The organism is Exiguobacterium sp. s80 (genome assembly GCF_018618725.1).
Classification (GTDB): domain Bacteria; phylum Bacillota; class Bacilli; order Exiguobacteriales; family Exiguobacteriaceae; genus Exiguobacterium_A; species Exiguobacterium_A oxidotolerans.
The window spans coordinates 1-57671 of record NZ_JACSMP010000002.1 but is presented as its reverse complement, the minus strand read 5'-3'; the positions used below and the strand labels follow the sequence as shown (position 1 = coordinate 57671).

The 57671-nt window shown below is 46.8% G+C and carries 55 protein-coding genes and 1 riboswitch (1 of these 56 running past the window's edge); of the genes, 14 read left to right on the top strand and 41 right to left on the bottom strand.

What is annotated here, in order from left to right:
* Nucleotides 1-259 carry the beginning of an amino acid permease gene (locus KNP94_RS06850; RefSeq protein WP_088838270.1) on the bottom strand. The gene continues 1112 nt to the left of window position 1, outside the view, so 259 of the gene's 1371 nt are visible here — the first part of the coding sequence; its start codon is at nt 257-259; the stop codon falls past the left edge of the window.
* A gap of 160 nt (nt 260-419) precedes the next feature.
* Nucleotides 420-496, bottom strand: a riboswitch (glycine riboswitch).
* A 214-nt stretch (nt 497-710) separates the two neighbouring features.
* On the opposite strand from KNP94_RS06850, the gene KNP94_RS06845 reads away from it, so the two are divergent.
* Nucleotides 711-1253 carry a histidine phosphatase family protein gene (locus KNP94_RS06845; protein WP_215115476.1) on the top strand — a complete coding sequence of 181 codons (543 nt, stop codon included), beginning with the start codon at nt 711-713 and terminating at the stop codon, nt 1251-1253.
* 212 nt (nt 1254-1465) lie between these two features.
* Nucleotides 1466-1828 (top strand): hypothetical protein, encoded by a 363-nt coding sequence (locus tag KNP94_RS06840; protein WP_214846179.1) that lies wholly within the window; start codon nt 1466-1468, stop codon nt 1826-1828.
* A gap of 50 nt (nt 1829-1878) precedes the next feature.
* On the opposite strand, the gene KNP94_RS06835 is transcribed toward KNP94_RS06840, so the two are convergent.
* From KNP94_RS06835 to KNP94_RS06825, 3 genes are read right to left on the bottom strand one after another with little or no spacing between them, the layout of a single operon-like run.
* The gene (locus KNP94_RS06835; RefSeq protein ID WP_214808499.1) at nt 1879-2409 is read right to left on the bottom strand and encodes an NUDIX hydrolase; all 531 of its coding nucleotides are present in this window, start codon (nt 2407-2409) and stop codon (nt 1879-1881) included.
* On the bottom strand, nt 2410-2919 hold the full coding sequence (locus tag KNP94_RS06830) for an LURP-one-related/scramblase family protein (RefSeq protein ID WP_215115475.1): 510 nt from the start codon (nt 2917-2919) through the stop codon (nt 2410-2412).
* Between the two features lie 21 nt (nt 2920-2940).
* Complete coding sequence (locus KNP94_RS06825) at nt 2941-3420, bottom strand: LURP-one-related/scramblase family protein (protein WP_215115474.1); 480 nt, start codon at nt 3418-3420, stop codon at nt 2941-2943.
* Nucleotides 3421-3580: 160 nt separating this feature from the next.
* On the opposite strand from KNP94_RS06825, the gene KNP94_RS06820 reads away from it, so the two are divergent.
* Nucleotides 3581-5167 (top strand): FMN-binding glutamate synthase family protein, encoded by a 1587-nt coding sequence (locus KNP94_RS06820; RefSeq protein ID WP_215115473.1) that lies wholly within the window; start codon nt 3581-3583, stop codon nt 5165-5167.
* Nucleotides 5168-5306: 139 nt separating this feature from the next.
* Complete coding sequence (locus KNP94_RS06815; protein ID WP_214766257.1) at nt 5307-6302, top strand: tRNA dihydrouridine synthase; 996 nt, start codon at nt 5307-5309, stop codon at nt 6300-6302.
* Between the two features lie 47 nt (nt 6303-6349).
* Here KNP94_RS06815 and KNP94_RS06810 read toward each other — a convergent pair whose 3' ends face one another.
* The 6 genes from KNP94_RS06810 to KNP94_RS06785 form a co-directional block, all read right to left on the bottom strand.
* Entirely contained in the window at nt 6350-6874 is a 525-nt protein-coding gene (locus KNP94_RS06810; protein ID WP_088838281.1) for an SF0329 family protein, read from the bottom strand.
* A gap of 59 nt (nt 6875-6933) precedes the next feature.
* Entirely contained in the window at nt 6934-9714 is a 2781-nt protein-coding gene (locus KNP94_RS06805; protein ID WP_215115472.1) for a glycoside hydrolase family 3 protein, read from the bottom strand.
* 4 nt (nt 9715-9718) lie between these two features.
* Complete coding sequence (locus KNP94_RS06800; protein WP_215115471.1) at nt 9719-10819, bottom strand: alpha/beta hydrolase; 1101 nt, start codon at nt 10817-10819, stop codon at nt 9719-9721.
* Nucleotides 10820-11076: 257 nt separating this feature from the next.
* Nucleotides 11077-12273, bottom strand: a complete 1197-nt coding sequence (locus KNP94_RS06795) for a DUF4317 domain-containing protein (protein WP_215115470.1) — start codon at nt 12271-12273, stop codon at nt 11077-11079.
* Nucleotides 12274-12398: 125 nt separating this feature from the next.
* Entirely contained in the window at nt 12399-12578 is a 180-nt protein-coding gene (locus KNP94_RS06790) for a hypothetical protein (RefSeq protein ID WP_088838285.1), read from the bottom strand.
* A gap of 27 nt (nt 12579-12605) precedes the next feature.
* Complete coding sequence (locus KNP94_RS06785; protein ID WP_088838286.1) at nt 12606-12824, bottom strand: hypothetical protein; 219 nt, start codon at nt 12822-12824, stop codon at nt 12606-12608.
* 230 nt (nt 12825-13054) lie between these two features.
* On the opposite strand from KNP94_RS06785, the gene KNP94_RS06780 reads away from it, so the two are divergent.
* Entirely contained in the window at nt 13055-13687 is a 633-nt protein-coding gene (locus KNP94_RS06780; protein WP_215115469.1) for an HNH endonuclease family protein, read from the top strand.
* A 49-nt stretch (nt 13688-13736) separates the two neighbouring features.
* Nucleotides 13737-13979, top strand: coding sequence for a hypothetical protein (locus KNP94_RS06775; RefSeq protein ID WP_088838288.1), 243 nt, complete (start codon nt 13737-13739; stop codon nt 13977-13979).
* Between the two features lie 54 nt (nt 13980-14033).
* On the opposite strand, the gene KNP94_RS06770 is transcribed toward KNP94_RS06775, so the two are convergent.
* The 23 genes from KNP94_RS06770 to KNP94_RS06660 form a co-directional block, all read right to left on the bottom strand.
* Nucleotides 14034-15983, bottom strand: a complete 1950-nt coding sequence (locus KNP94_RS06770) for a CotH kinase family protein (protein WP_215115468.1) — start codon at nt 15981-15983, stop codon at nt 14034-14036.
* Nucleotides 15984-16082: 99 nt separating this feature from the next.
* On the bottom strand, nt 16083-16766 hold the full coding sequence (locus KNP94_RS06765; protein ID WP_088838290.1) for a DUF4956 domain-containing protein: 684 nt from the start codon (nt 16764-16766) through the stop codon (nt 16083-16085).
* Between the two features lie 46 nt (nt 16767-16812).
* Nucleotides 16813-17511, bottom strand: a complete 699-nt coding sequence (locus KNP94_RS06760; protein ID WP_215115467.1) for a polyphosphate polymerase domain-containing protein — start codon at nt 17509-17511, stop codon at nt 16813-16815.
* A 104-nt stretch (nt 17512-17615) separates the two neighbouring features.
* Nucleotides 17616-18914 (bottom strand): sensor histidine kinase, encoded by a 1299-nt coding sequence (locus tag KNP94_RS06755; protein ID WP_088838292.1) that lies wholly within the window; start codon nt 18912-18914, stop codon nt 17616-17618.
* Nucleotides 18911-19594: a response regulator transcription factor gene (locus KNP94_RS06750; RefSeq protein WP_088838293.1), complete on the bottom strand. Its 684-nt coding sequence runs from the start codon at nt 19592-19594 to the stop codon at nt 18911-18913. Before KNP94_RS06750 ends, KNP94_RS06755 begins: the two co-directional genes overlap by 4 nt.
* Before the next feature lie 378 nt (nt 19595-19972).
* Nucleotides 19973-20452 carry a 23S rRNA (pseudouridine(1915)-N(3))-methyltransferase RlmH gene (gene rlmH, locus KNP94_RS06745; RefSeq protein ID WP_012371884.1) on the bottom strand — a complete coding sequence of 160 codons (480 nt, stop codon included), beginning with the start codon at nt 20450-20452 and terminating at the stop codon, nt 19973-19975.
* A 72-nt stretch (nt 20453-20524) separates the two neighbouring features.
* On the bottom strand, nt 20525-20686 hold the full coding sequence (locus KNP94_RS06740; protein WP_084157652.1) for a CxxH/CxxC protein: 162 nt from the start codon (nt 20684-20686) through the stop codon (nt 20525-20527).
* Nucleotides 20687-21055: 369 nt separating this feature from the next.
* Nucleotides 21056-22351, bottom strand: coding sequence for a S1C family serine protease (locus KNP94_RS06735; protein WP_215115466.1), 1296 nt, complete (start codon nt 22349-22351; stop codon nt 21056-21058).
* A gap of 107 nt (nt 22352-22458) precedes the next feature.
* The gene (locus KNP94_RS06730) at nt 22459-23250 is read right to left on the bottom strand and encodes an MBL fold metallo-hydrolase (protein ID WP_029332152.1); all 792 of its coding nucleotides are present in this window, start codon (nt 23248-23250) and stop codon (nt 22459-22461) included.
* A 10-nt stretch (nt 23251-23260) separates the two neighbouring features.
* A complete protein-coding gene (locus KNP94_RS06725) occupies nt 23261-24097 on the bottom strand; it encodes a two-component system regulatory protein YycI (RefSeq protein ID WP_088838295.1) in 837 nt (278 codons plus the stop codon).
* 6 nt (nt 24098-24103) lie between these two features.
* Nucleotides 24104-25420 carry a YycH family regulatory protein gene (locus tag KNP94_RS06720; RefSeq protein ID WP_088838296.1) on the bottom strand — a complete coding sequence of 439 codons (1317 nt, stop codon included), beginning with the start codon at nt 25418-25420 and terminating at the stop codon, nt 24104-24106.
* Nucleotides 25417-27264, bottom strand: coding sequence for a cell wall metabolism sensor histidine kinase WalK (gene walK / locus KNP94_RS06715; protein ID WP_029332155.1), 1848 nt, complete (start codon nt 27262-27264; stop codon nt 25417-25419). Before walK ends, KNP94_RS06720 begins: the two co-directional genes overlap by 4 nt.
* Before the next feature lie 2 nt (nt 27265-27266).
* Nucleotides 27267-27974 (bottom strand): response regulator YycF, encoded by a 708-nt coding sequence (gene yycF / locus KNP94_RS06710; RefSeq protein WP_088838297.1) that lies wholly within the window; start codon nt 27972-27974, stop codon nt 27267-27269.
* A gap of 248 nt (nt 27975-28222) precedes the next feature.
* Nucleotides 28223-29515: an adenylosuccinate synthase gene (locus KNP94_RS06705; RefSeq protein WP_215115465.1), complete on the bottom strand. Its 1293-nt coding sequence runs from the start codon at nt 29513-29515 to the stop codon at nt 28223-28225.
* 933 nt (nt 29516-30448) lie between these two features.
* Complete coding sequence (gene dnaB, locus KNP94_RS06700; protein ID WP_029332158.1) at nt 30449-31801, bottom strand: replicative DNA helicase; 1353 nt, start codon at nt 31799-31801, stop codon at nt 30449-30451.
* Nucleotides 31802-31820: 19 nt separating this feature from the next.
* On the bottom strand, nt 31821-32264 hold the full coding sequence (gene rplI, locus KNP94_RS06695; protein ID WP_029332159.1) for a 50S ribosomal protein L9: 444 nt from the start codon (nt 32262-32264) through the stop codon (nt 31821-31823).
* On the bottom strand, nt 32261-34246 hold the full coding sequence (locus KNP94_RS06690; protein ID WP_088838298.1) for a DHH family phosphoesterase: 1986 nt from the start codon (nt 34244-34246) through the stop codon (nt 32261-32263). Before KNP94_RS06690 ends, rplI begins: the two co-directional genes overlap by 4 nt.
* Nucleotides 34247-34375: 129 nt before the next feature.
* Nucleotides 34376-34606, bottom strand: a complete 231-nt coding sequence (gene rpsR / locus KNP94_RS06685) for a 30S ribosomal protein S18 (protein ID WP_012371896.1) — start codon at nt 34604-34606, stop codon at nt 34376-34378.
* Nucleotides 34607-34653: 47 nt separating this feature from the next.
* The gene (locus KNP94_RS06680; protein ID WP_029332161.1) at nt 34654-35181 is read right to left on the bottom strand and encodes a single-stranded DNA-binding protein; all 528 of its coding nucleotides are present in this window, start codon (nt 35179-35181) and stop codon (nt 34654-34656) included.
* A 23-nt stretch (nt 35182-35204) separates the two neighbouring features.
* Nucleotides 35205-35492 carry a 30S ribosomal protein S6 gene (rpsF, locus tag KNP94_RS06675; RefSeq protein ID WP_012371898.1) on the bottom strand — a complete coding sequence of 96 codons (288 nt, stop codon included), beginning with the start codon at nt 35490-35492 and terminating at the stop codon, nt 35205-35207.
* A 123-nt stretch (nt 35493-35615) separates the two neighbouring features.
* Nucleotides 35616-36716 carry a redox-regulated ATPase YchF gene (gene ychF / locus KNP94_RS06670; RefSeq protein WP_029332162.1) on the bottom strand — a complete coding sequence of 367 codons (1101 nt, stop codon included), beginning with the start codon at nt 36714-36716 and terminating at the stop codon, nt 35616-35618.
* A gap of 279 nt (nt 36717-36995) precedes the next feature.
* Nucleotides 36996-37184: a DUF951 domain-containing protein gene (locus KNP94_RS06665; protein ID WP_012371900.1), complete on the bottom strand. Its 189-nt coding sequence runs from the start codon at nt 37182-37184 to the stop codon at nt 36996-36998.
* Nucleotides 37156-38088, bottom strand: a complete 933-nt coding sequence (locus KNP94_RS06660; protein ID WP_088838299.1) for a mechanosensitive ion channel family protein — start codon at nt 38086-38088, stop codon at nt 37156-37158. The genes KNP94_RS06665 and KNP94_RS06660 overlap by 29 nt, the downstream gene beginning before the upstream one ends.
* Nucleotides 38089-38274: 186 nt before the next feature.
* Between KNP94_RS06660 and yyaC the strand changes: the two genes are divergently transcribed.
* On the top strand, nt 38275-38892 hold the full coding sequence (gene yyaC / locus KNP94_RS06655; RefSeq protein WP_029332164.1) for a spore protease YyaC: 618 nt from the start codon (nt 38275-38277) through the stop codon (nt 38890-38892).
* A 66-nt stretch (nt 38893-38958) separates the two neighbouring features.
* On the opposite strand, the gene KNP94_RS06650 is transcribed toward yyaC, so the two are convergent.
* The 8 genes from KNP94_RS06650 to rpmH form a co-directional block, all read right to left on the bottom strand.
* Nucleotides 38959-39723 (bottom strand): ParB/RepB/Spo0J family partition protein, encoded by a 765-nt coding sequence (locus KNP94_RS06650; RefSeq protein WP_215115464.1) that lies wholly within the window; start codon nt 39721-39723, stop codon nt 38959-38961.
* A 40-nt stretch (nt 39724-39763) separates the two neighbouring features.
* Nucleotides 39764-40600 carry a nucleoid occlusion protein gene (gene noc / locus KNP94_RS06645; RefSeq protein ID WP_088838302.1) on the bottom strand — a complete coding sequence of 279 codons (837 nt, stop codon included), beginning with the start codon at nt 40598-40600 and terminating at the stop codon, nt 39764-39766.
* Nucleotides 40601-40648: 48 nt separating this feature from the next.
* Nucleotides 40649-41365 carry a 16S rRNA (guanine(527)-N(7))-methyltransferase RsmG gene (gene rsmG, locus KNP94_RS06640; RefSeq protein WP_088838303.1) on the bottom strand — a complete coding sequence of 239 codons (717 nt, stop codon included), beginning with the start codon at nt 41363-41365 and terminating at the stop codon, nt 40649-40651.
* 4 nt (nt 41366-41369) lie between these two features.
* Nucleotides 41370-43256, bottom strand: a complete 1887-nt coding sequence (mnmG, locus tag KNP94_RS06635) for a tRNA uridine-5-carboxymethylaminomethyl(34) synthesis enzyme MnmG (RefSeq protein ID WP_088838304.1) — start codon at nt 43254-43256, stop codon at nt 41370-41372.
* A gap of 44 nt (nt 43257-43300) precedes the next feature.
* Nucleotides 43301-44683 carry a tRNA uridine-5-carboxymethylaminomethyl(34) synthesis GTPase MnmE gene (gene mnmE / locus KNP94_RS06630; protein WP_305794652.1) on the bottom strand — a complete coding sequence of 461 codons (1383 nt, stop codon included), beginning with the start codon at nt 44681-44683 and terminating at the stop codon, nt 43301-43303.
* A gap of 149 nt (nt 44684-44832) precedes the next feature.
* The gene (yidC, locus tag KNP94_RS06625; RefSeq protein WP_029332170.1) at nt 44833-45687 is read right to left on the bottom strand and encodes a membrane protein insertase YidC; all 855 of its coding nucleotides are present in this window, start codon (nt 45685-45687) and stop codon (nt 44833-44835) included.
* Between the two features lie 97 nt (nt 45688-45784).
* Entirely contained in the window at nt 45785-46135 is a 351-nt protein-coding gene (rnpA, locus tag KNP94_RS06620) for a ribonuclease P protein component (protein WP_029332171.1), read from the bottom strand.
* 168 nt (nt 46136-46303) lie between these two features.
* A complete protein-coding gene (gene rpmH, locus KNP94_RS06615; protein ID WP_012371910.1) occupies nt 46304-46438 on the bottom strand; it encodes a 50S ribosomal protein L34 in 135 nt (44 codons plus the stop codon).
* Nucleotides 46439-47168: 730 nt separating this feature from the next.
* Between rpmH and dnaA the strand changes: the two genes are divergently transcribed.
* From dnaA to KNP94_RS06580, 7 genes are all read left to right on the top strand, one after another.
* The gene (dnaA, locus tag KNP94_RS06610; protein ID WP_029332172.1) at nt 47169-48566 is read left to right on the top strand and encodes a chromosomal replication initiator protein DnaA; all 1398 of its coding nucleotides are present in this window, start codon (nt 47169-47171) and stop codon (nt 48564-48566) included.
* A 186-nt stretch (nt 48567-48752) separates the two neighbouring features.
* Complete coding sequence (gene dnaN, locus KNP94_RS06605) at nt 48753-49886, top strand: DNA polymerase III subunit beta (protein WP_029332173.1); 1134 nt, start codon at nt 48753-48755, stop codon at nt 49884-49886.
* A gap of 141 nt (nt 49887-50027) precedes the next feature.
* On the top strand, nt 50028-50249 hold the full coding sequence (yaaA, locus tag KNP94_RS06600) for a S4 domain-containing protein YaaA (protein ID WP_029332174.1): 222 nt from the start codon (nt 50028-50030) through the stop codon (nt 50247-50249).
* Between the two features lies 1 nt (nt 50250).
* A complete protein-coding gene (recF, locus tag KNP94_RS06595; RefSeq protein WP_029332175.1) occupies nt 50251-51405 on the top strand; it encodes a DNA replication/repair protein RecF in 1155 nt (384 codons plus the stop codon).
* Between the two features lie 10 nt (nt 51406-51415).
* Nucleotides 51416-53329 (top strand): DNA topoisomerase (ATP-hydrolyzing) subunit B, encoded by a 1914-nt coding sequence (gene gyrB, locus KNP94_RS06590; protein ID WP_215115525.1) that lies wholly within the window; start codon nt 51416-51418, stop codon nt 53327-53329.
* A 27-nt stretch (nt 53330-53356) separates the two neighbouring features.
* On the top strand, nt 53357-56005 hold the full coding sequence (gyrA, locus tag KNP94_RS06585) for a DNA gyrase subunit A (RefSeq protein ID WP_215115463.1): 2649 nt from the start codon (nt 53357-53359) through the stop codon (nt 56003-56005).
* Nucleotides 56006-56107: 102 nt separating this feature from the next.
* Nucleotides 56108-57154, top strand: coding sequence for an HD-GYP domain-containing protein (locus KNP94_RS06580; protein WP_215115462.1), 1047 nt, complete (start codon nt 56108-56110; stop codon nt 57152-57154).
* The last annotated feature ends 517 nt before the right edge of the window (nt 57155-57671 follow it).

The window sequence follows — 57671 nt, the reverse complement described above, 5'->3', positions numbered from 1 at the left end:
CACGTGGACCGAGATAATCTTCTGCGATATCCGTTAATGATCCGTATCCGGCTTTTGACAATAACAATTCTCCCAGTGCCCGCATGACGAAGAAAATCGCAATCCCGACGAGTAAATACGCAAAGACGATCGATGGTCCCGCGAGTTGAATCGCTTTCCCAGATCCTAAAAACAATCCTGTCCCAATCGTTCCCCCAATCGCAATCAACTGGACGTGCCGATTCGATAAATCCCGTTTCAATCCTTCTTGTTGTTCCAAACCTGAACTCCTCCTTGAATGCTTTCTCTAGTTCCCCGGTCGGACTGTTCTGTCAGTCCAACAAAAAAAGAGACTGGACGGGTGTCCAATCTCAAAAAAATCATCAGAATAGCAAATAATCATCCCTTGACTGGCGACGCCAATTCAAAGAATCAAGATTTAGTACTCTTCTGTCCTTTTGCCTGAGATTGTGAACCCTTCGGCGCCGCATCATGCGGTCTCTCCAGAAGCTGCTCCTGCCATAGTGTGACCCATGACAATCATAGCTTTCTCTTTTATTCGGTTGCTGAGGTGACATAATCACCTGAATTGTTTTTAATACTAGTAATCTTATGATTGTTTGTCAACCGTTTTAGTTTATTCTTTCATTTCTTCTTTCATAGACTGAAACAGGAATCGATGTTGATTTTCTAGAAAAAGTAAATCACTACAGTCAATTAGGAGGATTATCATGAAAAAAATTTACTTGATTCGCCACTGCGAAGCATCCGGACAAGAACCGGACGCTCCGTTGACGAAGAACGGCTATAGACAAGCTAAAGGATTGGCTTCCTTTTTTGAATCGCTCCCTATTAATCGCATCCTATCGAGTCCTTTTCGCCGAGCAATTGAATCAATCGAAGCTGTTGCTTTTCAGAAAAATTGTCCCATTGAAATCCAAGATGATTTGCGCGAACGTGTCCTAAGTCGTCAACCACTGACCGATTGGCAGGAGCATCTCCAAAGAACGTTTACTGATTTTGATTATGCGTGTCCGGGCGGAGAAACGAGTGCAGAAGCGACGCGGCGAATCCAAGACGTCCTGAATGACGTTTGGTCACATTCTGCTGAGACAACTCTTCTTGTCACGCATGGCAATCTACTTGCGCTATACCTCCACTCACTCGATGCCTCTTTTGGTTTTGAACAAGGACAACAACTTCGCAATCCCGATGTATTTCTCGTGACAGAAGTTGACGATGCTCTCGTTTTCGACCAGTTAGATCTCTTCTGATTCCACTGATTGGTTGCACCGACCGTAACGTTCGAGTTCAAAAACGGTTTTCTCGAAATCGAGTAAGCCGTTTTCGATACGTATACCGAACTGAACGGCTCACTCGTCAATCTGCTTGTCTCCGGTGCCGGAATCATCGGAACTTTGTTGGTCTGAAAATCGGCAGTCGCAGAACACCGCGAAAACCGATTCTCCTGACCAGCGGACTCATCATGATTGGCAGTTTCATCGTTACGGTTGCGTTCGGCAACATCTCGCCACTCGTTTCGTACATCTTTGCCTTCATTTCCGGTTTTGCGATGTACATCCAGTATCCGATTTTCATGAACTTGGCACATGAGATGAAAGGGATGACACCGCAAAAAATCACCGTCCTCTTCGGTCTGTTTTGGGCAATCGCTTATGCGACACAGACGATTTTCACCATCATTTGGAGCTATGCCCTCGGTCATATGGGCTATACCGTCTCGATGGTCGTCTTTTTCGTCAGCTGTTCGACTTATCTGCTGTTCAGCTTTTTCTTACCTGAAACAAAACCGAAGCAGACGCAACCCGCTTCGAAAAAAACGGCGTAACATTGCAAAAACCCATCGTGTTTCCTGACGAAAATACGATGGGTTTTTAGTTACAATAACGCGTATGATGTGATGTTGCCGCGTTGTTTACGTAACGCAAACAGCATCGGAATTAAACCTTCATGATACGGAATGAACGTCCCTGCTTGAATCCGGGCGATGATTTCCTCCTCCGTCGCCCAGGCGACAGCTTGCACTTCTTCCTGTTGTAAGACGAGTGTCGACAAATCGATATCTGCCTCAATTAAGTAAACATCATCGAACCCTTCATCAAAATGCGACGTCAAATGCGGGCGCATGCCCTCAAAATCATAGCGCAGGCCAATCTCTTCAAACAGCTCCCGTGCTGCCGCCTGCTGGCTCGTGTCTCCCGCGACCGCACTTCCCCCGACGGTCAAGTCCCACAAGTTGGACCAGCCTTCTTTGAAAGGTTGCCGTTGCTGAATCAACATTTCGCCGCTTGAGTTAAACAGACAGACGTGCACGACTAGATGATAATCGCCGCCTTGTAACTTCTTTCCCCGTGTCCATGTCCGTCCTGTTTTCTCGCGGTCCGCGGTATAGATATCCCATTGTTCCATTTACTTCTTCCCCCCTGCCCAATTGTCCGCAAACAGCGTCGAGACCGTTTTGTCTGCTTTCGCCCGGTCGAGTCCGAGCACGACACTTAAAAACAGTGTCTCCGCCGTCTCGTCGAACAGTGTCAGTTCGTACTGTTTGCTGAGACGAACCCACCGTCTTTTGCCTTGACCGATTTTGTTTCCTTGATACGTGACACTAAACGTCATCGTCGCCCAGTTGATGTCGATCTGCAGGTCCCGGCTGTCAATCCGGTAATCCGCAAACATCAAAAACCCGGTTTTTTGAATGGTCGCAACGACACGCCCGTCCACTTCCACAAGGATATGCGGCAGCATGCTGAACGTCTGTTTCGTCACGCGGCCGACCTCGGCTGTTTCTTGTACGACTTGCCAATTTTTCTGCATTTGCAACAACTGCCCCGTCACTTCATGCGTGACGTGTCCGGCTTCATCTTCAATCGTAAAACGACGGTTCAAATCCATCGTCTGGTTCATCAAAAGTGCTTTCATCGGTTCCTCCCTGAGTTCGGTTTATGAACTAGCCTCTTCGTCCTCTTTGACACAGTCAATTGCGACGACCAGCGCAATCAACACCTTCTCGACATCCGGGTCAAAGACTTGAATCTCGTAACTGTCACCAAACGTGAACCATTTTTTCTCGACGCTCCCGACGACTTCCCCATGACGTTTGATTTGAAAATCCATGTCCCACCAATCGCCGTCGATTTCTAAATCTGCCGCGTCAATCGTGTAACGGTCTTTAAAGAATGTAAATGATTTTTCGATCGTCAGTGTTTCGCCATCGACCTCAACAAAAAACTTCGGCAACAGGCTGAATACTTTCTTCGTGATGGTGGCGACTTCTTCCCCGTCGACGCTCGAAATCGAAAAGGTCTTCGGAATTTGCATGAAGCTCCCTTCGACAAGATAGACATCCTGTTCCTGCTGATCTTGAATCGAAAAACGCCCCCGTAAACTGAATATTTTCTGTTTCATGTAAAGTGTGTGCATGGCTCTTCATCCTTTCGAAATTCAGAAGTTTTATTATCCTACGCACCACACTAGTATTTAGTTTCAACACAATACGAATATTTCACATAGTTAGTTAGGTTTGTTAGCGTCTCGTGAGTGGTATCGGATTAAGACTACAGTTCGCTTAGGAGGTCCACTCATGCCCATCCATACCGTCATCTTGATTACCTTACTTCTGCTCGTTGCGCTCGTCTTCATCGTCCCGCTTATTGTCGTTCTCTACTTATGGGCGACCGATTCACGTCAAAAAGAACATGCCGTCCTCCGAAATTTTCCCGTCCTCGGTAAAATGCGTTATATCTTAGAAAAGATGGGTCCGGAACTTCGGCAATACCTGTTCTTGAACAACAATGAAGGAAAACCATTTTCCCGAAACGATTACAAATCAGCCGTCATCGCCGGTAAATACAATTCACGGATTCTCGGTTTTGGATCAGAACGTGACTTCGATGAAGCCGGTTTTTATATCCAGAATGCCCTCTTTCCGACGAACCGCGATGAACTCCGGGTCGCGAACGATAACAAAGTTCCAACCTACTTATATGAACTCGATCAAGATAATTTATTCACCCGGAAAGAACATCTCGTCGAAAAACAAGTCGCGCCCTTTTTATTACAGGACGACGACGCCCCCATCATCGGTGAAGCGACGTGCCGCCAGCCGTTTCAAGTCCGCGGACTGATTGGACAATCGGCGATGAGCTTCGGTGCACTTGGAGACCGAGCGATCACTGCGCTGTCGATTGGCCTCGGACGCGCTCAAGGTGCCTGGATGAACACAGGCGAAGGCGGTCTGTCCGACCATCATTTAAAAGGCGACGTCGATATCATTTGCCAAATCGGTCCCGGACTGTTTGGCGTCCGGACGGAAGACGGTGACTTTTCATTCGAAGAATTTGAACAGAAAAGTCAAATTCCCCAAGTCAAAGCATTCGAATTAAAACTTGCCCAAGGTGCAAAAACGCGTGGTGGTCACCTCGAAGGTGAAAAGGTCACACCGGAGATCGCCAAAGTCCGGAAAGTCAAAGCCGGTGTCGGCATCGATAGTCCGAACCGCTTTAATGAGTTCAAGACGAACGCCGAGATGCTGGCATTCGTCGAGAAGTTACGCGACATCGGTGGGAAGCCGGTCGGCCTCAAAATCGTCGTCGGGAAAGTCGATGATATCAAGGATCTTGTCGCCTATATGGCGGAGTCCGGCAAACATCCCGATTTCATTACGATTGACGGCGGCGAAGGCGGGACCGGGGCGTCGTTCCAGGAGCTCGCCGACGCGGCGGGTCTTCCGATCAAATCGGCGCTCCCCTATGTCCATCAGCTCCTCGTCGCATACGGGATTCGCGACCGGATTAAACTGTTTGCGTCCGGTAAGTTGATCAGTGCCGATAAGATTGCCGTCGCCTTAGGGCTCGGTGCTGATTTCGTCAACATCGCCCGCGGCCTGATGTTCAACGTCGGTTGCATTCAGGCGCAAGTCTGTCACACAAACCATTGTCCGGTCGGTGTCGCGACGACGGATCCGAAACTGCAAAAGGCCCTCATCGTCGACGAGAAGAGCTTCCGGGTGACGAACTACATCATCTCGCTTCGGGAAGGGCTCTATAATTTGACGGCAGCGGCCGGACTTGAAAGCCCGACGCAGCTAACGGCTGAACACATCATCTACAAGGATCAAAATGGTCATGTCACGAAAGCAACGGCGCTGAACTACAATCCATTGAAATGATTGACGTGTGCAAGCAGCTGACTCCTACGATCTGTGGAGTCAGCTGCTTGCACTTTTTCTGCAATACGCTTAAAGTATATAGTTGATGAAATTTTAATTGAACAAAACGAATTACCTTAAGGAAAGGGTTTTATATACGATGAAAAACAACTTTTGGCAGGACCTGCCACGACCATTTTTTGTACTTGCACCAATGGAAGATGTCACCGACGTCGTCTTCCGTCACGTCGTCGCGAAAGCAGCGCGGCCGGATGTCTTCTTCACTGAATTTACGAACACCGAGAGTTACTGTCATCCGAAAGGCAAACAGAGTGTCCGCGGACGCCTCGAGTTCACGGAAGATGAACAGCCGATGGTTGCCCACATTTGGGGCGACAAGCCGGAATATTTCCGTGAGATGAGTATCGGGATGGCGGAAATGGGCTTTAAAGGCATCGATATCAACATGGGTTGCCCGGTCCAGAACGTCGCCGTCAACGGAAAAGGATCAGGCTTGATCAACCGTCCCGACGTTGCGGCCGAACTGATTCAAGCAGCGAAAGCCGGCGGTCTGCCGGTCAGCGTCAAGACGCGTCTCGGCTATTCGAAAATCGAGGAGTGGCACGACTGGTTACGCCACATTCTCGAGCAGGACATCGCCAATCTGTCGATTCACCTGCGGACGCGTAAAGAAATGAGTGCCGTCCCGGCGCACTTCGAACTGATTCCGGAAATCAAGAAACTCCGCGATGAAATCGCGCCGCAAACGCTCCTGACAATCAACGGAGACATCAACGACCGGCAGCACGGTCTGGAACTCGTCGAGCAGTACGGTGTCGACGGTGTCATGATCGGTCGCGGGATTTTCCATAACCCGTTTGCGTTCGAAGTCGAAAAGAAAGAGCACTCGAGCGAAGAGTTACTAGGCTTGTTACGTCTGCAACTCGACCTGCATGATCAGTATTCAGCGGAATTCGAACCCCGTCTGTTCAAACCGCTCCGTCGGTTCTTTAAGATTTATGTCCGCGGTTTCCGCGGGGCGAGCGAATTGCGCGCCCGTTTGATGGAAACGAATTCAACGGACGACGTCCGGGCGCTGCTCGACGAATTCGTCGAACAGGAAGGCATTCACGCCGTCAATTCGTTTTCGATTTAATGTAATCATGTGAAAGAGCAAGGCCACGCGCCTTGCTCTTTTTGTCGTCAGTTCGCTACCGCTTCCAGTCGAATCTTTAAACAGGTGAATTCAAATGGTGTGTCGCAGGTCACCCGTTCAAGCCGCCGCTTTCCGACACGCCGGTCGAGCAAGGCAAAGCCGCGGATAAAGGCATGGGGATGCGTCAACGCTTCTTCAATTGATAGTGTCGGGTACAACAGAAAATCCTGTTGGACGGCATAATTGGCATGCCATCCCTCTTGTTCCAACTCCCGTTCGATTTGCTGGTCTAATTCACTTGATGCCTTATACCAGTCTGATTGAAAGATTTCCAACGTAATCTGTTCCGGCTTTTCCGGCAAGCGGTTCTTCACCAACGCATAACGACGATCTGACTCTAATGTAAAACGTAAATCTTCGGCCTTAAAAAAGGGTTTTCCATCCAGTGTCATCCAGACTCGAGCTTCGCCGTCATGAAAATGACGATCGACTGTTGCATAGAGATTTATACGTGTCTGAAGCGATGGTGCGACAAACGACAACATCTGTTTTTTTATTTTTGAGAATTGCATCGGGTCCTCCTTTTACACACATCAAACACCAGGCAGCAACTGACTGCCTGGTGTTTAGTTTACCCGTTCTTCATATCGAACGACTCCGTCAACGTGAAAGTAATTTGCTTCACATCAAGACCCCCGAGCGTAAAGTAGAGCTTGAAGTAATTATGCGGATTAAAGACGAAAACGTCTTTCGTTTGCGTCACCCATTCGCCGTTCGTCCCGTTGAATGTAAAGGTCGCGACCGGCATATTGTTCGCAAACAGCGTCACCGGCATCTGCGCCAGCTCACCGGCAAACGAACGTACTTCTAGCGAAACATGATACATACCTGTCTCTTCTGCAGTCACAGCAAAAACATGACTGTTCCCAGTTGACGTAACAAGTTCATCGAAGACCAGTGGCACACCACTGATGAGTGGTTGATGCGTCATGGCTTGTTCGTTTGTATCCATTGTTTCTTCTGGTAATCCTATCACTTCAACTGTCGCTTCTTGACCAAGCGCCCGTTCCATGACCGGTGAGCGGAGAATGAAGCGGCAAATGTTTGATGCACTCCGGAGTAGCTCCGCCCGTGTCAATGTGCCGTCAGTGATTGATGTTAATGTATCATCCTCAAACGGATTGGCACCCGATTCACCGACGACCATGTATAAATCGTTTTGCGAACGGACCATCGCTGCCGTTTGTTGACGGTTCGCGTCCGTTCCTTCAGCATTGATCTTCGCCCACCAGTCGGTCATGACAACACCGTCAAAGCCCCACTCGTCACGCAGAATCCGTGTATTCTGATCGTAGAGTCCTGCGGTCCAAAGGCCATTGACGGCACCATACGTCGTCATGATCGCATAGGCCTGTCCGCGTTTGACAGCATGCTCAAATCCTTTGAGATAAATCTCCCGTAAGGCCCGTTCCGAGACAATCGAATCGAGATCATGGCGATGGAATTCCTGGTTGTTGGCGCTTAAATGTTTAAGTGTTCCCGTCACGCCGACCCGGTGCATCCCGTCCAGTTCAGCGACCGCCATCATCCCCGTCAGGTGCGGATCTTCCGAGAAGTACTCGAAATTTCGCCCGTTGAGCGGATGACGGTGAATGTTCATGCCCGGTCCGAGCAAGGTATCGACGCCGTTTTTCCGAAGTTCAAGACCTGTCATCTCAAACAAGTCCGCCACGAGCTCGACGTTAAAGGTCGAGGCGACAAGCGTCCCGTTCGGAAGTGAAAAGGCTTTTGTTCCGATATCCATCCGGATGCCGGACGGACCGTCGGCACAGCAGGCTGCCGGGATCCCGAACGCCGTCAGCCGGTCGGTCACGCCGCCAAACGCCGCCGCTGTTCCCGGTGTGACACGCGGTGAATTCATCCCTTCACCGCGCACGATTGCGGCGAGATCCTCATCCGTCAACTGATCGAGGAACACGTCGAGTGATGTGTTGCCTTCGTAAACGTCCTGCAATGTCAGTCCTTGATCGTCCGAGTAGATCCGCTCTACGGGACGTTCCGCTAAGCGACGGGCTTCCGGATCAATCGTCCGCAGCGGTGTTGCTTCGTACGACACGTCGTAACCGGTCTCCGTCTGTTGCGGCTTCAAGCGGTCGAATGCCGTGACCGGTGCCATGTTTTCGCTTAACGTCTCGATCACCTGTAACTGCCCGATCGTTTGCGTGGCCACGTGCGCCGCCGTCCGGACATCTGTTCCGACGTACAGATGATATGCTCCCGCTTCGATGACGTAAGACGATTTATGACCGGTCAGACCGGAGTCATCGTAGCTCGCGTATTCCGTCAGTGGAACCGTTAACGTCAGCGTTTCACTTTGACCCGCTTCAAGGAGTTGGGTCTTCGCGAACGTCACAAGTCCGCGCGCCGGATTGCCGAGCTTCCCTTGTGGTTTCTCAAGATAGACCTGGACGACTTCTTTTCCGCTGTGCTCTCCTGTATTCGTGACGGTGACGGTGACGGTTAACGTCACCTGTTGATCCGTCATATCGACCGTCTCCGTCGCGACGTCAAACGTCGTATACGATAAGCCGAATCCGAACGGATAGAGAACGTCGTCTTTCGCAAACGTCTCGAAGTAACGGTACCCGACATAGATGTCTTCTTTGTAAATCGCCCGGTCTTCGTGACCGAAGTACGGTGTCGACGGATACGCATCAAGTGAACGGGCAATCGTATCCGGCAGTTTCCCGGATGGTGTGACAGCGCCCGTCAAGAGATCGACCAAAGCATTGCCGCCTTCCATCCCGCCTTGCCATCCGTACAGAATCGCACTCGGATTGAAATCGACTGCCCACTGCATATCGATGACGTTCCCGACGTTCAGTAAAACAACCGTCTTCGGGAAGGTCTGCGAGACTTTTTCGATCAACGTCAACTCGACGTCCGTCAGCAGATAACTGCCCGGGTCCGCCGTGTTATCCCGGTCTTCACCGGCTGTCCGGCCGATCATGACGATGGCGACATCTGACTGTTCCGCTGCGGCTGCGACCAACTCATCGCTAACCGGCATTTCTTCCTGTGACCATGTTTCTGCCGCCCAACCTTCCCCTTTATCAAACGGGTGATCTTCGAGCCATGCTTCATAGACGTCGAGTAACGACTGGTTCAGTGTCAAATCCGGATGACGTTGCAGGGCTTCGAGCGGACTGACTACGTATGAGACGTTGACCATTCCACCTGATCCTGTTCCACTTTTATAATAATTGAACTGATTGCGTCCAAAAACAGAAATCGTTGTCCCGGTAGCAAGTGGTAACGTCTGATTATCATTTTTTAACAGGACCGCGCCTTCTGCGGCCGTCTTTCGTGCAAGTGCTGTATAAGCGTCCCAATCTAGCGTGTATGTCGTCATCTGCTCATCCCCCTATGGTGTTTGTATCAGATTTTATCTCAGCAAACCGTTTCTGAAGACCGTTCGCGATTTCCGTGATGCAGTCTTCCGCTTGCGGGTATTGCCCGAGTTTTTCAATGAAGGCATGATCCATGCCGTTGTACTGAATCCGTTTTGTTTTGACGCCGGCCCGCGCGAGTTTCCGTCCGTACGCTTCGCCTTCAAGACGGAGGTAATCGTACTCTGCCGTGATGATTAACGTTTCCGGTAATTCTGCCAGCTTGTCACTGAAGAGTGGTGAGACGTGCGGATCCTGTACGTCCGTCGTCCCTTGCAGGTACAAGCGGTTTAACAAGCCATCCGTGTCTTCAAGTGCTGTGACAATCCCTTCAAGTAACTCACGATTTTCGTTCATCTCGTACGCGTCAAGACGCCACTCGAAGTCGTCCGTCGGCAAGGCGGCAAGATTAACGACCGGATAGAGCAGGACTTGGTACTGGATCATCTCTGTCTGTTGTTCGCGGTCAAGCAGGGCACAGACGGTCGCCAGGTTGCCGCCGGCACTGTCGCCGGCGACAGCCAGCTGCTCGCGGTTGATGCCGAGCTCATGCGCCTGTTCATAGACCCATCTGACGGCCGTAAAACAATCGTTCAGACCGCTCGGGAAAGGATGTTCCGGTGCGAGCCGGTAATCAATCGAAATGACGACGACGTGCGCCCGTTCTGCCAACAACTTACACGGGTGCTCGACCGGTTCAAGTGTCCCGCCGAAAAAGCCGCCGCCGTGGAAATAGACAACCGCCGGTAACGGTTCCGTCGACCGGGGACGATAGATTCGTGCCGGAATCGGTTGTTCCCTACTTGGAATCATGATGTCTTCCGTCGTGATGTCTGTCGTCGTCAGATCAGTATTGATCCAACCCATCCCGGCCCGTGCCGCTTCGAGTGAAAACGGGATGGGTTCCGGTGAATGTACTTGCTGCTGCATCACGTCCATGACCCGTGGATCGAGCACACCTTTTTCTTGACGGTCCGGCACCGATTTGGTGACAACTTCGACACCTGCCTGTCGTACCCCCGTCGTTTCTGTCGTTAGTTTCTGAACAAGGTTGCTGTAATCGCTCATACATCTTCCTCCTGCAACTGGATTTTTTATCATGTTTATAAGAGAAACATCATTTGTAAAAATAAGTATCGAAACCGCTTTCGTAAATCTCCAAAAAATTTTCGGTATCCCCTTTATCAATAAAAAGATACCGCTTACAAAACCAATCATACGCATCTTTATCCGATTAATCAATCATTCTGGATGATTCCAAAAAAGCCACTCATCTTTCGCGTGCTTCCCTTACCGGAATGACGTGAAATGAATGGCTTTTTGACTTAACTTAAAATATTTTCTTCGGAAACAAGCTTAAAGCCGTCAATGATTGTATCTTCCTCGACTTCAATCAACAGACACTGTTTACCGTTGTAATTGACCTGTTTGATGTACTTCAAGTCTTGCGGACTGACCGTGATGTTTGCGACTTTCGTATTAATTTTAATCGACTTCGCTTCATAATTCGGGATGATGTTGCTCGCTTTCATCTCGTATGCCGTATCATCGATGACTGTCTTAAACGCCCGCTCGACCTGTTCCGTGTCGACGTCTTCGATGCCGCTCGCTTTTAAGACCCGTTCGACTTCTTTGACGTCAAGCATCGGAATCTCTTCCGGCTCGTCTTCTTTTTCATCCTCAAGCACAAGCAGGTGATTGACTTCCTCATAGACGCCGGCAAGCGTTTTGGAATCGACTTCTTCGCCGATGACGAGTTTGACGATTTCTTCAAAGACCGCTTTATCTTCTTCCGCCGTCACGATATGGTCCCCGTTCAGGACATTTTCGATGAAGGCAAGGTCCGGTTTATTCGGCTTGCTTGCTGTGTAAAGGACACGGTTGACGTCCGCCGCATTATCGGTAAAGCACGGGAATAAAAAACCGCCGATCGGTGACGCGAGTTTAATGACCGGATTGATCAGCAGGTTCGATTTGAATTCGAGATCAACGTAGTCGAAGACGAGCGACTGTTTCGGCAGTTCCGTCTGATTGAGACTGCTGAGAATGAACGGTGTCGTATAGACTTCATCGTTCTTATCAACTTCCGTCTCGTCTGCCTGCCGTTTCGTCGTCTTGTAATACTGCCCACGGATGAACGTGACGACGATATCGTTTTCGTACTGCACGTCCTGCACCATCTTCAGCGCAATCTGTTGCATCTGCTCCGTCCAGTCTTCCGTTTCTTCCGTGTACAATCCTTCATACAGCAACTGTTGCGTATGTCCGGTCGCGCCTTCTTCCGGCTGCTGGAACTTGACCTCAAACAGCTTGATGTCGAGCTTACCGGTTAAAACTTTCTTGAAGTTCGCGAGGAATAGTTCCTGTTGCTCGAGTTCGAGAAAAGCGAACGGTCGGCTTTCTTCATAGAAAATTTCACTCGTTTCCTTGCGGATATATACATTATAAATTTCGTTGATTTTAAGTAGTTCCGAGTCGACCTTAAAATGGCGACGGATATCACTGATGTCTTGTTTGTTCACGGTACAGCTTCAGCTCCTTGGCGTTTGAATTCCTGATGGCTCTTAAAAAAAGAGTGCCTCCTGTCCGAATCGAACAGAGGTACCCCTTTACTATACAAGATTTGAATCAAATTCGCTGACAGAGTTCAATTCTTCGCCCGGGAACTGAATAAATAATGTCTAATTAGATAACCGACCAGAAAAATCAGCAACGCGATGGAAAAGTAGACGATGAAATTCAGCGCGACCGGCAGAAAAATCGAGACGACATAAATGATCATCACCGTAACGGCATAAAACAGTAAAAACTGGCTGATGGCTTTCAATGGATTTCTCCTTTGACGGAATTCGTATCAATCCTGTTCGAAGGCTCTAAAACTGTAAGAGTTCGTAATTGGTTCATGGATCACCAATTCGTAGCCGAGACCTCGTTCATCCGCTTGCTCGACAATCGACTCAATCTGAACCGTATTAAGGTGGCGTTGGACGAAGACGAGTGAAATGGCTACCGCGAACGCTAAACCAGTTAAAAGAACGATAGATGTAATAGATGAATGTAACCTTTTTTTCATGGTCTCAGCCCCTTTTTCAATTAATACGTTTTATTTCATCGAAAGTTCCTAGTTTTATTATTATGGCAGTTTTATAAATCTACTTTCTTTGTGTCTTCATATTGTCCATGTCAATACCATTTAATTTTTGTAATTTTTACATGATTTCAACCCTTTTAAAAAAATTCAATGGCATACTGAAAAGTGTAAGAGGATTCTCTCATCATAACCTACATAAGAGGAGGCAGTTCATGTTCCAGAAACTCAAGTTACTCGCCGTATCCGTTGTCTTGTTCCTCACTGCATTTCAGTTCGACCTTTCACCCGTCTCGGCACTCCCGTCCGGACTTCCGTCAAAAGCAACCGCTCAGTCTGAATTAAATGCACTAACGGTTAAGACCGAGGGCACGATGACCGGTTACTCCCGTGATCTCTTCCCGCATTGGAGCAGCCAAGGTGGTGGATGTGACACACGCCAAGTCGTCTTGAAACGCGATGCGGATTCCTACGTCGGCAATTGTCCGGTCACGTCCGGCTCATGGTACAGTTATTATGACGGGCTGACGTTCACGAACCCGTCCGATCTCGACATCGACCACGTCGTACCGCTCGCTGAAGCCTGGCGTTCAGGGGCCAGCAGTTGGACGACGACGACCCGTCAAGCATTCGCAAACGATCTGACAGGTCCGCAACTGATTGCGATCTCCGCAAGCTCGAACCGTTCAAAAGGAGACCAGGATCCATCAACATGGCAACCGACACGCTCGGGTGCAAGCTGTGGTTACTCGAAGATGTGGATCCATACAAAAAGTCGCTGGGGCTTAAGTCTCCAAGCAGCCGAAAAAACAGCATTACAAACGATGTTAAACACATGTTATTACTAAAAGAAGCACACATTCCCCATAAATCAAGTTATCCGGAAGGACTGATTCGATGGAAACGAAAACCTCTACTTTCACCGCCACGCATGGTGTGATGACAAATGAAGTCGGCGTCATCAGCGGCGAGCTGGAATTACGGACGACATGCCAGGAGGACGGCATGCTGGAGCTTGCGATTTTATATGCCGGGGCAACAGACGTCTATACCTTACCAGGGAAAGATTATCAGTTATATGATGCCCGCGATCATGACGTGGTACACCGGATGTTAGCAACTGTGCTTGAACGTACTTAAGAAGAGAAAAAGCAGCCATGGCGAAGGTTCTCGTCTTGGCTGCTTTTAAATGTTTTATCGTCCGATGCGACGAAAGGCAACAATCACACCGACTGAACTCATTAAGAATGCAAACAGAATATACGCATCGCTTTTCGTATAGTCTCCACTCGTTTCGTCACTGTCTGCATTGTTACTCGCTTCATTATTTAAGGGTTGATTGTTATTTGGATTTTCTCCATCAGCATTTTGAGGCGGTCCTTGTCCTTGTCCTTGTCCGCCCCCCATATTTTCATTGAGGTACGTCTTTTTCTCTTCAATCGTCATCGTCTCAAAATCATCTGGTAAGGCGATTGGCAGATTTCCAGATTGAATCTGTTCGACAAATTGATTAAATTCTTCATCTGTCATCGAGTTAATGTCGGGTCTTGGCCCCATATTCCCTCCTGGTTGTGCTGGTGCACCTTCTTCATTCGTAGTTTGTTTATTATTGTCTGGGGTTTGATTTGCAGCTGAATTGTTTTCAGCTACCTCGTCAGCGTCAACCACGAGTTCACCCGATAATTGAGCTAATATTGATTCACTGCGTTGTTTAGCAAACTCTGGGAGACTGTTTTCACCACTGACACCTTCTAAAAATTCTTCCGTTGTAAAGAATTTAGAAGGATCGCTGTCGACGTAGGGTTCTAATAAGATACCGAGCTTCGACGTAATAGACTCCACGTTTTCTTCAGTTAAAATTTCAGTCGCAATTTCTTCTAGATACTCCTCGTATTGCTTCGATAAGGTTTCGTCACTTAATAGTACGTTCAACAAAGGACGTTCAGATAAAGTTGTATCAGAAACGGGCTGATCTATGCTGAAGTTGATCGTGTCTTCACTTAATAATTCTCCAGCCTGCGTTCCGCCACCTTGATTCCCTCCACCTGCTTGAGGAGTTACCGGTTCTGCATCTGTATCAGACTCCTGCGTGGGCGGGACTTGTTCCGGTCTAGTTTCAGGAGCTGTTACTTCTTCACCTTGTGTGTCTGCACCATTTTGTGTAGCTTCTTCGCCCGGTCCGCCTTGACCACCGGGTCCACCCTGACCGCCACCACCCATGTTAAATCCACCAAACGACATATTATAATCCCAAGGTAAAATTGAAAATTCACCGTCTGCATCTTCGTAGAGATAATAATTATGCTTCAGTTGGCCTTGATAACTATCTAAGCTGACTAAAGACGTGTTCAGGGCAAAATAGCGGAGCATCTCATCCGTATTCAGGTAATCCTCATACCCCTCCCCTTCATTGATGGCTTTCAGCATCGAGATCAGTTCAGACTCGTCTACACTTTCTTCATTCATTTCAACTTCGATACCGTCATAATCTTCAAGTGAATCACTTATATAAACCAAATCACTACCTGTACCGTCCGGCTTATACAAGTACCCTTCCGTCGTATTATAATTTTGGGCGATAAACGTCTCGTCAATTGCTTCTACACCGAGCATCAGTCCATAGTATTCTCCATTCACCATGACCTTCATGTAGGCATGCTCCGGTGTCTCTATTCCCATTTGCTCCATCAATTCATAAGAAACAAACTCTTTCATTTGTGTCGTGTCACTAAAGTTGTTATTTAAATTGAGTTTGGATAGACCATAATAACTTTGATTGGAATCGTAATAGTTAAAATCTACTTTTAAGCTATACCGGTCTGAATCTTCATCACGAGCAACTGATGTTAATGAGGAGTTTCCTTTTGTACGGATGGCTACATTCGAAACTTCTTCTCCATTAATCGTGATAGAAGCTTCTTTATACTCCTCCTCAAGCGGATTTTCAATCAAATCCTCCCATTCATCGTCATCCATTGAAATCTCAATAGTAGAAACTTCATCTTTATTAAACATGGTTTCGTCATACGAATACGCAGAATTTACTTTTTGTAGTTGAAACTCTTGAACCGTATAAAGGCTCCCCACTGTAAAGAAAATCGCAACGAGCATTAACGCGATAATCCATCTTTTTTTTATTAACATTTCCACCCCTCCATTACGTAAATCTTAAGTGATCTGTTTAGTTGAAACAGCGGTGGCAGCAAGAGTTTTCTTGCTGCCACTTGAGGTTCTCTCTTTTAATTAGGCAGTAAAGTTCCCGTCGTAACTGATCATGACCGCTGATTGAACACCTTTCATATCTGAAAGTGTGTTTAAAAATTCCATATCGTCTTCTTTAACACGAATTTCGTAAGTTACCTCAAACTGATTACCGGGTAACACAGACTTTGATTTGACTGTATGTTTCTTCGCATAATTCTTGACGACGTGATCTACTAATTCAATGACTGAATTTTCGTTATATTTGATAACAAGTAAATAAGGATTTTCGATTTTGATTTTATTCACGAACAAAATTAAAACTAGACCAATGGCGATAGAACCTAATACTGCCAGAGGAACGAATCCTGCTCCACATAAAATCCCGACTACGATTGCCCAGAAAAGATAAACAATGTCCATCGGATCTTTAATCGGTGTCCGGAAACGGACGATCGATAGCGCACCAACCATACCAAGAGACAACAAGACATTTGACGAAATCCCCATGATAATGAGTGAAGTCGCCATCGTCATGATAATCAGCGAGATGTTGAACGTATGAGAATAAATCACGCCGGCAAATGTCTTTTTATATACCGTGTAAATCAATAAACCTAAAATAAACGCTGCCACTAAACCGATCAAAGAATCAACAATTGAAAAGCTCGTTGTTTTCTCTAAAATATTGGACTTGAAAATATCATCAAAAGTTACATTTTCCATTTCTATTCCTCCAAATGACTAATCTTTTATACGTTAGTCTTTTTTATTATCCGTACATTCGACTCATTTGATATTTTGAATACGTTCCTTTTCGTCTGTTACCAATCTGAAGAAGTTTTTTTATGACATCCGGTAGAAATTCGTCATACTTAATTTCTAAAATGACGACATCCGGATTCGTTTCAATCATCGGCAAATCAAAATTGAGAACGTCATTATTTCGAAAACTGGTTTTGATATCACTGTCAAACGTGACCCGGACATTCCCGTAATGATAAATGAACACTTCACGTTCATAATCCACTACGGTCATTGGTTTGATGTGATACATCTTCATTTCAATATAGAGTTCACGAATCAACATTCGTTCATCATGTTCCATCCAAGAAATCTCGCCATTTCGCATGTCTTCATACTCTTCAATGCGAATGCGACATTTTTGCTTGTACGTGAAATTATTACGCTTACTTTTCTTCTCCAAATGGAGAAGACTGATACGATGGTCATACAACCGCACACGAAATTTATCACGGTCGTAGTAGCCTTCTTTTTTTTGCGTTAGCACTTTATTATCGATGTTATCGAAATACACGCTTCGAATATGATATTTGCCTTCCTCGTTTGCATGAGGATCGACCTCCATAACGTGCTTCAATCGATGGCGAAGCAGGTAACAATCCATTTTTGATAGCTCGTGCTTAAGCTCCGTCCGCCCTTGTACACCATTCAACGTCTTTGCCTGCATAGCGTTCAACTCCCTTTTAATAACTTCCTCATGCCTTGATTATTAAAGATGAACCTTAAAAATTGCTTAAAGTTTTACGCGATTTGAACAAAAAAAAAAGGAAATCACAAATGCGTGATTTCCTTTTTAGGCAATTTAATTTGAAAAATACTTCCTTTTGATTCACCAGTATCGACTACTTTAATTGTGCCGCCATGACTAACGACAATCCAGTGGGCGATTGCTAAACCTAGACCGGTCCCACCGGTATCTCGTGTCCTCGCTTTATCTTCTCTAAAGAATCTTTCAAAAATTCGTTTTCTATTTTCCGGACTTATTCCAATGCCTGTATCACTTATTTCTATGATTATCTTATGTCCTTCCAGATATGTTTTCACCCCGATACTTCCATTTTCCGCGGTAAACTTTAATGCATTATCCAACAGGATGACGAACAGTTGATGCATCCTGCTCTTATCTGCTTCAATTTCTATCGGAGTATTTACATGAAGCCACATCGTTTTATCTTGCATTTCAGCAATTTCAAGATAGGGCTGACAGACACGTCGTACAAAATCATCTAAGTGGAACGTTTCTGTACTTAACAGGGTTTCCAATGAATCTGCACGGGCAAGCGTTAGCAAGTCGGTCGTCAGCTTCGACATGCGTCTTGTTTCAGATAAACTGAGTGCAATGCTCTCAAAAGAGTCTACAATTTTTTCATTAGGCTGGACCAATAACAATTCAAGCTTATTTTGAATGATCGTCAACGGGGTTCTTAACTCATGCGAAGCATTTTCCACAAATTCAGCCTGGCGATCCCAGGACTTAATGATTGGTTGCATTGTTTTTTTGGATAGTAAATAACTAATCGTAAGAGAAAGAACAATGCTTACAATTGAACAAATCAGTAAAATCCATCTGAAGTTTTCGGTTAGACTTTCTTCAGCATCTGTATTAATTAACAGTTGGGTGTAGGAAAAATCATCACTCTCATCATTCTCGTAAGACAAAGACCGAAAAGTATATTCATCCTTTAAGCGAACCTTCGTGACTTCATTCAAGGACTCTTCGTTAAAGCTTTGGTCTTCAAAATAATTTTGATAGAACTGCGTACCAATCTGATCTTCATTTACATTTTCGCCCTTACTATTCCACCGTAAGACAATGATTCGTGGATTTAACGGGGGCGCCAGCTGGTCCGGTTGTCCACGGTCAGCCGGCAGATTTTCTTGCTGATCTAAGTCTTCACGTTGTATTTTTTGTTTGAAATTATATAACTCCTCATCCGCTTTTTTATAAAGCGTACTTTGAACGAGTGTAAAAATAATCACGCTGAATATCGCAAAAATCAGCGTAAATGCAATAAAGTTCAACGACATAAACGTAAATTGCTGCTTGCTTATTATCTTGTTTTTATTCATGCGTCCTGACCTTCCTCGGATAACATATAACCTAATCCACGAAATGTCTTAATGTAACGATCGTAATCATATGCCTTTAATATTTTACGAAGATGACTTGTATAGACTTCGACGACTGTATTCGTCGTATCTGATTGAAAGCCCCAAATCCGGTCAAATATTTGTTCTTTCGTCACAATCGTTTCTTTGTTGTTAATGAGATACTCAAGTAGTTCAAATTGCTTTCGATTTAACTTAATCGACTCTCCGTTTAAAGTGGCAGTTTTAGTTTTTACATTCAGAATAAGCTCTTTAAACGAAATATTATTTTCTTTGAAATGCCCAATTGTCCTTCGAACGATTGCCTCTAACCGTAACAATAATTCTTCCCGGTGAAAGGGTTTCACTAAATAATCATCTGCACCTAGACGAAGACCCTGTATTTTATCATCAATCGCATCTTTAGCTGTTAAAATAATTACGGGTGTCGTGATGTCCTTTGACCGTAATGCCTGTAATACTTCGTATCCGTTCATAAGCGGCAACATCAAGTCTAAAATAATAATGTCATGGATGTTTTGCTCAGCTAAATAAAGCCCTTCTTCTCCGTCAAAGGCTTGAGAAGTTTCATATAATGTATTCGTAGACTCGACAATTGTATTGGACAGCATCACATCATCTTCAATAATTAGTATTTTCATAAGATCCTCACTTTTCAATTTAAACTTTATTCTGCACCACTGAGATTAGAGAAGAAACAATCTATTTCGCACGTGTAAAGTTTACCGTAAAAAAGATTGTATCAGACTAAAGATTAGACGGTATCATGATCCGATTAGAGTCGCTAAGTATGCTGATTTTAACTAAACCTTACATCCTTTATTTGATGTGTCTAACACCTTCTTAAAGGTTTGCAATTTTTTCATCTAGCGTAACACAATGAAATGCCATACAAATCAATTGCTTATTTTAATTTTGTAGACACAGAAAAAGGAGTTGTTTATTTGCACCCATATACCAAAAAAAGACCATCTGAAACGCTTCTTAACGTTTGAAATGGTCTTTCTTATCAACTCTATTCACTTATGATACGGCTCATTCCGATTAATCCGATATGCCCGATAAATCTGCTCACACAGAATCATCTTCATCAATTGATGGGGAAACGTCATCTTCGAGAAGGAAATCGTATCGTTCGCCCGCTGCATGACTTCCGGTGCGAGACCAAGCGATCCGCCGATGACAAACGCGATTTTGCTCTTGCCGTACGTCGCCAGTCGGTCGAGTTCTGTTGCAAACTGTTCACTTGTCCGTTGCTTTCCTTCGATAGCAAGTGCGTAGACATGAACGTCCGGTCCAATCTTCGCTAAAATCCGTTCGCCCTCTTTTTTCTTCACTTGCTGCATCTCGGCGTCACTCAATTGTTCCGGTGCTTTTTCGTCCGGGACCTCGATTTCTTGAATCGAACAATAGGCGCCAAGCCGTTTTGTATATTCGGCAATCCCTTGCTTCAAGTACTTCTCTTTCAGCTTTCCGACCGTGATAATGGTAATTTGCATCATTTTTCTCGCTTTCTGACAGAAAATTCAGGAGTTATCCACAGAGTTATCCACATGTCCACATGTTGATAATTATTTTTTGCTTGACACAAGATATGTTGCGGGCTGATCACAGTACTCACAAGTGACCGTTTTTTCTGAATTCACTTCTTCCAAAATCGGGTATTCTTCTGTTTCATCGACGACTTCGTCAAGTGCTAACTCGACATGTTCCAAACAGACATATTTATCCACAGGTCTTCTCCTCCTTTTCAGTTATCCACAGTTATCCGCTACCAGTATAACAAAAATCGGCTTCTTCAACCGCTTAAAAGTTATCCACATGCGTGGTATTCTCGCTTCTTTTCGTTCCATGATTAACCTGCTGCTCATCGTGTCGGCTGCACGCGACTCCTACAGGAAAAAGCACGGATCGTCCGTGCTGTCAGAGGAAAACGAGACCCTGGCATCTGCCGTCAGGCAAGAAGCCAACGGCTCGTTCCTCGCCTGAGGAAAGCGCGTGACAGCACATCACGATGACTCTTTCTCTTTCTTTCATATGCCCATTCATATCCCCAAACAAAAAAACTACCCGTACATGTACGAGTAGTTAATCTGAATCTGTTATTGCACCGTCGCCGCTTGTGCCGACAACTTCACATCAAGGGACTGTTTATCCCCATTCCGGTAGAACGTCACTTTGACGGTCTGTCCGACTTTCGCATCACGGTACAGGACACTCTTGAGATCTGCGAATGAATTAATCTTTGTCCCGTCGATTTCGACGATGACATCATTTGCTTTCATCCCTGCTTTTTCTGCTCCACTGTTGTTTGTCAGACCGACGACGACGATTCCTTTCGTCACGTCACTCGGCAGTTTCAGGCGGTCCTCACGGTAGCCGCTCGGGAACTCCTGGACGTCCCGAATCTGAATCCCGAGTTGCGGGCGAATGACTTCACCGTTCTGTTCGAGGTCACGCATGATCGGTAACGCTTCGTTGATCGGAATCGCAAAACCGACGCCTTCGACGCTTGCTTCCGCAATCTTCATCGAGTTGATGCCGATTAATTGACCGGATGTATTGATCAGTGCCCCGCCTGAGTTACCGGGATTGATCGCCGCGTCCGTCTGAATGACTTCCGTGTTGAAGTCCTGCTGCCCATCCTTGTTCGTATCGACCGGCACCGTCCGTTCCTGGGCACTGATGACACCACGCGTGACCGAGTTTGCGAAGATCCCGAGCGGGTTGCCGATCGCGAGGACCGTTTCACCGGCACGTAACGTATCGGAGTCACCGATTTTCGCGACCTGTGTCACTTTTGCTGCATCGATGGATAAGACGGCTAAATCATACGTCGGATCTTCGCCGAGGACTTTCGCTTCGAGCGCCGTTCCGTCTGATAACGTGACCGACAAGCTGCTTGCCCCTTCAACGACGTGATAGTTCGTCACGACATAGGCTTTATTGCCATCTTTTTTATAGATGACGCCGGATCCTGATCCTGTCTCTTGATCCGCACCGCGGAATGAACTTTGTAAGTTCGTCACACTGACGACGGCTTCTTTCGTTTTACTGACGGCACCGACGATATCATTCTCGGCTTCCGTCGCTGTCGTCGCTGCCTGTTCCGTCGTCACCGTCGAGGCTGGTGCCGGACTCGTCATTTGATCACGGGCAAATGGCCAGGCGATCAAGGCAATCAGTAAGGCGCCGATGACGCCGCCGATTAAACCGACAAAAAATGCTTTACCACCGCCACCACGCTTACGTGGAGGTTCGTCTGTTTCTTCATATGGTTCACGATAAGGACTGACCGGTTCTTCTTCAGTCGGTCGGCGCGGTGGAAATCCGCTCTCCTCATCGGTCGATTGATTGATCTGTTCCGATTCATTCCGTGGTTCTTCAGGTCGATCCATCGGCACATGCCTCCTTCATAAACTCTCTTTACACAAGTATACCCCCATCACCTGGCAAGTTAGCCAAATGTGGGGGTCTTTTGAGCATATTCAGTAATTTCCCATAATCAGAGCTTCAGGAGTGGTGTCGGAATGACGGGATCGGTATCAAGCAAATGAATCTTGCTGAGGTCGACATCCCGGCTCGCCAGTGTCTGGGAGACACTCATCCGGGCCAGTTCCTTCATGTTGTTGTCCTTGCTCAAATGGGCCATATGGATCCGTTTCGTCCGCTCGTCGAGCACCTCGCTCATCGCGACCGCCGCGTCTTCGTTCGAGACGTGACCGTAGTCGCCAAGGATTCGGCGTTTAACGCTCCACGGGTAGTGTCCCATCTGGAGCATCCCGATATCATGATTCGCTTCGAAGATGTAGGCATCGGCACCACGAATCGTCCCTTTCATCCGGTCCGAGACGTAGCCGGTATCCGTGATATGGGCGAGTCGTTTCCCTTCATGGGCGAACTGGAAGAACATCGGATCGGCTGCGTCATGGCTGACGTTAAACGATTCGACTTCGATATCGCCGAACTGTTTCACTTCGCCGACTTCCCAGAGGAACTTCAAGGCGGGATCAATCTTGCCGATTTTTGCTTCCATCGCGTCCCATGTCTTTTGGTTCGCATAGAGCGGGATGTTGTACTTGCGGGCTAAGATGCCGACCCCTTTAATATGATCCGAGTGTTCATGGGTGACGAACAGCCCATCGATGCCTTCCGGTGACCGGTGAATCTGGTCGAACAATGCAAGCATCGCTTTTCCTGTCAATCCGGCATCGACGAGCAGCCGGCTTTGTTCACTTTCGATGTAGAGGGCATTTCCCGTCGAGCCGCTCGCAAGAACGCTATAGTGTAGGCTCATCGTGTATTCCTCATTTCTCTGAAACTGTATCGAGGCGTTCGATCGTCTGAACACCCCCGTCAATCGCGTTGACGAAATAAAGTTCTTCCCCGTCGAGTTCGATCTGCCACGTCGGCGGTAAAATCTGGACCGATTTTGTCCCTTCCGTCACGAGACAGAAATAGCCAAGCTTATGGCCTGTCATTTTTTTCGAGGCCGGGAAAAGACCTTGCTCCGACAATTGGATGACGGCTTCGCTCGCTGACAACAACGTCACGTCCTGTGCTTGGCGGACGACTTCGTTCAAGTGACGTTGCTTATAGCTGACGATTTCCTTGTCATCGTTCAGCTGCAGGACGAGCAGGGACGGACCAATCATCGCCTCATCATCCCGTGATTGCTCCGGTGTCGAATACAGCGGTTGTCCTTTATACGTCTGCACGAACGTCATTTCATTTTGTTTATTATCAAACTTCCAAAACGTGTAGTCTGAACCGTGATTAACGGACGACTGGACGAATGAAGTCGCCGAGTCGCGCATCGCTTTTGCGTCGAGCGGTGACGGCTTCGACAACCGAACAGACCATTCGACCTGATTTTTGACTGATGTGATTGCATCTTTAATCGGTGAGCTCTCTTTTGGTGCCAGTGAGCTCGAATCGACTTCTGCCGTCAAATAACCGATGTCGCGAGACGCGGTCTGCAGTTGTTTTTCGTCAATCTTCCGATCTTTCAAAATCGTCTTTCCGGACGCCGTCGTCGCGACGATCCGTGGTTCAATCATCCGATCCATCAATTGAACGACCAGGTAGACGTTCAGGATGAGGAAAGTCAGAATCAACAACGTCTTTGCTTTACTCCAATCCATTCAACATTACCCCTCATTTCCAATTGCTTGATCGACTGTGCTCCATTCTCCATCCCGTTTGACGAACCATGCCGGTTCAAACAGGGCGTAGCGACTCGTCGCGATTTTGTATGTCATGCTGTAGCCGACTCGAATTCCGGTGATGTCCTGCATAAGGTCTGCTTGCTCCAGCTCTTTCACCGTCTGTTCAATCGTCGGTAACGTCGTTTCCTTTAACAAAAGTTTGCGGTCTGCCCGTAACATGCTCCGGCTGATCGACCGGATTTGATTTTCTTCGAACGTCATCTTGATCGTCGCTAAATCAAATTCTGGTTGTTCGAGCAACGGGCCAATTTCGCCGAAGACCGGATAACGATTCAAATAGAGACGGAAGATTGCCGTTTGTTGCTCTTCTTGACTACTCATTTGATCGAAGTAATAACGGAAGCCACTGCGTTGTGTGACTTGGTCGAGCCAGCCCCCATGAATATTGATGTAGCTGACGAGCGTACTGTAATCGACTGCCGTACTTTGTGTATTCGGTGACAGCGTGTTGAAACGATAGGCATTGTAATCCCGGTCGTACGTCGAGACGCTGACCCCATCCGTCAACACGTCGAGTCCGTCTCGTCCCTTGATTTGCTGCACATTCGTATTCGCTGTGAAGAACGCACTGCGAATCCGGTCGAGTGGTTTCGGGTCCTGTCCGACTTCGTCATAGACAAACACTTCTTCAAGACGAGGGGTCGCTGTTGCGACGTACGTGTAGTCACCACCTTTAAGCTCGACCTTCGTCATCGGTTTTTTCTTATCGTAGGCAAAGAGGCGTTTTAAGACTGTCTCGTCGCCGACCAATTGAAAGTCTTTAAAGCGACCAGTCGCTGACTCGAGCCGAAGAATCGGTCCGTCATAATCGAGCAGATAGAGCCGTTTAATCGGTTCAGCCATCGCAATCTCTTTTTCACCGAGTAGTTCTTCAAGCATCGCTGCCGTGACCGGTGTCGGGAAAATCATCTCGACACTCCGTTTGCTGAGCGGGATGTTTGAGGCTTTATCCGTCAAGACGAGGACACCGATATCAAACGAAGCACCAATCCGGTTCAAAATCGTCCGCCCGATGATTTGTGTCTGATAGGCTTCCACACCATTCGAATAGACGACGAGTTCGGGATTGACGAGCTGATTACTCTCAACCGTCTTTGAAGCATCAATCTCATTAAACGATACTTGTTCCTGCTCAATCGATTCACTACTTGGATGATATGTCCAAAGCATTGCCGTCTGAAAAATAGAACCACATACAAGTAGAATCAGCAGGGTCGTTTTCAGTCGTTGCTTCATCATCCGGCATCCACCTCTTCAATCACTTCATAAGGAAGGGTAAAGTAAATCGTCGTACCACGTCCCCATTCACTTTCTGCCCAAATGTCGCCGCCATGTGCCGAAACGACATCTTTCGCGATCGAGAGACCGAGACCTGTCCCACCAATCTTCCGTGCCCGTGCCTTATCGACACGATAGAAACGTTCGAAGATTTTTTGCAGGTTCGCTTTCGGAATCCCGACTCCCTCATCCTTGATGCTGATGACGATCCGTTTCGCCCGTAACATCGTCCGGACGGTAATCGTTCCGCCTTCCGGTGAATACTTGATCGCATTCGTCAAAATGTTATCGGCAACTTGAATCAACTTATCCTGGTCCCCACGAATATAAACTTTCCGTTTCATGATTTTCCGGCGGAAGCGAATCCGCTCCGGTTTTGTCATGTCATGACGATCGAGAATTTCATTAATGAACTGGATATAGTCGAAGCGCACTTTATTCATCTTGTATTCCTTACTATCCATTTTCGACAGTTGCAGGAGGTCTGTGACGAGACGAATCATCCGCTCCGTCTCATTTTGTGTCGTCTCAAGGAAGCGTGGTGCAAGTTCTTCGTCTTGATAGGCCCCTTCTGCGAGTGCTTCGAGATAACTCCGCATCGTCGTCAATGGAGTCCGGAGTTCGTGACTGACGTTCGCGACGAACTCGCGGCGGTCCTGTTCGACTTGCTCTTGTTCCGTGACGTCATGCAAGACGATGATCATTCCGGTAATCGGTCCACTGTGTTTCTTGACGGGCGAGAAGAATGCCCGGACGAGGAACAGTTCATCCTCACTACTGAAATCAAGCAAGCGTGGTGGCATTGTTCCGTCTTCCGGAATCATGAAGTCATCCCCGAGTGCGAGTAAATCCTTCAGATTCGTTCCGACCATGCCTGCCTCTTCGACGCCGACGATGTCTTTTGCCTGATCGTTCATCAAGATGACACGGAGCGTCCGGTCCGTTGCGATCACACCGTCCGTCATGTTTTCGAGGACGCTCGTCAACTTCCGTCGTTCCGCTTCCGTCGTCGCGTTTGCTTCGAGCAACTCGTCGGTCAATTCGTTGAACGACCGGGCCAGCTGTCCGATTTCGTCATCGGAATAGACTTTTACTTTCCGGGAGAAGTTCCCCCGGCGCATCTCAATCGCTTGCCGACGCATGTCGGAAATCGGTCGCGTGATCGTTCGAGATAACAGCACCCCGAGAATCGACGTGATGACAAGTGCAATCACTGTTCCCGTCGCTAGAATGCGGGTGACCTGTTGCATCTGTGAATAGATCGACTCCATCGATGCCCGGACATAAATCATCCCGATCGTCGAACCATCACCTTCTGACGTGACAGGTACGGCGAAGATTCGGATTTTATCTTCATTCGGATCAAGGACGGTATCGATTCGGGTCGAACTCGTCGCCTGTGCTTTTTTGATTAACGAGTTTGTCGCCCGTTGCCCCACCGCCGACTGGTTGTCCTCATCCGACGTCGCTTGAATGACAGAATCCTGATCGATGATTTGGACTTCGAGAATGTCGTTCCTTGAAGTGGAGCCACTACTAAACTCAGACAGCAGCTGCCCAAGAGACTCAGACAACTGCCGTTTAGAGGCTTCATCATCGCCTGCCTTATCAAATTCCTTCCCGACATTGTAAGCTACAAGTCCGGCTCGGTCCTCGACAGATTTTGAGAAGTTTGTAATGTACTGCTTTTCAAGGGAACGAACGAAATAGACTCCAATGACTTGCATCGCGACTAAAATCAGTAACGCGTAAATGACGACAAGCTTCCACTGGATGGATTTAAAGAAGTTCGTTCCTTTTAACATAGTTATTCATTCTCCCCATCTTGGAGATAATAACCGACACCACGGCGGGTCATGATATAGATCGGTGTACTCGGGTTGTCTTCGACTTTCTCACGTAGACGGCGTACCGTCACATCGACCGTCCGAACGTCGCCGAAGTAATCATAGCCCCAGACTGTCTGAAGAAGATGTTCGCGCGTCATGACTTGTCCGATGTTCTTCGCTAAATAATGCAACAGTTCGAATTCACGTTGTGTGAGTTCGATTTTTTCTTCACGCTTCGTGACCGTATGCGAATTCAAATGAATCGTCAACTCACCAATCGTAATATCATCAGGGTCATCACTGACTGGTTTTTCATCACGTCCTCGTTTTCGCATGTTCGCTTTGACACGTGCGAGTAGCTCGCGTGAACTAAACGGTTTCGTTACGTAATCATCCGCACCGAGTTCCAGTCCGAGTACTTTATCGATTTCTGAGTCTTTTGCCGTCAACATGATGATTGGTGTCTCAAGTGTTTTTCGGACTTCACGACAGACTTCCATCCCATCCATTAAAGGCAGCATGATGTCGAGCAAGATCAAGTCTGGTTTGAATTCCTCGACCTTCTCAAGTGCTTCAACGCCATCATTGGCAACAGCGACGCTGTAACCTTCTTTTTCAAGTTTAAATTTTAATATATCCGCAATCGGTTGTTCGTCGTCGACGACGAGTATTCTACGTTCCGTCAATGGGTGTTCCCCCTTAAAAAATTTCTATTCAATCTATTTTACCTGTTTTTTCGGCATATAGAAAGGTGGCGACGGAAACTACCGACGCCACACCCCTACCATTCAACCGATTTCATGTGGAACGTTCCACGTGAAACATTACTTTTAGTATACGCTCTTATCCTTTTGTTTGTGAATTATTTCGCTTATCAAAAGATATAAAAAAACAGGTGCGGCACCGATTGATGCCACGCCTGTTTGTATTCGACTTATGCTTCTTCGTAAAGATCACGAAGGACGACTGTCTGCTCGCGACCTGGTCCGACCGAGAACGTGACGAGTGAAATGTTCGTCAAATCTGCGATCCGTTTTACGTAGTTTTGAGCATTGATTGGAAGGTCTTCAAACTTACGAATCCCTGTAATATCTTCTTTCCAACCCGGTGACTCTTCGTAGACCGGGACACACGCTTCAAGATCACGGAAGCTTGCCGGGTACTCATCGATTTGTTTTCCGTTGAATTCGTATGATGTACAAATCTTCAACGTTTCAATCCCGGTCAAGACATCGATCGAGTTCAAGGACAGGTCTGTCAAACCACTCGTCCGACGTGAGTGACGAACGACAACCGAGTCGAACCAACCGACGCGACGCGGACGACCTGTCGTCGTACCATATTCGCGACCGACTTCACGGATGTGATGACCGATTTCATCGAACAATTCCGTTGGGAACGGACCATCACCAACACGTGACGTATAGGCCTTACAGACACCGACGACGTGGTCGATACGAGCAGGACCGACACCGACACCTGACGCGACGCCACCCGCTGAAGCATTTGATGATGTGACGAACGGATACGTTCCGTGGTCGAGATCGAGCAAGACACCTTGCGCTCCTTCGAACAACACTTTTTCCCCTTTATCGAGGCTATCGTTGACGACGACTGATGTATCGCAGACATACTTCGCGAATTCTTGACCATACGCGTAGTATTCTTCAAAGATATCATCAAAGGCAATCGGCTCTGCGTCGTACATTTTCGTAAACATCCGGTTCTTCTGTTCAAGCACGATTTGAAGTTTTTCAGCGAACGTTTCTTTATCGAGTAAGTCTGCCATCCGGATCCCGATCCGTGCTGCTTTATCCATGTAGCACGGTCCGATTCCTTTCAGCGTCGTTCCGACTTTCGCGTCGCCTTTTGCTTCTTCTTCGAGCTGATCTTGCAATTGATGGTATGGCAAGATAACATGAGCACGATTTGAAATTAATAAGTTATCCGTAGAAACACCACGATCGTGCAGATACTTTAATTCCTTGACGAGCGATTTCGGATTGACGACTAGGCCATTTCCGATGACACATTTCTTGTCTGAGTAAAAGATCCCTGAAGGAATCAAGTGTAACTTATACGTCTCATTATTGAATACGATTGTATGTCCTGCATTGTCCCCACCTTGATAACGAGCGACGACATCGGCTTTTTTCGAAAGGAAATCGGTAATTTTACCTTTCCCTTCGTCGCCCCACTGTGTTCCGACTACTACTACTGATGACATATTCTCATCCACCTCCACGTACGATTCAAAACCACGACTAAGTGTAACGCGGAAAAAAACAGAAGTCAATCAAATACCGAACAATTAATTAATGTATTTCTGTTTCGTTCGTTTAATTACTCCTTTCTGCTTCCTTTTTTCCTTTACTTTCAAGATATCGAAACATAATGATTCTTCCCGATGACTTCGTTTGTCCAAATCGTTATGCTTCCTTTATGTGCTTTACTCTCGTCTTGTTTATCAAAATCGGGGAGCTAGGCTACAGACAAGCTCATATCGAAACCTTTTACATACGCCTGCCGCGCTTTTCCTCTCCGAATCGACTTCTGAGCGGCAATCCCTTGCGCCGCTTCGCTTCGCTGCAGGGTCGCGCCTGATTGCTGTTCGTTCGAAAGCGATTCAATTCGGAACGCGCGACTCAACAAATCGATCCCCAATGATCCATACGACCCGCTACACAAGCCAACCGTTTCGCTTTTCGTGACTCCTACGGGAAAAAGTGCAAGATTTCTTGCACTGTCAGAGGCAGGCAAGACCCTGCTCCGTGTTCGTCAGAACAAAGGGGCAACGGCTTGCGCCTCGCCCGAGGAAAGCACGAGAAGAAAGAAACGGTTGTCAGCTCACCTCGTTCATAAAACACGCTACCCACATGCTTCGCTTTTCGTGACTCCTACGGGAAAAAGCACAAGACGTCTTGTGCTGTCAGAGGCAGGCAAGACCCTGCTTCGTGTTCGTCAGAACGAAGGAGCAACGGCTTGCGCCTCGCCCGAGGAAAGCACGAGAAGAAAGACACGGTTGTCAGAAAGCAGAAAGCAAAAAGCCCCGTTCACAACATTGAATTTATCTTGTCCACACGTGAACTAAACTAACACCCTAGTCATGATTTTCTACAAACAAAAACACCCCGACCTGGTTAGATCGAGGTGTTGCTTGTTACGCCGGTGGAGCATACGAATTACTCGGCTCAAGATCGACGAATTTATTAAATTCTTTCCGGAAAGCGAGTTTAACCGTACCGGTCGGACCATTCCGCTGTTTCGCGATGATGATCTCGATCGTATTCGCATCTTCCGTTTCTTTGTTGTAGTAATCGTCCCGGTATAAGAAAGCGACGATATCAGCATCTTGCTCAATCGCCCCTGATTCCCGAATATCCGACATCATCGGTCGTTTATCTTGACGACTCTCCACACCACGCGAGAGCTGTGATAAGGCGATGACGGGCACTTCGAGTTCACGTGCGAGCGACTTCAAGGAACGGGAAATCTCCGAGACTTCTTGTTGACGGTTATCGCTTGAGCGACCGTTCCCTTGAATCAGCTGCAAGTAATCAATCATGATCATGCCGAGTCCGTGCTCTTGCTTTAAGCGACGACACTTCGCCCGGATATCATTGACACGAATCCCTGGCGTATCATCGATGTAAATCCCTGCTTGCGACAAACTACTCATCGCGAGCGACAGTTTACCCCAATCTTCATCTTCGAGTTGCCCCGTCCGGAGACGTTGCGCATCGACGTTGCCTTCTGCACACAACATCCGCATGACGAGTTGTTCCGCACCCATCTCAAGACTAAAGATGGCAACATTCTCGTCGGCACGGGTGGCAACGTTTTGCGAGATGTTCAAGGCGAATGCCGTCTTCCCGACAGACGGACGGGCGGCGACGATGATTAAATCGTTACGCTGGAACCCGGCCGTCACTTGATCGAGGTCGCGGAAGCCGGTCGGAATCCCGGTCGTTTCACCGCTTTGCTTATGCAATTTATCAATCGTCGCATACGCGCTCGTCAAGACGTCAGAAATCGGGATAAAGCTTGCGCTCCCCTTGCCTTGCGATACTTCAAGAATCTTCCGTTCTGCCTCATTCAGCAGCACATCGACTTCATTTTGTCGTTCGTACCCGTCTGTGACGATTTCATTCGCTGTCCGGATTAAACGGCGGAGCGTTGATTTTTGGTCGACGACATTGACGTAATAATTGATATTCGCTGCTGTCGGGACACCTTCCGCAAGCTCACCGAGATAGGCAAGCCCGCCGATTTCTTCTAAGACACCGAGCGTACTCAGTTCCGCCGTGACTGTGACAAGATCGATTGCTTCGCCACGGTCCGACAACACGAGCATCGCTTCAAAAATCCGTTGGTGTGCCGCCCGATAAAAATCGTGTGGCAATAATCGTTCGGACGCACTGATCAATCGATCAGCATCAATCATGATCGCCCCAAGGACGGCTTGTTCCGCCTCGATACTTTGGGGTGGCGTATTTTGCATTACATCACTCATCACCGATCCCCTTTTCTCATCACGCTTCTTTGACCTGAACGTTTAGCGTCGCTGTGACTTCATTGTGCAGTTTTAACGGCACTTTCGTGAATCCGAGGGCTTTGATCGGGTGTTCAAGCTCGATTTTACGTTTGTCGATTTTGTAACCCATGCTCTTCAATGCTTCTGCAATTTGTTTACTCGTGACTGAACCGAAGACACGACCGCCTTCGCCCGCTTTCGTCGAAACGACAATCGTTTCTTTTTCAATCTTCTCTTTTAAAGCTTCTGCATCAAGCAATGCTTGTTTCGCTTGCTCTGCTGCTTTACGTTCATGTGCTTCATGTTGTTTTAAGTTCCCTGTTGTCGCGGGACGCGCTAATTTCTTTTTGAATAACACGTTATTTGCATATGCATCTGCGACTTCTTTCACGTCTCCTGCTTTACCTTGTCCTTTAACGTCTTGCAATAAAATAACTTTCATTCGATTTCCTCTCCTTTTGTTTCATCTTCTAGATAACGATCGATTGCTTGTCTTAATTCATCCGCGACCGTGATGATCGATTCCGCCATCTGCGTCGCCGCATTCGTTAAGTGACCACCGCCACCTAACGTCTCCATGATTAACTGGACATTGACCTCACCGAGCGACCGGGCACTGATTGCCGTCCGGCCATCTTGGAGCTCAGCGATGACGAAGGCGGCACGGATTCCTTGTAAGGATAACAGTTGATCCGCCGTTTGGGCGATCAAGACTTGATCATGGATGACCCCCGGCTCCGCTGTCGCGATCGCCATACCTGCTTTATAGATTTCCGTCCGCTCGAGAATATGCGACTGTTCGACATACGTCTCGAGGTTTTGACTAAGGAACTCTTGGACGAGGACCGTGTCTGCGCCTTGCGAACGCAAGTAGGAGGCCGCATCAAACGTCCGCGAGCCTGTCCGGATCGTAAAGCCTTTCGTGTCGACGATGATTCCTGCAAGTAACGCCGTCGCTTCAAGCATTGACAGCTTTTCGTTCGTCGGTTGGTATTCAATCAACTCTGTGACGAGTTCTGACGTCGAAGATGCATATGGTTCAAGATAGACGAGCACTGGCTCCTCGATGAAATCTTCTCCGCGACGATGATGATCGATGACGACCATTCGTTCGAACTGATCCAGTAATGCCGGAACGACGACAAGCGACGGTTTATGCGTGTCGACGATAATCAATAACGCTTGATCGTCGACGAGTTGCTCAGCTTGGAACGAATTGATGAAACGCGACTCCAGTTTCTCGTCTTCACTGATTTCCGACATCATCCGTCGAATCCCTTGACCGATTTCTGCATCCGGTAATACGATATGCGCTTCCTTATCGTTCATCTCGGCAAGCTTGAGAATACCAATCGATGCTCCAAGTGAATCCATGTCAGGGTTTCGATGACCCATGACGAGGATTCGACTCGATTCCTGCATCAAGTCACGCAACGAATTGGCGATGACCCGTGCCCGGACACGCGTCCGTTTTTCTGTCGGATTCGTTTTCCCACCATAAAAGCGGACTTTCCCGTCACGTTTGATGACGACCTGGTCACCCCCGCGTCCGAGTGCTAAGTCAAGACTCGACTGCGCCATCTGACCGAGAACAGGTATCGCGTCACTGCCACAGCCAATTCCGATTGACAGCGTTAATTGCACCCCACGTTGACTCGTCTCGTCTCGGACAATGTCTAAGATGGAAAACTTCGTCCGCTCAAGAATCCGTAGATTCTCTTCTGTCGTCACGACAAAGTATCGGTCTGAGGCGGTACGTTTTATATAGGTGCCGTGATCCGCCGCCCAATGATTCAATAACTGGGTGACCCGACTATTTAATTCACTTCTTAATTGATCTTCAATCCCTTGCGTCATCTCATCATAGTTATCGAGATAAATGACGCCGATGACGGTTTGATTGTCGACGAGTTGTTGTTCAACTTGCGCCTCTTCTGTCATATCAAATAGATAGAACGTCCGATTTTCACGATTCGAGAAGACACGATAGACGGACTCACCAATCTCAAGTGTCGCTTGATCTTCATCCGTCGCCATCATTTCAACGAACAAGGGATCGAGATCGAGTAACAGATGCCCCATTGCCAAGTCGTCAAAGATTTCACGCATCGGATCATTGAACCATGTGACGTGCGTTTCCTCATCATATAGTAAGATTCCAATCGGCATATTCGTCAAAGCATCTTGCCCTGTATCCTCGACTTGAATCGATATTCTTTCGACATATGCTTCCCAGGACTTTCGTGCCCGCTGCTCTTCTAATAGATGAAGGACAAAAAGAACAGTCGTCACGAACGCACCAATTGCTGCGATGATTGGATTACTAATTGCGACGACGAGAAGTAGACCGACGATTAATAGATACGGAACGAAGCGAACAACCCGCCGTTCCCGTTCTGATGATACTTGTTGACCTGACTCCATCGCGTCCTCCTTAAATACTTCTAATTAAAAATTCGTTAACTTGTTTATTATAACCGAAAAATAGGACCGGTTGAAAGCGAAGCGAAAAAAAGCGCCCTTCCTTCGAAAAGGAAAAGCGCTTCACCGTAATCAGTCAGCTACGTATGGGATTAAAGCCATTTGACGTGAACGTTTGATTGCGATTGTAAGTGGACGTTGGTATTTCGCTGAAGTACCAGTCACACGACGTGGAAGAATCTTACCGCGTTCCGAAATGAAACGTTTGAGAAGTTCTACGTCTTTATAATCGATATGAGTGATGTGGTTCGACGTGAAGTAACATACTTTACGACGACGTTTTCCACCTGGACGACGTGCCATGTGATTAACCTCCTTTTTAGAGTAAATTTTTCAGTCCAACGTTCCCATTAGAATGGGAGATCGTCGTCTGAAAGATCGATCGAACTTCCACCGCTGAACGGATCAGCGCCGAAGCCCGAGTTCGATGAAGATGAAGCGGGTGCTGGCGAGGAAGAGTTGTTCTGCTGTTGCTGTGAACCCCATCCTGCAGCATTCCCGTTTCCACCTGTATTTGAATTCGAAGAATAGCTGTCACTATCTGAAGAACGGCTTGCATTGCGTGATTCTAGGAATCGAACACTATCCGCGACGACTTCAGCACGATATCGACGTTGACCCTCTTTATCGTCATAACTGCTAATCTGTAGGCGACCCTCGACACCTGCGAGACTACCTTTTTTCAAATACTGAGCAACGTTCTCTGCTTGCTTGCGCCATACGACGCAATCGATGAAATCAGCTTCTCGCTTCCCATCTTGTCCCGTAAATGGACGGTCACATGCGAGTGTGAATCGCGTTACCGCAATCCCGCTCTGCGTATAACGCATTTCAGGGTCACGAGTTAACCGACCGACTAAAACGACGCGGTTAATCATCAGAATCACTCTCCTGTTTCAGCTTATTTCTCGTCTTTTGTGATCATTAAGCGAACGATATCGTCACTGATCTTCATGAGACGGTCAAGTTCTTTAGTAGCTGCTGGTTCAGCAGTCACGTTAAGAAGAACATAGAATCCTTCACGCATATCATTGATTTCGTAAGCGAAACGACGTTTACCCATTTCAGTTGTTTTTTCAACTGTACCACCGTTGTCAGTGAGGACTTTGTTGAAACGCTCAACTAGAGCTTTTCGTGCTTCCTCATCAACTTCCGGACGGATGATGTAAAGTACTTCGTATTTACGCATATCTGTCACCTCCTCTTGGACTGGCGGCTCGATTCATCGAGCAAGGAGCAATAATTCATTACTCACATTTGTTAATACTATCAAAGTATTTTGGTTTATGCAATAACGATTCGTTCGCTCTGCTTAAACGTTGAAGCGGAATGTGACAACATCGCCATCTTGGAAGACATATTCTTTACCTTCAGAACGGTAACGTCCTTGTTCTTTGACTGTCGCCATGTTTCCAGCTGCTGCTAAGTCATCGTATGCGACAACTTCAGCACGGATGAATCCACGTTCGAAGTCAGAGTGGATGACACCGGCACATTGTGGTGCTTTCATCCCTTTTTTGAACGTCCAGGCACGAACTTCTTTTTCGCCCGCTGTGAAGTATGTCGCGAGACCGAGCGTGTTATAAGCTGCATGGATCAATTGATCGAGACCTGACTCTTCGATTCCGAGGTCAACGAGGAACTCTTGACGTTCTTCCGGTTCGAGTTCAGCGATTTCTTCTTCGATCCGGGCACAGATGATGATGACTTCCGCCCCTTCTTTTGCTGCGAACTCACGCACGAGACGAACGTTTTCGTTACTGTCTGCATCCGCGACTTCATCTTCACCGACGTTTGCGACATAAAGCATCGGTTTCATTGTCAACAATTGGAAGTGTTTCACGATTGCCGCTTGATCTTCGTTTAATTCTGCAAGACGTGCTGGTTTTTCGTCTTCGAGCAATGCGAGGACGATTTCAAGTGCTTCGAGTTCGCCTGCTGCGTTTTTATCACGTGACTTAACTTGTTTTTGGACACGTTGGATCCGTTTTTCAACCAATTCGAGATCGGCCAAAATCAACTCGAGGTTGATTGTTTCGATATCATCGATCGGTGATACTTTACCTGAGACGTGTGTGATGTTTTCGTCGACGAAGCAACGGACGACCTGACAAATCGCATCGACTTCACGAATGTTTGCTAAGAATTTATTTCCTAATCCTTCACCCTTTGACGCGCCTTTAACGATTCCGGCGATATCCGTGAATTCGAATGCTGTCGGGATGGTCTTCTTCGGGTTGACGAGTTCTGTCAATTTACGAAGACGTGCATCGGGTACTTCGACGACACCTACGTTCGGATCGATTGTTGCGAACGGATAGTTCGCCGCCTCGACACCTGCTTGAGTAATTGCGTTAAAAAGTGTTGATTTTCCTACGTTTGGTAAGCCAACGATTCCTGCTGTTAATCCCACTTGGAATTCCTCCTTTTCGGTATTTCCTAGGAAATCCGTGCTAGCGGCCGCAGTGGGTAGATTGATTACACCACGTCAGCACATCTTTCACAATTATAGATAGTTCAATTTTTTTAAGCAAGGAGATGGGAATTCTTTTTTAAAGAGTTTGCTAATTCACCTAGCCGCTTAATCAAAACTTAGACTTCTCCTTAACCTTTTTTCCACCATTAGCGTTCTGCTTTGTAATTAAAAAAGACCGAAGCACCTATTAAGCGCTTCGGTCGTATTTGATAAAACTCATTCTGGTAAGACTTTTTTTAACCGCTTATCAAAATCGCGCCGTGGCATTAAGATGCTTGCCCCGCAACCTTGACATTTGATGCGGATGTCCATGCCGACACGAATGATTTGCCACCGGTTCGTTCCGCATGGATGTTGTTTCTTCATTTCGACATAATCATGGAGATTGTACGTTTTTGGCATCATTGATTTGTTCACCATTCCCTTGATCTGTAGTGTTCATCATGACCATATGCGGGTACGGAATCTGGATTCCTTCCGCTTCGAGACCTTGTTTGAATTCTTTACGCATCAAACGGCCCGCTTGAAAATGTTGCATCGGTGGTACTTCTGCCATCATGCGGTACGCAACGCCAGAAGAATCAAGCATTTGGACACCGAGTATTTGAATCGGTTCAACGAACATATCGGCATATTTCTTCGTCGTCGCTTCCGAGATGTCGTTCAGGATCGTCTCGACCCGATCGAGATCCTCTTCATACGGAACTTGGACATCGACTAAGGCAAAACTGTTATCGACCGAGAAGTTCGTCACTTGCAGGATTTGCCCGTTCGGAACGATATGAATCTCGCCCGTCAGACCTTTCAGCTTCGTCGTCCGAATACCAAGCTCGATGACAATCCCTTCAATCACGCCGACGCGGACATAATCACCGACTTTGAACTGCCGTTCGAAGATGATGAAGGCACCTGTGATGATATCTTGAACCAGGTTTTTCGCACCAAACGAAATGGCGAGACCGGCAATCCCTGCACTGGCGACGAGCCCTGTGATGTTGATTCCGAATTGACTGAGCACGGTCAGTAACATGACAATTCCGAGGACGTAGCGAATCGCATTTTGTAACAATTTGAGTAACGTCTCGTTTTGTCGTTGCGCTAAATAATCATGCTCGTTGATTTTTCGAATCGTAAACAAACGGGCGACTGCTCCCGTCATGATCCGTGTCAGGATATAAAATCCGGCAATGATGATTAACGCAATTGTCACCTTGAGTCCAAACCGAATCCACATTTCTGTGTCCGTCACTTGCGCAATTAACTTATCGACCTGGGCGACTGATTCTTTCACATCTTGATTGGTAGCCATTCTCTTCATCCTTTCATTTCTCTCTATTACGACAGTATACGTGATTTTAAATCAGTTTCAACTTAAAGAACCGATTTCGACGTTAGTTTTCTTGAAAAACCGGGAAAGGAAAATCATTACAGAACACCTTCACTCTCGCCAATACACCATGACGTAGACACCTAGAGAAGAAAGGATGATCTAGAGATGAACTTCCGCTTTCATTCACATGAGCCAAAGCCCTATTCTTTCTTTTTAGAGCATACAGAGCCGTTTGCGAAAGAACGATTAGCTGAACAATTACACGAGCAAGTCGCTGCGACGAAAGAAACACGTCCTGTCGTTCTCGTTTGTATCGGTTCCGATCGTTCGACGGGGGATTCCCTCGGTCCACTCGTCGGTACATTTCTCGAAAAATCCCGTCCCGCTCATATGCATGTGTATGGCACATTAGCCAAACCGGTTCATGCCTTAAATTTAGCTGAAACACTTCACTCGATTCAAACGACCCATTACAAACCACTCGTCATCGCCATCGATGCTTGTCTCGGACGCTTATCGAGCGTCGGTCATGTCTTTTTCTCGGAAGGTCCTCTCGCACCCGGAGCCGGTGTCCAAAAAGAATTGCCTGCTGTTGGTGACTTCAACATCAAAGCCGTCGTCAACGTCAGTGGATTCATGGAAATGATGATTTTGCAAAATACCCGACTCCATCTCGTCTATGAATTAGCTGAACTTGTTGCCGACAGCTTCGCCTTACTCGATGCGAAACTGGCAGCGGAAACAAAACGAACGACGATTTCCTTTACGCCCCGTTCAATCTAAACAGCACACACTACAATTAAAATAAGGACAAGCGAATCCTTACGACTCGCTTGTCCTTATTTTTTGTCATTCTTCTTCCGGCAACAAAATCTCAAGTATCCGAGTTAAATCCTCTTCGTCCATAAAATCGATTTCTAGTTTCCCTGCCTGCTTCGTCGTCTTGATTCGAACACTGGCCCCGATCCGCTCCCGTAACGCGTCTTCAATAAAATGAAGTTCAGTCGTCTGTTCAGAAACATGCCGCTTTTGCTTACGTTCGCGGAGCTCTTGCTCAAGACGACGGACATTCCAATTCTCCGTGATGACGCGTTCCGCCATCCGCTCGATTTTTTGCGGGTTTTTTAAAGCGAGCAAGGCACGTGCATGCCCCATCGATAAACGTTCTTCCATGACTGCTTGTTGGACGAGTGGCGGTAACTGCAACAAGCGTAGACTGTTCGTGATGTGCGAACGGCTTTTTCCGACACGGCTCGCAAGTTCTGCTTGCGTCACCTCAAACTCTTCCAACATTTCGGCATACGCCATCGCTTCTTCAATCGCACTTAAATCAGCGCGCTGAATGTTTTCAATCAAGGCAAGCTCCATCATCCGCGTATCATTGGCCTCGATGATTAAGACGGGTACATGAACGAATCCGACTTGTTTTGCTGCCTGATACCGGCGTTCCCCGGCGACGATTTCGTAAAATCCATCACGTGGTCGAACGACGATCGGTTGAATCATCCCGTGCTGCCGTAAAGAATGTGCTAATTCTTGTAATGCTTTTTCATTAAACTGTTTGCGCGGCTGACCTGGATTCGGTCGAATCGCCCGCAGGGGTATCTCATTCACATAAATCTCTCCTAAACGTAGCGGAAGGCACGACCGCAGTTTACGGACGTGCCTTCACGATGCGAATTCGCACCTCGACATATTCTTCACAATCTACTTCTTCTTTTTCGACGGTCAATCCTGTCCGCTCAATCATGTCGACTGAATCACGTAGTGTATTCAACGCAATCCGTGTATCCCGTGCAAAACTTTTATGTCGCTTCTTCGGCTTTTTCGGTGTCAGTAGACGCTCGACACGCTGTTCCGTTTCTTTGACATTCCATTCGCGTTCCATGATTTCCGCTAAGACTGAGATTTGAAGATCTGCATCCTTTAAAGGCAACAAGGCGCGCGCGTGACGTTCCGTGATTGTCCGTTGCTTCAATGCCTCGCGAATTTCAGCTGGCAAACGCAACAGACGTAACTTGTTCGCAATCGTCGACTGACTGCGTCCTAGTTTACGTGCTAAGACTTCTTGCGTAATGTGTTGCATCGCAAGCAATCGTTCATATGCTTCTGCTTCTTCGATTGGAGTCAGTTCTTCCCGTTGTAGATTCTCAATCAATGCGAGTGCAGCTGTCGTTTCATCGGTCATTTCCTTGATAATTGCGGGAATCGTTTCCCACCCAAGTGATTGAACCGCTCGAAAACGACGCTCACCTGCGATGATTTCATAACCTAGCCCCTGTTTTCGTACTACGATTGGCTGTAGTAACCCATGTTCTTCAATCGTCATCGCCAATTCTTCAATCCGCTCCCCATCAAAAATCGTTCGGGGTTGGAATTGATTGGCAACAAGCTCTGTCAGCTTTAGCTCCTGAAGCGTGTCTCGGGGATCAAGCTCAAGCGGGACAGGCTGTCCCCCTTTACCAAGCAGTTTAGCAATTGCATTTTTCACGTTCGCGCACCTCACCTTTATCAGTCATCGTTTCACGTGAAACGGTGTTTAACTCAGTGGATCTTTAGCCGGTGTTCCCGCCTTACGCGGATATTTCCCGGGTGTTAATCGTTTTTTATCTACAATAACGATATTACGCTCACTTTCCTCACCTGGCAATTGGAACTGGAAACTTTCCCGTAAATTACCACCAAGTACTTTGAGTGCCGTTGCGCCTTCTTCTAACTCTTGCCCTAACTTCGCTGCCTTCAAGGCAACAAATTGTCCGCCGACTTTCGCGAGTGGCAAACAGTATTCTGCAAGGACTGACATGCGGGCGACGGCGCGTGCCGTCACGACATCAAAGTGTTCCCGGAACTGTTTGTTTTTACCGAACTCTTCGGCCCGACCATGATGGAACGCGACACCTTCAAGTTCAAGTTCTGTCGCGAGCATGTTCAAGAAGCCGATTCGTTTATTCAGTGAATCGATGATCGTGACTTTTAAGTGCGGGAACATGATTTTAATCGGGAGGCTCGGGAAACCGGCACCGGCTCCGACATCACAAACGGTTTCGACTTCTGTGAAATCAAAGTAGAAAGCCGCTGTGATCGAATCATAAAAGTGTTTCAAGTAAACATCTTCTTTATCCGTGATCGCCGTCAGGTTCATTTTTTCATTCCATTCGACGAGCAGTTCATAGTAGCGTTTGAACTGGTGTAATTGTTGTTCTGAGACGTCGAGACCTTGCTCGGCTAAAGCCGTTACGAATTGCTGTTCGTTCATGTTATCACTCCGCAGTCAATGCGTATTGGCCTTGCTCGATATAAATTAGCAAAATCGAGATATCTGACGGGTTAACCCCAGAAATCCGTGATGCTTGTCCAATCGAGAGCGGACGCACTTGGTTTAGTTTCTGTTTTGCTTCAATCGCGAGACCATTGATGACATCGTAATCGAGTCGATCCGGAATTCGTTTTTGTTCCATCCGCATCATACGTTCGACTTGGTCGAGTTGTTTGTCGATATAACCTGCGTACTTGACTTGGATTTCGACTTGCTCGGCCGCTTCCGCTGACAATGCGACAGGTGGCTCTGTCATGTCTGCAATCATTGCGTACGTGATTTCCGGACGTTTCAATAACGTAATTGCGTGCAACGCTTCTTTCAACGGTGAGACACCGATTGCTGTCAGTTTTTCGTTGACGTCTGGTGTCGCTTTGATGACGACTTTTTCAAGACGTTTCATTTCGCGACTGATTTCGTCTTTTTTCAGTTCGAGTTTCGCATGACGCGTGTCATTGATCAGACCGAGTTCATGCCCGATTTCAGATAAGCGAAGATCGGCATTGTCATGACGGAGTAAGAGACGGTATTCAGCACGTGACGTCAAGAGGCGATACGGTTCGTTCGTCCCTTTTGTGACGAGATCATCAATCATGACACCGATATACCCTTGCGAACGCGACAAAATCAATGGCTCTTTGCCTTGAACTTTAAGCGACGCATTGATTCCAGCCATGATGCCTTGTCCGGCAGCTTCTTCGTAGCCGCTCGTACCGTTAATTTGTCCTGCTGTGAATAACCCTTCGACCCGTTTCGTTTCAAGTGTCGGCCACAGTTGTGTCGGAATGACCGCATCGTATTCGATTGCATAACCGGGACGCATCATTTCTGATTTTTCAAGACCGGGAATCGAACGTAAGATATCATGTTGGACATCTTCCGGTAAGCTTGTTGATAACCCTTGGACATAGACTTCTTCCGTATCGCGACCTTCCGGCTCGAGGAAGATTTGGTGACGCGGTTTATCATTGAACCGGACGACTTTGTCCTCGATTGAAGGACAGTAGCGTGGGCCTGTTCCTTTAATCATGCCTGAGAACATCGGTGAACGGTGTAAGTTCGCGTCAATCAATTGGTGTGTGTACTCTGTCGTATACGTTAACCAACATGGAATCTGCTCCGTGATCATCTGAGTCGTTTCATGGCTGAACGGTAAAGCAACCGCATCCCCTGGTTGGATTTCGGTTTTTGAATAATCAATTGTTTTTCCATCGATTCGGGGTGGTGTCCCTGTTTTGAAGCGCGCGAGCTCGAACCCGAGTTCCTCGAGATGCTTCGATAGGTTGACGGACGGCATCTGATTGTTCGGACCACTCTCGTATGAGAGTTCGCCGATGATGATTTTCCCACGCATGAACGTTCCTGTCGTAATGACGACAGCATTCGCCCGGTACTCTGCTCCCGTATTCGTCACGACACCGACACAGCGTCCATCTTCAATCAATAGACGTTCGACGAGTGCTTGACGTAACAAGAGGTTCGGTTCATCCTCAAGGGCTTTTTTCATTCGATTTTGATACTCAAATTTATCTGCCTGCGCCCGGAGTGCACGGACGGCCGGACCTTTTGATGTATTGAGCATTTTCATTTGGATATAAGTCGCGTCGATCGCCCGTGCCATCTCGCCACCTAATGCATCAATTTCCCGGACGACAATCCCTTTTGCGGGACCACCAATCGACGGGTTACAGTACATGAATCCGACCATGTCGGGATTCATCGTTAACATCACCGTTTTCGAACCCATTCGCGCTGATGCGAGTGACGCTTCGATTCCAGCATGTCCGGCTCCGACGACGATGACGTCGAATTCACCTGCTTGATAAGCCATAATTTCGGTTCCTCCTTTTATGAATCAACAACCTGACAGTGCAATTATTTCCCTAAACAAAACTGGGAGAAAAGTTTATCGAGTAGACTATCTTGCGCCGTATCCCCATTGATTTCGCCAAGCGTATCCCATGCCCGGCGTAAATCGATTTGGACCATGTCGATCGGCATCGCTGCTTCTGCCGCCCCGAGCGCATCTTCAATCATCTGACTCGCTTGTTTAATCAATTGAATATGACGTGCATTCGAGACGTACGTCATGTCTTGGCTTTCAACACCTTGTTCGAAGAAGAGGGCTGCGATTGCTGCTTCGAGGTCGTTGACGCCTGCTTCTTCAAGCAAGGATGTCGTGACGACCGGGCGTCCTGCAGCCAGTTCTTCAACACGTGTTAAGTCGATTTGTTGCGCAAGGTCACTCTTGTTGACGATGATGATCGCGTTCATATCGCGAATCGCTTCAAACAACAAAATATCTTCTTGCGTCAATTCGTCATTCCCGTTTAAGACGAGTAAAATCAAATCCGCCGAATTGAGTGCCTGGCGTGATTTTTCGACACCCATTCGTTCGACGATATCTTCCGTTTCCCGAATCCCTGCCGTATCGATCAACTTGAGCGGTACACCGCGGACATTCACATATTCCTCAATCGTATCACGGGTCGTCCCTGCGATATCCGTGACGATTGCTTTTGCTTCTTGCACCAATGTGTTGAGCAAAGATGATTTCCCGACGTTCGGTCGCCCGATGATTGCTGTCGACAGGCCTTCACGTAGAATTTTTCCTTGGCGCGCCGTCCGGAGCAGTTCCGTCAGGATGCGGCGGACTTCCCCAGCATCTTTTTGGACGATTTGTTGCGTCATTTCTTCCGCATCGTATTCCGGGTAGTCGATGTTGACTTCAATCGAAGCGATCGTCTGTAACAGCTGTTCGCGCAATTCTTGGACAAGCTTCGAGAGCCGCCCTTCGATTTGACCGATTGCAACCGTCATCGCCCGGTCCGTTTTCGCACGGATTAAGTCCATCACGGCTTCAGCTTGTGATAAGTCGATGCGCCCGTTCAAAAAGGCGCGTTTCGTGAATTCACCTGGTTCTGCTAGACGAACATCAGGTTGTGCCAGAATGAGTTCGAGTACACGATTGACCGCGACGACTCCACCATGGCAATTCAATTCGACGACATCTTCGCGCGTAAACGTCTTCGGCGCCCGCATGACACTGACCATTACTTCATCGACGACCTGCTCCGTCTCGTGGTCGACTAATTTCCCGTAATGAATCGTGTGGGTTGGTACTTCCGTTAACTGACTCGCACCTCGGTACACTCGGTTTGCCGTTGCTACTGCTTGCGGACCTGATAAGCGGACGATTGCAATCGCCCCTTCGCCCATCGGTGTCGAAATCGCGGCTATCGTATCAAATTCCATCATTCGTCATTCACACCTCGTTTTCTTCTATCGTTTCTATGATTAATTGATGAGTTAGTTATAAATGGGTATAACGTGACAACTATACACGAAAATGACTCAAAGAAAAAGAGCGACACTCTGTAAAAACGGAGTATCGCCCTCATTTGTGATTAACGTTTCTTTTTCGGCTTTTTCGGAGCAGGAGCTGCTTCGGCCGCTTCTTTTTCACGTTTTGAAGCAATCGTTGCTTCAGTCTGTAATTTGATCTTCTCACGCATCGGCTTCATGATCACGATCGTCACGATGATCGAGAAGATATAACCAACGACCCAGTAAAGTGACAAGGCAGAGGGTAACGTCACACCCATGACGAAGATCATGACCGGGAAGATGTACAACATGATTTTCATCTGCGGATTATCTTCTTGCCCTGCCATCGAGAGTTTCTGTTGCAGGTACGTAAAGACCGCTGAAAGAATCGGTAAGATAAAATATGGATCTGGCTTTCCAAGATCGAACCAAAGGAACGTATGCTTGAAAATATCCGGCGTGTAAATGATTGCGTTATAGAAGGCAATCAGGATTGGCATTTGAATTAAGATCGGTAAACAACCTGCAAGTGGATTGACGTTATGCTCCTGATAAAGCTTCATCATTTCCTGTTGCAATTTCTGTTGTGTTTCCTGATCTTTTGAACTGTATTTCTCACGCAGTTTCATCATTTCTGGCTGGATGACTTGCATACCACCCATACTCTTCGTCTGTTTAATCATCAACGGTAAAATGACGAGACGAACAATCAATGTCGTAATCACGATTGCAATCCCGTAATCCCCGTTAAAGTATTCTGCAATTTTTCCAATCAACCAAGCCATCGGCCAAACAAAATAATGTTTCCAGAAACCTTCTGTGTCAGCAGTAATCGGTTCACCTGTTCCGTATGTTCCAGGTGTACAACCCGATAGAACAACCGCGAGTACTGACATCAGTCCAAGTGTCAACCAAATCTTAGTTCTCTTGTTCATAATTCCTCCTAATGATGTTTACCCTTTGTCGGTCAGACTCCTTCTATAGATAGAATCAGGAAAGACCGTTACAAATCAAACAGAATATATTACGTATTTATTTAACTTGCCGCTTCCAGACGCCGGAACGCTTTAATACATGCCGCAAACTATCTGCGACTTCTTGCGCAGTCATCTTCGCAGCTGGATTGCGGGCGATGATTACAAGATCATAATCTGGTGCAATCGAAGCTTCATGTAACAAAAATGCTTCACGAAGGTACCGTTTTACCTGATTACGTACGACAGCATTTCCGATTTTCTTACTCACTGATAAACCAATCCGAAAATGAGCTTGCTGGTCTTTTTTTAGTGCGTATACGACAAATTGCCGATTGGCGACAGAGGCTCCTCGAGTAAACACCGCTTGGAACTCCTTGTCTTTCTTGACGCGGTATTCCTTCTTCACCTTGATCACACTCCATCCTGACATCACGAAAATTCGTCGTCTTTCATCATATCATAGAATAATCCTGCTTCGCGAGAGGGGGTTGTGACAAAAGCACGAACACCCTTAAAAAAAAGCAAAAAAAAGATCACCTCAGGCATCGCCAGAAGTGATCTCATCATCGCTCGATTATACAGTCAAGGCTTTGCGGCCTTTAAGACGGCGAGCAGCCAAGATCCGGCGGCCACTCTTCGTTGCCATGCGAGCACGGAATCCGTGAACTTTTTTGCGCTTACGGTTGTTTGGGTTGAAAGTTGGTTTCATTTTAGTCTGCACCTCCTTTAAAAATTACTCTATTAAAAAACATCGTTTTCTACTTTAAGGCAGTCTTGTACATTATATAAATCAAAAGGGACCTTGTCAATGAAAGTTCGTAAGAATTATCTCGTTCGATTCTATACGATTCGTTACGATAGAAATCTGGATGAGGGTTCGTATTACAAGATAGGAATCCGATCTGCATGAACACTAGGAAATTCCCCAAATTAAAACTATCCACAGACTTATCCACACTATCCACACTTTCCGTGGATAACTCTTCACTTTGTCTACAATAGTATTTTTTAAAATCAACGTCAAGGTTTGATTTTCGACTCGATTCTCCAACTATTTTTGATTTTGTGTATAACTATTTTTTTACGCTTCCTCTTTCAAAAAGTTATGCACACGTTATCCACACCTTATCCACACTATCCACAGCCTGTGGGTAACTACCTGTGTATATCTTTATTTACTTGTGGATAAATCACTCTAGGCATTGCCAGGGCTCATTTCATTTGATACACTAATTGTGCATAACAACGACACTAACCAAATTGAATTTTCAAGTTATACACACCCTGTGGATAACTTTATACACAGTTTTACTTGCCTGTGGATAACGTTATCCACAGTTTTTATGTTGTGGGGATAAGTCGAGTTTCTTCATTAACTTTGTCCTGTGCATAAACCTGTGTATAGTTTTTTATATCATGATAGAAAAAGGGGGGTATTTATGAAAAACGCTGCCGAACTTTGGCATAATGTATTGTCTGTGATCGAGGAAGAAGAACGGACACCTAAGGCAAGTTATGACATGTGGTTAAAATCCACTGAAGGCGTCACGCTGAATGGAACGACATTGATCATCTCAGCACCAGCTGCATTTACCGTTACTTGGCTGGAACGTCAATACTTATCGTTACTCGAAGATACGGTTGAAGAAGTGACAGGGAGTCGACTTGATATTCAATTTATCGAGGAAGGCCAAGCAAAGAAGATGCTCGATCGTCAAAATGAGGAAGCGTCTGAGACGGTACCACCGTCTAAAACATCAAATCGTGCACAATCGTCACGAAAACCGACCGATGAGCTGGTCATGAGTGAACTCGGTCAATTGAATACAAAATACACGTTCGATACGTTTGTCATTGGATCAGGTAACCGTTTTGCCCATGCCGCTTCCTTGGCTGTAGCAGAAGCACCTGCAAAAGCCTATAATCCTTTATTCATCTATGGAGGAGTCGGACTTGGTAAAACCCATTTGATGCACGCGATTGGCCAGTACGTCCAAGATCAAAACCTTGGGACGCGGATTGCCTATGTCTCCTCGGAACGTTTTACAAATGACTTCATTAACTCGATTCGGGACAATAAAACCGTTGAGTTTCGGAACAAATACCGGAATATCGATGTTCTATTAATAGATGACATTCAATTTCTCGCAGGAAAAGAACAGACGCAAGAGGAGTTTTTCCACACATTCAATGCCCTGCACAATGATCAAAAACAAATCATCATCTCGAGTGATCGACCACCAAAAGAAATTCCGACACTTGAAGATCGGCTTCGCTCTAGGTTCGAGTGGGGATTGATAACAGACATCACACCTCCTGACCTTGAGACACGGATTGCGATTTTGCGGAAAAAAGCCAATGCCGAGCAACTTGATGTTTCTAATGAAGTCATGCTCTATATCGCGAGTCAAATCGACACGAACATCCGCGAGCTCGAAGGGGCGCTGACGCGTGTCATCGCTTATGCGAACCTGGTCGGACGGACGATTGACCCGAATGTTGCGGCAGAAGCGCTGCATAACATCATGCCGGTCACGGAGCCGCGAAAAGTCACAATCCGCGATATCCAGGAGTCCGTCAGTAAACACTTCAACTTACCGTTTGACGACTTAAAGGCTAAAAAACGAACAAAATCGATTGCCTTTCCCCGCCAGATCGCGATGTACCTCTCGCGAGAGATGACGGAAAGCTCTTTACCGAAGATTGGTGAGGAATTTGGTGGACGGGATCACACGACAGTCATCCATGCACATGAGAAAATCAGTATGCTCGTTAAATCGGATGGAGAAACAGGAAAAGTCATCGAACAAATTAAGCATGAATTGAAACATTCCTGAACCTGTGGATAAGCTGTGGATAAAAGAGGCTAGTTATCCACAAGTTATCCACACGCACTTTGGCTCTATACCAAGTTATCCACCGACTTATCCACACTATCCACAGCCCCTAATACTATTATTAAAAAAATATATTATTATGTTATGATGATGTAACGCCCATTTTGAGAGGAGCTTAACGACAATATGCATATTACAATTCAACGCGATACTTTAATCCAAGCCATCCAGGACGTAGCGAAAGCTGTCTCATCAAGAACGACGATTCCAATCTTAACGGGAATCAAACTTGAAGCGCATGGTGACGGAATGACGTTAACAGGAAGCGATACCGAGATTTCAATTGAACGGACAATCTATGCGGAAGAGAATGGTACTTCTTATGTAACCGTCCACCGCGCCGGTAGTGTCGTCCTCAATGCCCGTTTCTTTGGTGATATCGTTAAAAAGTTACCAACAGACGAAGTCATCATCGAAGTCTCTCCAAACTTCATGACACGGATTCAATCCGGGACAGCTGAATTTCATCTGAACGGTCTTGATTCAGACGAGTTTCCGCGTCTTCCACAAGTCGATGGGGGACAACAGTTCCGTTTACCCGCAGATTTATTACGTTCAATGATCCGTCAGACGAGTTTTGCCGTCGCGGTCCAAGAAACACGTCCTGTTTTGACAGGGGTTAACTTCTCAGCAGATAAAGGCATTTTGACATGCGTATCGACGGATAGTCATCGCCTTGCACTACGTCGGGCACAGTTTGAGACAGAGAACGAGATTTCGTTCCAAAATGTCATCGTGCCGGGTAAGAGCTTAAACGAATTATCGAAACTGTTAGGTGATGGTCATGTCGATGTCACGATCACGAACCAGCAAATCCTCTTTAAAATGAAACATGTCCTATTCTTCTCTCGCTTACTCGACGGGAACTATCCGGATACGTCGCGTTTAATTCCGGAAGAGTACCGGACTGCTGTCCGTATGAATGCGAAGGAATTGCTTCAGGCAATCGACCGGGCATCACTTCTTGCACGTGAAGACCGCAACAACGTCATCAAGTTCGCAGCAGAAGGTACGACAGCTGTCGAAATTTCATCGCACTCACCAGAAGTTGGGAAAGTTTCGGAACAAGTGAGCATCTTGTCGCTTGAAGGCGAAGAGCTGAAGATTTCTTTCAACTCGAAATACATGATGGATGCCTTAAAAGCACTCGATGCGACGGATATTGAAATTCAATTCACGGGATCGATTCGACCATTCATTCTCCATCCGGTCGACCAAGATAACGTCTTGCAATTGATTTTACCTGTCCGTACGGCTTGATTCCCTCCCCGAGAAACCGACTTGGTTTCTTGGGTTTTTTTTGTAATCCGTATATATGTTCGTTCATTTTGCTAAATCATGAGTTTTTTAGTACAATAAAGAGTATGTCATTTATAATATGTAGGTAGGAGGAGTCAATCCATGAATCAAATCAAAATCACGTCGGAATATGTCACATTAGGTCAGTTCTTGAAGCTGTCTGATATTATCTCGAGCGGAGGACAAGCAAAACCATTTCTAGCGGAGGTACCTATTCTCGTCAACGGTGAGGTCGATCAGCGACGTGGTCGTAAGTTGCGGGATGGAGATGTTATTGACGTAGAAGACTACGGTCAATTCGTCATCAAGAACGAGGCGAACTAACGTGCGACTAGATTCGGTACGACTCAGTCATTATCGCAACTATGAGTCGCTGGAATTGTTCTTTTCTGAAAAGACGAACGTCTTAATCGGGGAAAATGCTCAAGGCAAGACGAACTTGCTCGAAGCGATCCACGTATTGGCGCTCGCGAAATCGCACCGGACGACACACGATAAGGAACTGATCCAGTGGGATGCGGAAGCAGCGCGCGTCGAAGGACGTGTCATGAAGCGGATGGGTCCCCATTCGCAGGAAATCCAGATTTCGAGTCGTGGGAAAAAGGCGAAGCTCAATCATCTCGAACAGCGGCGCCTCAGTGATTATATCGGGGCGCTCAATATCGTGTTGTTCGCACCAGAGGATTTGCACATCGTCAAAGGCAGTCCACAAGTACGGCGTCGCTTTTTAGATATGGAGATTGGTCAAGTCAGTCCGGTCTACCTGCATGAATTAAGTCAATACCTGAAAGTGTTGAAACAACGAAATGCGTTGTTGAAGCAGTTGTCAATTAAAGGGGGGGACGAGACGTTCCTCGACATTTTGACGGAACAGATGATTACGCTTGCCGTTAAAATCGTTCAACGCCGTCATCATTTCATTGCCCAGCTCGAAAAGTGGGCGCGACCGATTCATGATGGAATCAGTCGTGGACAGGAAGAACTCGTTCTACGCTATCGATCCGATACATTTAGTGATGATTCGCTGGATGTCGAAGGAATGACTGCTTCTTATACGCAGAAGTTTGGTAAAATAAAAGAAAATGAAATTAGACGAGGCGTGACGTTATTTGGTCCACACCGTGATGACTTCGAAATGGAGGTCAATGGACGAAATGTCCAGACATACGGTTCACAAGGACAGCAACGGACGGCTGCGCTCTCGTTGAAGCTAGCAGAGATTGAGTTGATTCATGAGGAGGTTGGGGAATACCCGCTACTTCTTCTAGACGATGTGTTATCGGAACTCGATGATCATCGTCAAACCCATTTACTCGATACGATGCAACAAAAGGTTCAGACGATCCTGACGACGACGAGTGTCGAGGGAATCGCACATGAAACGATTAGACAAGCGAAGTTGTTCCACGTGAAACAAGGAGCAGTTATTTTGGAAGAGACATCCTATAAAGAAACAGTAGGTGAGAAAACCGATGAGTAATCATGAAGATATGGAATTGGAACAAGGGTACGGTGCCGATCAGATTCAGGTACTTGAAGGTCTTGAAGCCGTTCGAAAACGTCCAGGTATGTATATTGGATCAACCGCGTCGAAAGGGCTCCACCATTTAGTTTGGGAAATCGTCGATAACTCGATTGATGAAGCACTGGCTGGATACTGTGACACGATTAAAGTCACGATTGAACCAGGGAACTCGATTCTAGTTGAGGATAACGGTCGGGGGATTCCGATTGATATTCAAGAAAAAATGGGACGTCCTGCAGTCGAAGTCATTTTAACGGTCCTCCATGCCGGCGGTAAGTTTGGTGGCGGAGGCTACAAAGTATCAGGTGGTCTTCACGGTGTCGGGGCTTCGGTCGTCAATGCGTTGTCGACGAAGCTTGAAGTATTCGTTAAGCGGAACGAGAAGCTCTATTATCAATCGTATCATCGTGGTGTTCCAACACAAGATCTCGAAATCATCGGGACTTCAGAAGAGACAGGGACAATGATTCGTTTCTTCCCGGACAGTGAAATCTTCCAGGAAACACTCGAATACGATTACGATTTACTTGCGACACGTTTACGTGAACTCGCTTTCTTGAATAAAGGTCTGAACATCGTCATTACGGACGATCGTGCAGAAGAACCGATTACGCGGCACTTCCATTACGAAGGTGGGATCAAGTCGTACGTTGAACACTTGAACCGCTCGAAAGAAGTTGTTCACCCGGAACCGGTCTACGTCCACGGAACGAAGCATGGCATCGAAGTCGAAGTTGCGCTTCAATACAACGATGGCTTTGCAGCCAACATTTATTCGTTTACGAACAACATTCCGACGCATGAAGGCGGTACGCATGAAACGGGCTTTAAGACGGCGTTGACGCGTGTCATCAATGACTATGCGAAGAAGTTCGGTTTGATGAAAGAAGCAGACGGTACGTTGTCCGGAGAAGACGTCCGTGAAGGAATGACGGCAATCGTCTCGATCAAACACCCGAACCCCCAATTCGAAGGACAAACGAAAACGAAGCTCGGTAACTCGGATGCTCGAACAGCGACCGATACGTTATTCTCTTCCATCTTTGAACAGTTCATGATGGAAAACCCGACGAATGCTCGTGCAATCGTCGAAAAAGGAATGATGGCCTCGCGTGCCCGGATGGCAGCGAAACGCGCGCGTGAATTGACACGTCGTAAAGGTGTCCTTGAAGTAAGTTCACTTCCTGGTAAATTGGCCGACTGTTCATCGCGGGATGCAACGATTTCAGAAATTTATATCGTTGAGGGTGACTCAGCGGGTGGTTCTGCGAAATCAGGTCGTGACCGTCACTTCCAAGCGATTTTACCGATCCGTGGTAAAATTTTGAACGTTGAAAAAGCCCGTCTCGATAAAATTCTCGGCAGTAACGAGATCCGGACGATCATTACCGCACTCGGAACGAGTATCGGTTCAGAATTCAACATCGAAAAAGCACGGTATCATAAAGTCATCATCATGACCGATGCCGACGTCGATGGTGCCCACATCCGGACACTCCTGTTGACGTTCTTCTACCGGTATATGCGTCCGCTCGTCGAGCATGGTTATGTCTATATCGCACAACCGCCGCTATACGGAATCAAGCAAGGGAAAAACATCACGTATGTTCATAACGAACGTGAGCTGAACGAGGCCTTAGCCGCACTTCCAGAAAACGCGCGTTACGACATTCAGCGTTACAAAGGTCTCGGTGAGATGGATCCAGAGCAACTTTGGGAAACGACGATGGATCCGAGTGGTCGTCAAATGCTTCGGGTTGAACTTCAAGATGCCATCGAAGCGGATGAAGTATTCGATATCTTGATGGGAGATCAGGTAGAACCACGTCGTGACTTTATCCAGTCGCACGCGCATTACGTGAAGAACTTGGATATTTAACGTTGAATAGAGAGGGTGGCCAGACGAATGTCCGATCAACAAGGAATCATTAAAGATATAAATATTAGTCAAGAAATGCGTACATCCTTCATGGATTACGCGATGAGCGTCATCGTCGCACGTGCACTTCCTGACGTACGTGACGGTCTGAAGCCAGGACATCGTCGTATTCTTTATGCGATGAACGATCTCGGTATCCGCGCAGATAAGCCACATAAAAAATCTGCCCGTATCGTCGGTGAAGTTATCGGTAAGTACCACCCACACGGTGATTCTGCTGTTTACGACACGATGGTTCGGATGGCACAGGACTTCAGCTACCGGTATGAGCTCGTGGATGGACACGGAAACTTCGGTTCTGTCGACGGCGACTCTGCCGCTGCAATGCGATATACGGAAGCCCGTATGTCAAAAATCGCGATGGAAATCGTTCGCGATATCAATAAAAATACCGTTGATTTCAAAGATAACTATGATGGATCAGAGCGCGAACCAGAAGTCTTACCGTCGCGTTTTCCGAACTTGCTCGTCAATGGATCAAGCGGGATCGCGGTCGGGATGGCAACAAACATTCCGCCGCACCAATTAGGTGAAGTCATCGATGGCGTACTTGCGCTAACGCATAACCCGGAGATTACGATTTCCGAGTTGATGCAACACATTCCAGGTCCTGATTTCCCGACAGCCGGTGAAATCTTAGGTCGGAGCGGGATTCGCCGTGCCTATGAAACGGGACGTGGGTCAATCATCGTTCGTGCGAAAGCAGAAATCGAACAAGCTAAAAAAGACCGCGAACGGATCATCGTGACGGAACTGCCATATCAAGTCAACAAGGCGCGTCTCGTAGAAAAAATCGCCGATCTCGTCCGTGAGAAGAAAATTGAAGGCATTACGGACTTACGTGACGAATCCGATCGTCGTGGTATGCGGATCGTCATGGAAATTCGTCGTGATGCGAACGCAAGTGTCATCCTAAATAACTTATATAAACAGACATCGATGCAAACGACGTTTGGTGTCAACATGCTTGCGATCGTGGGTGGTCGTCCGAAAACGCTGACACTCAAAGAGATGCTCTATCATTACCTCGAGCACCAAAAAGAAATCGTCCGTCGCCGGACACAGTTCGACCTTGAGAAGGCGGAAGCACGGGAACATCTTCTTGCGGGTCTTCGCATCGCACTCGATCACTTGGATGAAGTCATCAAAATCATCCGAGCGAACCGAACGGCTGATGCGGCACGCGAACAGTTGATGGATCGGTTTGCTTTGTCTGAGAAACAATCGCAAGCGATTCTTGATATGCGTCTTCAACGTCTAACAGGACTCGAACGTGAGAAAATCGATGCTGAATATGATGAAATCATGCAGCTGATCACGGAACTCAAAAAAATTCTCGAAAGCGATGAAGAATTGCTTGAATTGATTCGGACGGAACTCGAAGAAGTGAAAGAACGCTTCAACGACAGACGCCGGACTGAAATTCGGATGGACCACATCGAATTCGAAGATGAAGATTTGATTCCTGAAAAAGATATCATCATCACATTGACGAGCAGTGGATACATTAAACGTCTCACGACGGATTCGTATCGTGCACAACGTCGTGGTGGTCGTGGTGTCCAAGGAATCGGTACGAATGATGCGGATTATGTAACACGTCTCTTATCGTGTTCGACGCATGATACGATCCTGTTCTTTACAAACCGCGGGAAAGTCTACCGCATCCGTGGGTATGAAGTACCTGAGATGAGCCGGACTTCAAAAGGTGTGCCGATCATCAACCTGATTCAGATTGAACGGGGTGAAAAGGTCGAGACGATGATTCCAGTTAACTTTAAACGATACCTGGAAGAGCAAAATGTCGTCGAAGAATCCATCATCGAAGCGACAATCGAATCGGATGACGACGTAACACCGGAAGAAGAAGCGGAAGAGGTACTTGATGCAGAAGAAGTCATGCAGGATGAGCAAAAATCATTAATCTTCATGACACGTAAAGGACGCGTTAAACGTTCGCCACTCTCTGCTTATGCTCGGATTAATAAAAACGGTCTGATTGCGATTCGTCTGTTCGAAGACGACGAATTGACATCTGTCCGTCTCGCATCGACAGACGATGAAGTCTTTACCGTTTCAAACCGTGGTAAGGCGATTCGTTTCCCGATCACAAACGTTCGTTCAATGGGACGTGGTGCGCGTGGTGTCAAAGCGATGAAACTAGCAGAAGAAGATATCGTCATCGGCATGGAGCTTGCGCGTGACGAACAAGATGTCCTCGTCATCACGGAAAAAGGATTCGGGAAGCGGACACCAATGACTGAGTTCCGAAGCCAGACGCGTGGTGGTAAAGGATTGATTGCAAGTAAAGTGAACGACCGGATTGGTCAAATCGCTGCCCTACGGATTGTTGACGTCGATGACGACATCATGATCATGACAGAAGGCGGCATCGTCATTCGGACCGATTCACAAAACATTTCACGTGTCGGACGGAACACACAAGGCGTCAAAGTCATCCGGATTGAAGAAGGTGACCGTGTCGCTACCGTCGCGAAACTGAAAAAAGAAGAAAACGAAGAAGCGATCGTTGATGAGCTGTCGACTGTCGTAGACGAAGAAAACGTTTCTCCGGCTGTTGAAGCAGAAACAGTAATCGAAGAAACAGAAGAATAACATCAGTATGGAATAAAGAGGTACAGCAGAGTCGGACGGTAGATGTCCCTACTCTGCTGTTTTTCTACAAATAAAACTGATGAGAGAAAGGGACGAGGTAAGATGCGTATCGCAAGCGAGCGACTCATCATCGGAGATCGGGTAACGGAGTCAGTCTTTTTACATACCGATATACCGATTGTCGAAGCTGGAAAAAAACTAGGGACAGACGAACTAAGACGCCTGAAACGGTTTTTGATTAAGGAAATCGATATTGAGGAACGACCAGAAGGTCTAGTCGAAGAAAGTCAACAAGAGATGGTTCGTCTTCAAGAAGTGAGTGAAAATCCATTCGAACCACTTGTTGGTTCCTATAACCAAGTTTTCACCTCATGGGAACAAGGTTTCACCCCGAATACATATGAAGCTTTGAAATGGGTTAAAAACTCGATGCCAGATACAGTTCGTCGGGAAGACATTTTACCGTTTTTCCTTGAACGGGGAACGGAAGCATATACAGTTCGCCATGCGATTTATCGAGGGGCACTCGCTCAGTTGTTAGCGGAAGCAGTCAGAAAAGAACGAAAGATGATTCAAGACTTATGGACAGCCTCTTACTTTGCAGACTATGGACTTGCACGCATCATGGAGTGGCGACATACAAAACGATATGAAGCGATGCAACAAGAGATTTTCCATCGACATCCGGCGATGGCTTATCAAGCCTTACAAAACGATACGGTCATTTCAGATACGGTCAAACGTTTAATCGTCCAACACCATGAACGTCTAGACGGATCCGGTTACCCATTAAAAGCCACGGGTGATAAAATCATGGATCATACACGTCTTTTCATCGTAGCAGATGTTTTTGCGGCAATGACAAGCTGGCGTCCATACCGGGAGGCTTATACGGCATACGATGCATACGTTCACCTAAAAGCGCGGCCGATGCAGTACGATTCGAAGTACGTTACATTACTCGGACAACTCTTATTGCCGATTGGAATCGGAGATCGTGTTTTGATGAGTAACGGAAAAATTGCAACTGTCGTGCGGAAGAATGTCATCTTTGATCGTCCTGTCATCGTCTATGATGAGCAGAACCAGCAAGTCGTGAAAGACTTAATGGAAGACCGGCAGTTGAACATCATGCAGCTGATGGATTAAAGCAAACTTACTATATAGAAGAAACGCGCAGTTTAATCAGTCTGTAGATCAACTTTTATGAAGAGGGAAGCATTTAGGTGGATCTGCTAGGAATAGGTTAGTTTTCTGTTTGAGCCGTATGTGACAAGTGTCCTGAAAAAGGTGAATGCTAAAAGTCGAAAGGTACGGCTCAAAAACAGGAAGACGTGGCAAAAGCCACTTATACCAACAAAAAATGAAAGTCTAGTCAAAAGCTATAAAACAATTTTTAATGAAATTAAAATTAATTATCAAAAATGCTTGCACAATAATAAATCGCATGGTATATTATTTCATGTCCTAAAGAGGACGCACGCTTGAAACGAACGAAAAAACTTCTTTTAAAAAGTTGTTGACTTATCGTTCCAGACTTGGTATTCTAATTGAGTCGCCAAAACAGGCGCGGACGAACTTTGAAAACTGAACGATGAGGCAAAAAACGTATCTTCGGATACAAACAATGAATGAAGCGCAAGCTTCGTCAACGTGACTTTTAGTC

Coding starts and splice junctions, on each gene's coding strand:
- KNP94_RS06800 (WP_215115471.1), bottom strand. CDS start 10,819: ATGAGCGATTACAGCAACCTTGTTCAGAAACTAACGACAGAAACGACG.
- yyaC (WP_029332164.1), top strand. CDS start 38,275: ATGAACTTCCGCTTTCATTCACATGAGCCAAAGCCCTATTCTTTCTTT.
- rplI (WP_029332159.1), bottom strand. CDS start 32,264: ATGAAAGTTATTTTATTGCAAGACGTTAAAGGACAAGGTAAAGCAGGA.
- dnaA (WP_029332172.1), top strand. CDS start 47,169: ATGAAAAACGCTGCCGAACTTTGGCATAATGTATTGTCTGTGATCGAG.
- rlmH (WP_012371884.1), bottom strand. CDS start 20,452: ATGCAAATTACCATTATCACGGTCGGAAAGCTGAAAGAGAAGTACTTG.
- rpsF (WP_012371898.1), bottom strand. CDS start 35,492: ATGCGTAAATACGAAGTACTTTACATCATCCGTCCGGAAGTTGATGAG.
- KNP94_RS06820 (WP_215115473.1), top strand. CDS start 3,581: ATGCCCATCCATACCGTCATCTTGATTACCTTACTTCTGCTCGTTGCG.
- KNP94_RS06785 (WP_088838286.1), bottom strand. CDS start 12,824: ATGAAAAAAAGGTTACATTCATCTATTACATCTATCGTTCTTTTAACT.
- KNP94_RS06840 (WP_214846179.1), top strand. CDS start 1,466: ATGATTGGCAGTTTCATCGTTACGGTTGCGTTCGGCAACATCTCGCCA.
- KNP94_RS06845 (WP_215115476.1), top strand. CDS start 711: ATGAAAAAAATTTACTTGATTCGCCACTGCGAAGCATCCGGACAAGAA.
- yidC (WP_029332170.1), bottom strand. CDS start 45,687: ATGAACAAGAGAACTAAGATTTGGTTGACACTTGGACTGATGTCAGTA.
- rpsR (WP_012371896.1), bottom strand. CDS start 34,606: ATGGCACGTCGTCCAGGTGGAAAACGTCGTCGTAAAGTATGTTACTTC.
- KNP94_RS06755 (WP_088838292.1), bottom strand. CDS start 18,914: ATGAATAAAAACAAGATAATAAGCAAGCAGCAATTTACGTTTATGTCG.
- KNP94_RS06730 (WP_029332152.1), bottom strand. CDS start 23,250: ATGAGCCTACACTATAGCGTTCTTGCGAGCGGCTCGACGGGAAATGCC.
- KNP94_RS06770 (WP_215115468.1), bottom strand. CDS start 15,983: ATGTTAATAAAAAAAAGATGGATTATCGCGTTAATGCTCGTTGCGATT.
- rpmH (WP_012371910.1), bottom strand. CDS start 46,438: ATGAAACCAACTTTCAACCCAAACAACCGTAAGCGCAAAAAAGTTCAC.
- KNP94_RS06665 (WP_012371900.1), bottom strand. CDS start 37,184: ATGATGCCAAAAACGTACAATCTCCATGATTATGTCGAAATGAAGAAA.
- KNP94_RS06750 (WP_088838293.1), bottom strand. CDS start 19,594: ATGAAAATACTAATTATTGAAGATGATGTGATGCTGTCCAATACAATT.
- KNP94_RS06815 (WP_214766257.1), top strand. CDS start 5,307: ATGAAAAACAACTTTTGGCAGGACCTGCCACGACCATTTTTTGTACTT.
- mnmG (WP_088838304.1), bottom strand. CDS start 43,256: ATGGCTTATCAAGCAGGTGAATTCGACGTCATCGTCGTCGGAGCCGGA.
- KNP94_RS06765 (WP_088838290.1), bottom strand. CDS start 16,766: ATGGAAAATGTAACTTTTGATGATATTTTCAAGTCCAATATTTTAGAG.
- dnaN (WP_029332173.1), top strand. CDS start 48,753: ATGCATATTACAATTCAACGCGATACTTTAATCCAAGCCATCCAGGAC.
- KNP94_RS06760 (WP_215115467.1), bottom strand. CDS start 17,511: ATGCAGGCAAAGACGTTGAATGGTGTACAAGGGCGGACGGAGCTTAAG.
- KNP94_RS06690 (WP_088838298.1), bottom strand. CDS start 34,246: ATGGAGTCAGGTCAACAAGTATCATCAGAACGGGAACGGCGGGTTGTT.
- KNP94_RS06705 (WP_215115465.1), bottom strand. CDS start 29,515: ATGTCATCAGTAGTAGTAGTCGGAACACAGTGGGGCGACGAAGGGAAA.
- KNP94_RS06805 (WP_215115472.1), bottom strand. CDS start 9,714: ATGACGACATACACGCTAGATTGGGACGCTTATACAGCACTTGCACGA.
- mnmE (WP_305794652.1), bottom strand. CDS start 44,683: ATGATGGAATTTGATACGATAGCCGCGATTTCGACACCGATGGGCGAA.
- gyrB (WP_215115525.1), top strand. CDS start 51,416: ATGGAATTGGAACAAGGGTACGGTGCCGATCAGATTCAGGTACTTGAA.
- gyrA (WP_215115463.1), top strand. CDS start 53,357: ATGTCCGATCAACAAGGAATCATTAAAGATATAAATATTAGTCAAGAA.
- KNP94_RS06825 (WP_215115474.1), bottom strand. CDS start 3,420: ATGCACACACTTTACATGAAACAGAAAATATTCAGTTTACGGGGGCGT.
- KNP94_RS06680 (WP_029332161.1), bottom strand. CDS start 35,181: ATGATTAACCGCGTCGTTTTAGTCGGTCGGTTAACTCGTGACCCTGAA.
- KNP94_RS06830 (WP_215115475.1), bottom strand. CDS start 2,919: ATGAAAGCACTTTTGATGAACCAGACGATGGATTTGAACCGTCGTTTT.
- KNP94_RS06735 (WP_215115466.1), bottom strand. CDS start 22,351: ATGGATCGACCTGAAGAACCACGGAATGAATCGGAACAGATCAATCAA.
- KNP94_RS06775 (WP_088838288.1), top strand. CDS start 13,737: ATGGAAACGAAAACCTCTACTTTCACCGCCACGCATGGTGTGATGACA.
- KNP94_RS06810 (WP_088838281.1), bottom strand. CDS start 6,874: ATGCAATTCTCAAAAATAAAAAAACAGATGTTGTCGTTTGTCGCACCA.
- KNP94_RS06835 (WP_214808499.1), bottom strand. CDS start 2,409: ATGGAACAATGGGATATCTATACCGCGGACCGCGAGAAAACAGGACGG.
- dnaB (WP_029332158.1), bottom strand. CDS start 31,801: ATGAGTGATGTAATGCAAAATACGCCACCCCAAAGTATCGAGGCGGAA.
- KNP94_RS06725 (WP_088838295.1), bottom strand. CDS start 24,097: ATGGATTGGAGTAAAGCAAAGACGTTGTTGATTCTGACTTTCCTCATC.
- KNP94_RS06720 (WP_088838296.1), bottom strand. CDS start 25,420: ATGATGAAGCAACGACTGAAAACGACCCTGCTGATTCTACTTGTATGT.
- rsmG (WP_088838303.1), bottom strand. CDS start 41,365: ATGAACGAACAGCAATTCGTAACGGCTTTAGCCGAGCAAGGTCTCGAC.
- KNP94_RS06580 (WP_215115462.1), top strand. CDS start 56,108: ATGCGTATCGCAAGCGAGCGACTCATCATCGGAGATCGGGTAACGGAG.
- walK (WP_029332155.1), bottom strand. CDS start 27,264: ATGTTAAAAGGAACGAACTTCTTTAAATCCATCCAGTGGAAGCTTGTC.
- KNP94_RS06660 (WP_088838299.1), bottom strand. CDS start 38,088: ATGGCTACCAATCAAGATGTGAAAGAATCAGTCGCCCAGGTCGATAAG.
- KNP94_RS06780 (WP_215115469.1), top strand. CDS start 13,055: ATGTTCCAGAAACTCAAGTTACTCGCCGTATCCGTTGTCTTGTTCCTC.
- yaaA (WP_029332174.1), top strand. CDS start 50,028: ATGAATCAAATCAAAATCACGTCGGAATATGTCACATTAGGTCAGTTC.